We start from the raw sequence: 57,671 nt of genomic DNA, 5'->3' as shown, positions 1-57,671 counted from the left end.
ACGGCTCCAGTGGCGCGATTACGGCGACAATGACCACCGATCCTGTGAAAACGGACGGTGATTTCGCCACACTGCCAACCGCGGTGAACACCACGCCAACCGTCACCACCAGTAGTGCGACCCTGAGTTTTACCGATGGCTTAAACAACGCCGTCGCCAGCAGCGATGCACGCTTACTCCGCACCACAGGCGGACAATATGTGATGGAAGTGGATAGCGGCGGCGGCAACTACCAATATTACAACGCCACGGTGACCACCACCTCGGATGGCAACGACGTTAGCCTGAGTGTTAAAGCCACCAGTAGCAGCAGCAGCATCAACAGTTTTAATGACGTCACCAGCGTCACCGGTACTTCATACATCACGCTGGATCCCGCCAATGTCGATGTCAGGTATACCGATGCCCAGGGCGTCAGCAGCAATGACGTTTTGCGGCTGGACAGTGACGGCAATTACTACATGGGGGTGCCTGACGGGCGTGAGAGCAAAACCGCCACCTTTGTGACGGAAGACAGTGCCCCGAACGCCTTGATGCTGAAGACGTTACGCGGCGTTGGTGATGTTCAAATCTACTATATGGCCAATGTGTCCTCGGTTACGGATACCTCAACTAATCTCACCACCACCAGCGTAAAAGAAGTGGGTGACGAGATCCGCCTGAAGCATCCTGATGATCCACTGGCGACACTGGATAGAGCGATTGCACGCGTTGATAGCCAGCGCAGTGAGTTAGGTGCAGCGGCAAACCGGTTGAGTTCGGCGCAAAGCTTACAAAGTGGTGCAACGACCAACCTGGCAAGTGCTCGCTCACGTATTGAAGATGCAGATTATGCGGCGGAGGTTTCCGCGCTGACCCGGGCACAGATTGTGCAGCAAGCCAGTTCTTCCGTGCTGGCTAAAGCCAACCTGCAGCCGCAACAGGTGCTGACCTTATTGCAGGGGTAATGTAACGCGGCTGAGGCACAGTGATAGCGCCCTTCACGCAACCCGAAGTCCGAAGTCCGCCTCCACGAAAACAGGTGCCCGCCTTACGCCACAAACAAAAAAGGCGAGGCCGAAGCCTCGCCAAAATGTGCTGAACCTCAATCGTAATAGGGAAGTTTACGATCGACACCGTTGATATTGACCAGCACAAAGCCTGTTGGCGTGGTTTTGTTGGTTGGCGTACCGTCTGCCGTTGCCAGCGTCAGCACCCCCTTCTCATTGGCCCCAATCCCTGCCAGACCATTGTGCATGCCGAAGCGTGCGGCTGGCTTCAGGGTGCCCATGGTGGTGGTATCGGTAACGACCGACAGATCGGACTGGAACAGCGAGCAGGAGCCGGAATCGAAACGCGTCGGGCCCGTGTTTTTCAGGTTAAGCATGGTGTCGCCACTGTTGGCTTTCAGCTTCACCCACACCACGGCATAAGTGGTGCCGACACGGCCGTAACGCATATCCAGGATGGCGGGCTGCCCCATATGAAAGGCATCCGCCCACACTGTTTCCAGCCGCTGCAGGTTGATCCAGGTTTTACCGCTGCTGGCCACGTTAACCGGGGTGCCCGCCGTGCCGGTGGGCTGAGTGGCATCGGCCTTACCAATAAACTCCATCACCCATTGCTGGTTCGCATTGGGGAAGAACAGTTGTCCCAGGCGATACCAGTTATCTGTCGACGTGTTGTTGGTAATTTTGTAGCCGCTGTAATATCCAGCTCGCAGTGAACCGGTCAGGAAGCTGCCATAGCTTTCGTCACGGCGATAGCCATATTCAAAGGTAGATAACCACCGACCTGCCGCCAAATCGTTAGAGATCTTCGCGCCCGATTGCAGGTTGATTTGGCGCATCAGCACGCGCGCATTGTTGAGATTGAAGGCGTTGCCGCAGTCCTCAATATTGAGCGTATCAATGGTCCAACCGCCATCCGACAAATCCCCCGGATTGCGCGTGTGCTCAATCCACACATTGCGCAAAATCCCTTGCGTACAGCGCGGCATGTAAAGCGTGGCATCGCCATAGCCGGTCTGGAAATTACAGTTACAAATCTCAATCGCCGTGGAGTGATCCCACGCGCCATTCGGTGAGTTAGACCAGCCGACATCAAATACGCGCGCATAGGTGTACAGGGTATAAATCTGGTCAAATTTACTGTCCAGCGTATCCAACACCTTGATCACCGTACCGCCGTTATTCTGCGCGCGGAAACAGTAGATATTTACCGTGGTGCCTTCGATACAGGTATTTTCGAAGAACGGCTGCACGTTGCTGCACATGGCCGCGGTGATGGTGCCTTTGTTGGTGGTGATATCGGCCGTCGCCTGGCCATTCCACGCGATACCTCGGATTGAAGTACGGCGTGCCTTCACCTTAAATACCGTGTTGGCACTTTTATCCGAGATGATGGTGGTGCGCGGCAGGGAACCCAGCTCAACATCATCGCCCTGCAAGCCAAAGAAGGCATTGTCTGTGGCGCTGATGTCGATCGGGTTAATTAAAAATTTCCCTCCCGGAAAACGCACCGGCAAATCTTTGATGTTACCGCTGTAGGTTTGGGTCCATGCCAGCATGCGCGTAAAGGAGTCAGTGTCGTTGGCGTAGCCATCCCCTTTCGCACCAAAGTGGTAAACGTTGATGTCGGAAGGATCGTTAATCACACGTTTCCAGTAAAAACCGTTACCCACCGCCAGCGTCCCGCCATCATCCGTGGCGGTGGTGGTGCCGATAAAACCGGTGAAGTCACCGCCACCGTGGAAGGTTGAGTCGGCGTTATAGCGACGCAAAAACGCCAAATCGCCGTTTTTGCTGGGGACGGTGGTACGCAGTTCAGCATAAGAGTTAACTTCGATCATCATAGCCTCCTCGGCCTTTTCAGGTTTGCAATTCAGATGAAGGAACAGCCTTAGTGCGCCGAGGGGGCGCAGTGCTGATCCCAAAGATCGTTGTGATTGTTGATGGCGCGCACGGTGCGAACGTCCATGCGCTCGGCGTCATTGCCGTGGGTGTAAATCGGGGAAAAAAGAGTACAAGCAGAGTCGATAACGACGGGAGATTCAGGGCTGGTGGTATTTCGACTGCTGCAGCTTGTCGCGAGCAGCAGTGTCATCAAGATTAAGATTATTGGCTTCCACACGTTTGGCCTCCTCGCGCAGCTGTTGCTGCTGCTGATTTACCGCAACGGCTTGCACCGCCGCTTTGTTTGCCGATTCAACGTCTGATTTTGCTTGCTGCTGCACCTTGCCGATTTTTCTGCCACCGAAGTAGCTGGCAACCAATGCGGCAACAATGCCCCCCAGCGCAGCCAGCCAATGCCAGCTACCACCGAGCAGCGTGGTGAGAAAAGTCATGGTTTCTCCTCCAGCGTCTTACGCTGTTCAATCAGGGTTTTCTGGCGTACAAACTGCGCCAGCACGCCCATCGCCACCATAAAGGCGCCAATCATGCCAAGGTAGTTGTGGGGCAGCACATCTTTGACGTCTTGTGGTAAGGCGTTCCAGGCGTCCAGTGCCGAGGACGGAAAGGATTGCGCCCAGGCACTGAGCATCGAACCCAATGAAGCCAGCCACACTGACCAGGTTTTGAATAACAGTCGCGCATGCTTCACGAACTCCAGCGTGGTGAAGCGCTGAAGCAGCAGCAACACAATCACCGCTGCTAACACCGCGATGACAAACATCAGCCATTTCATGTTCATAACAGCCCCCGATAGATGTCGTAGGTGCCGCTGCGCATCACCTCCGCGTGGCGTCGCGCACGCCCTGGCGTTTGTCGTGCCCATAAGCTGTCGAGCATGGCATTGGCCGCACTGTTGAAGTCTCCCTGGGTGATGGCGCTGAGCATGCCGCGAAACATCGATACGCCATCCACCCCCAATTGATACGCCATGCTGATCAGCACATCACAGCGCGCCTCACTGCACTTACCCAGCGCCTGCTGAACCAGGGCTCGCTGATTCATCTCCAGCACCTTGTTTTCAACGATGCACTGCTTCCACACATCGCCAACGCGTCGCGGGACCTGGAAGATGTAGTTGCTGAGTGAGGCACCTTTCGGCCCGATGCGGATGCCGCCCGCCACGGTGGGAAAGCCCTGCGTATCAAGGTAGGGCGCCTCACGGTAGCCCTCTTCAAAATTTAAAATGGCAATAATCTGGCTCATAACGATTCCTCTTTGACGGGCGCAATAGTCTGAAAATCTCTGCGCAAACAAGGTAAAAACATAAATCTCACTGATCTGTCCGCCCTCCGACGCCACGCGAGCACCGCGCAACGCTCAAGCGAGACTAATTAGTGAGCAATGATTAAGCGTTCCGCTTAAAAACTGGGAAAATGCAGCAAAAGATTTAGCGCACGGCGTACAAATGGACATGGGGTAAACAGCAGTTATCGAAGCTCGCGCCCTCGGTTTGCGTTCGCTTGGGGGCCATGACGGCACAGTCGGCACGCGAGCGTGTCTGGCGCTGGCAGATGCGCTCAGCGGTGCGTAAGGTGACGTTTTCGGATTCAAGGCCTAAGGCGCTGTCGATACTGCACTTAAGACGGCTGAGGGACTGGCGGCGTCGGTGACGGCGGGTGCGCGCATTCCCGGTGAAGACTGACTTGCCATACTGGATAATCGCCATAACTCCTCCTGTAAATGAGTCTTTGGCGATGGGGTGGCAGGCGCGGCATGTCGGCTGAAGCCGAGGCGTCCGGGGTTCCACTGCATACACTCGTCATCGACCCGCCCGGCTGCATTCGCGGCCAGGGATAAGCAGAGGAGAGTGAAGTCAGAGGAGAACTGACGACGCTGCAAAATGCGCATCCACCCCATCCCAAAATCCACTGACTTTGGGTGGTTGGTATCGCGCTTGTGCAGCGCCTCAATTGTTTAAGAGCGGGCTCATCCGAGAGCAGTGATGTCGTCCTTCCATGCTCAAATTATTAACAGGTTCTAATGCATTGGCAAACACCAACAGTTAATTTTTTTATTTACCATCAGTTAAATTTATGATTTCAGCCAGAATATTTTTTTGACTGCTTAGCGCGTTATGTGATCAGCCTAAAATCTGGTAATCACGCGCCTGGCTCATGATGACGCGCGCCACCACCTGCAAAGATGCCGCCTCATCCAGCGTGAGATACCAGGTCTCATAACGCTTGTTGTCAGAGATGACCGCCACCTTTTGTGTTGCAGCTGCAAGCGTTTGAGATACAGCTGTTGGTCCAGCGTGAACAGATAAATTCCATCGCCATCAAAACGATGGACGCTGATATCGACAAACAGCTGATCGCGCGGCGCAAAGGTGCCCGCCATCGAGTCATTGTTCAGCGCAATCAGGCGGATGTTCTCGGCGGGTCGGCCGTTGAACAGGACGCGTGCTTCATCCAGCCCGTATTCAATCGCCTGAATGGTTTCAACTAAATCATCACGCGCGGCGATGCCCTGGACGCTGCGCTGCCCAATATCCAGACTGACAACACGGAACATGTGTTTTGAATCGTTCAGCGCAGGATGGCCAATCGCAGCATCGGGCTTTTCCATGCCGAATTGCAGCCACTCGACGCGCACATCCAGTAACTGGCTTAACGCCAGCATGTTGTTATCATCTGGAATTGATTGAGCGTTAAACCATTTCCAGACCCCCGGTGTTGAGATCCTGCATCCCCTTTGCTGCAGTGCCTGAGCAACCTGTTTGTTTCGTCCATGTCCGACAATTCCCGCACTATCACACGCGGCAATCAGCCTGGCAGTAAAAGCTTGTCTCGTACTCTCTTTTTTAACCATCAGTTAATAATCTGCCTTCAGTAAAAGACTGAATGTTATTTTCGTTTTTGCTACCAGTTCATTTTATATTACCGTCAGTTTACTACCCAACCGCTTTTATCAATGAAGTTGGATAATCATTATCCCCTTCGGCTGGGTGGAAACCAGTAATGAATGCCCGACAGCTTGTTCTGACAGGGGTTTTCAGGATTGTTCTGTGGCGCTAAGACCAGCACCCCAAGGAAAAAATGATCGAAAAGACGCTGAGACGCCATAGATGACAGAAATAAATCAAAAAGCTCTGGAAATAATTGGATCGAAAGCAAAAAAATGGGCACCTGTTAGGTGCCCATGGTGTTGCAGACGTAAAAATTAGCCGCGCAACGTGTCGTCACCCCAGCCAATCCACTTGTAGGTGGTCAGCGCTTCCAGCCCCATTGGGCCTCGCGCATGTAGCTTCTGGGTGCTGACCGCCACTTCCGCGCCCAATCCAAACTGGCCGCCGTCAGTGAAGCGGGTACTGGCGTTCACGTAGACCGCCGAGGAATCAACCTGATTGACGAAGCGGTTGGCGTTACCAATGCTGCGCGTCAGGATGCCGTCAGAGTGCTGAGTGCCGTGCGCGCGGATGTGGGCAACCGCCTCATCCAGATCGGCCACCAGTTTGACGTTAAGATCGTTAGATAACCACTCATCGTCATACTGTTCATTTTTCACCGCCACTACGCTGGCCGGGCCGTTTTGCAGCAGCGCCAGTACATTTTCATCAGCGTGCAGCGGGATATTTTCCTGCGCCATACGTTGCAGGAAGGCAGGAATAAAGCGTTCGACCTGATGCTGATGGATTAGCAGCGTTTCCAGCGAATTACACGCGCTTGGGCGCTGCTTCTTGGCGTTAACAATCACGTCCAATGCCGGTTCGATCTCCATAGTTTCATCGAGATAGAGATGGCACACGCCGATACCGCCGGTGATCACCGGGATGGTCGAGTTTTCGCGGCACAGTTTATGCAGCCCTGCTCCGCCGCGCGGGATCAACATATCGACGTAGCGATCGAGCTTCAGCAACTGGTTAACTAACTCACGGTCCGGATTTTCAATCGCCTGTACAGCGCCCTTGGGTAAACCATGCTCGCTGAGCGCGTTTTGAATCACGCGAACGGTGGCCGCGTTGGTGCGATACGTTTCTTTGCCGCCGCGCAGAATCGCCGCATTGCCGGTTTTCAGGCACAGGGAAGCCACATCGACGGTGACATTAGGGCGGGCTTCATAAATTACCCCAATCACGCCCAATGGCACACGGCGGCGCTCAATACGCAAGCCGCTGTCCAGCACGCCGCCATCGATCAGTTGTCCGACCGGATCGGCCAGACGACATACCTGACGCACATCATCAGCAATACCTTTTAAACGCTGCGGATTGAGCGTCAGGCGATCCAGCAAGGCCGCACTCATGCCGTTTTGGCGCGCATCGGCCAGATCCTGCTCGTTAGCCGCCAGAATATCGGCACTTTCCGCTTCCAGACGATCGGCGATGGTCAGCAGCACCTGATTTTTTGTTCGGTAGAGAGTTCTGCCAGTTTGTACGACGCTGCGCGCGCCGCTTTACCCATTTCTTCTAACATCATCTGCTCCTTAACTGACGATCATGTCGTCACGATGCACCGCAACCGGGCCATACTCGTAACCGAGGATATCGCCGATTTCCTGGCTATGATGACCGGCAATCATGCGCATGGCATCGCTGTTGTAGCGCGTCACGCCGTGGGCAATATCGCGGCCCTGAAGGCTACGAATACGGATCACCTCACCGCGCGAGAAATTACCCTGCACTTCGCGGACGCCTTTCGGCAGCAGTGAGCTGCCTCGTTCCAGCACAGCAGCCAGTGCGCCATCATCAATGACGATTTCGCCCGCCGGTGGCGCGCCAAAGATCCAGCGTTTGCGGTTTTCCAGCGGCGATTGCTGCGCGTGAAAACGGGTGCCAACCGGCTTGCCATACAGCACATCGCTGATCACGTCCGGCCGGCTGCCTGCCGCGATGATCACGTCAATACCGGCGCGGCACGCGACATCCGCCGCCTGCAGTTTGTCGCCATGCCACCCGTGCCGAGGCCAGAGACACTGCCTCCGGCTAGCGTGCGCAATGCATCATCAATCTGGTGCACATCGCTGATCAGCTCAGCTTCTGGATTGGTGCGCGGATCGGCAGTGAACAAGCCCTGCTGATCGGTCAGCAGCAGCAGTTTATCAGCACCGCCAAGCATCGCCGCCAGCGCTGACAGGTTATCGTTATCGCCCACTTTAATCTCAGCGGTCGCCACCGCATCGTTTTCGTTAATCACCGGCACGATGTGGTTGTCGAGCAGCGCTCGCAGCATGTCACGCGCGTAGAGGAAGCGTTCACGATCTTCCATGTCAGCACGCGTCAGCAACATCTGCCCGATGTGAATGCCGTGAATGGAGAACAGTTGTTCCCACAGCTGAATTAAACGGCTCTGCCCCACCGCAGCCAGCAGCTGCTTTGAGGCGATGGTAGGCGGCAGTTCGGGGTAACCCAGGTGTTCGCGTCCGGCGGCAATCGCGCCAGAGGTAACGATAACGATACGATGGCCCGCCGCGTGCAGTTGTGCACACTGACGAACCAGCTCCACCATGTGCGCACGATTCAGCCGACGTGAACCGCCGGTGAGGACGCTGGTACCCAATTTGACCACTAGGGTCTGACTGCCACTCATGTTTTTCCTGCCATGTAAGAAAAAAATTCTGCGAAGGGACGTTTTATCAGGAGTCAGCGAGGAAGCCAACAGCAGCAAGGGGAAAAGCACAAAAATCCCCTGACAATGCGGTAGACCAAAAGTTCGCGATTAACAAGAAATCAGAAAAACTGTCATAAAACTTTCATCTCTAATCGGTAAAAAGTCCCCTGTTTTACAAACCCTTTCAAGGGTACAACAAATTTTACTCATTGGGATTGATAGCAAATGAAGAAGAGCACACTGGCATTAGTCGTATCTGCGCTGGCAATGGCTTCCACCGCACACGCCGCAGAAGTTTATAACAAAGACGGTAACAAACTGGACTTCTACGGCCGCGTTAAAGCTGAGCACTACTTCAGTGATTCAGCGTCAAACGACGGTGACAAATCTTACGTTCGTATCGGTTTCAAAGGTCAGACGCAGATCAACGACCTGATGACCGGCTACGGCCAGTGGGAATATCAGTACAACGTCAACAACTCTGAAGGCTCTGACGCTAACTCAGGCAACAAAACCCGTCTGGGCTTTGCCGGTCTGAAATTCGGTCAGTACGGTTCATTCGACTACGGTCGTAACTACGGCGTGCTGTACGACGTTGAGGCTTGGACTGACGTATTCCCAGAGTTTGGTGGTGACGGTACTGCACGTACTGATAACTTCATGACTGCGCGTGCTACTGGTGTTGCGACTTATCGTAACAGCAACTTCTTCGGTCTGGTTGATGGCCTGCGCTTCGCGCTGCAATACCAGGGCAAAAACGATGCGACCAGCGCTAACGCACGTGGTAGCGCCACTGACACCTCTCGCCAGAACGGCGACGGCTACGGTGCGTCACTGGGCTACACCATCGGCAGCACCGGCATCAGCCTGATGTCAGCTATCACCTCTTCTGACCGCACCAACCAGCAGCAAGCGCGTGCTTACGGCTCTGGCGATAAAGCGGATTCATGGGGCGCAGGCATCAAGTATGACGCTAACAGCGTTTACCTGGCCGCAATCTACACCGAAACCCGCAACATGACCCCAATCAGCGGCACCAACTCCGTGACCGGTGCAACCGTGTCAGGTGCAGCAAACAAAGCACAGAACATTGAATTGGTTGCACAGTACCAGTTCGACTTCGGTCTGCGTCCGTCCATTGGCTATGTACAGACCAAAGGCAAAGATATCGAAGGTATCGGCGATGCTGACCTGGTTAAATACATCGACGTTGGCGCGACTTACTACTTCAACAAAAACATGTCTACCTTCGTTGATTACAAAATCAACCAGCTGAACGACGACAACCGTCTGTCACTGAACAACGACGACGTGGTTGCTGTTGGTCTGACTTACCAGTTCTAAGTCGTTAGCATTACCCTTGTTGTGTCTATAAAAAAAGAGCCGGCTCATCACCGGCTCTTTCTTTTTGTCTCTTTGGGAGGCAGCACAGCCGCGTCCCACCATTTCTCGCTTAAGCGCTTAGCTTAACCGGTTCTTCTTTGAATCCCTCGGCGGGTTTGAGTTCCAGCTTCAGATCCTTTAACACCGCTTTCAGGCGTTCATGGAAGTTACGCAGCGTACTCTCCACTCTTTCGTTATTCTCTTTGCCTTTGATTGTCGCGACACCCCAGTCACCGTCTTTGTCGAACAAACCAAAGTGGTATTCGTAGGTGAAATGGTCCTCGTGCGCTTCCAGTGTCATCCACCAGCCCCAAAACTCGCGGAGTTCAGGTGCAGGTTTGACATTGACACACGCCGCCAGGCAATCAAAAAAGAAACGTGTCTCTTCACATTTCCCTTCACGAATATACGGCCCCAATTCGGTGAAGCGCTTCAGCAGGCGACTACGGGGATGACCACTCGGTAACGTCATGCTAATTCTCCCTCAAATAAACCGTAAATTGTCTCTCGCTACGCGGTTCTCGCGCGCAACGCAAACTATCCCGGATATAAGTTGTAGCAGAGCGTTGGTTTTTTGCCAGTCAGACACCCAATTGTTTTGCCAGCCAGTCGCAGATTTGGTTCAGCGCCTTCTCAAAGCTGGAGAAAACCGGCTTGACGGGAATCGCCAGCACCTTGCCCTGCGCGGAGGAGTTAGCGATCAACTGCGCTTCCTCTTCGGGGCTGAACAAATCGTCCGGCCAGTATGCCGCCAGCATCGGCGTTGGCGTGCGGCGGCCCAACAAGCCCTGCACTTTCAGCGAATAGCGACTCAGTTCAACGCGCAGGTTATTGTCAGAAGCCGATGACATACCCAGGCGACTGGCCAGCATATCCATATACATGTCCGGCAGCTTTTGTTGGCGCTGCTCATCGACAAATATGTTGTGCACCATCGCGCCCAACGTGGCAACCGCCCGCAGACGCGGCACTTCCAGATAAGCCAATCGCGTGGCCACGTTGGCACCGAAGCGATAACCAAACAATGCCACTCGGGTGTGATCGATCCACGGCACGTTGCTCAGTTCACGCAGCACCTGTTGATGTACCTGGCTGGTATCCTGATTCAGCGGCCATTTACTGCTGAAGCCGACAGAGGGCATATCCAGCGTCAGCATAGCAATGCCGCGTGGCGCCAGGTAATCGTGGAACAGGCGATAGTGATCGCTCTGCAATGAATCCAGGCCGCCACACAGCAGCACGGTAGGATACGGCGCTTCTGCCTGCGCAGGCATATGCAGAAAGCCCGTCACTGGGCTGCCGCCGCTGATCTGGAAGGTGAGTGACTTCAGCTCGCCGGGCAGACGCTGTGTGGCCTCTTCATACGCACGGTTCGCCAGCACCTGTGCCTGATCGGCCAGATCATCCCCTTTGATATACGGATAGGCGGCGATGCTGTAGAGATTTGACGCGCGCATCCACTGATGCCCCGCCTCTTCGTGATCCTCATTCTGCATCGCCCGCTGCTGCCACAATGCGGCCTGTTTCGACCATTCGTAGTTCCAGTTGCCACCGCGATAGCCAATCACCGTATCCAGTTGATTTTCATCGGTGTGCTCATACTCACTGATGGCAATACGCGCCAGCACTTCGCTGATCTCCTGCGGTGACAGTCCGCGCCACGTCCACAGCAGCTTATTGAGCATGCGATACCAGCAGGGCTGGGTGTCCCCTTCGAGGGTATTGTGGACCTGCACCGGATGGTGGTGCTGACGATGCACCAGAGAGGAGGTTTCAGGGTGTTTAAAGCGGGGCTTAAAAAGCTCTTCGCTGAGGTTTTTATCCGACATCTTAGACGTTCTCCCGCGATAGTCGCATTGATGTCTAAGAGTATACTGCACCCGCATGTTGGGTGCGAGGCATAGAAAGCACAACGCCCGGCATAACCGGGCGTTGTTTGCGTTGCATCAATCAGCTTTTGACGATTGGCGGAATGTACACCACGCCCATGTCCCACGGCTGTTCGATCCAGGTGTCCTGCGGGATATCGACAATATAGTCATCCACTAACGATCGGCCAGCCGGCTTAGCGAAAATGGTGCAGAAACGGGCTTTGGGATACATGTCGCGGATCGCTTGCGCGGTACCACCGGTATCCACCAGGTCATCAATCACGATGAAGCCTTCACCGTCGCCTTCTGCGCGCTTCAGCACTTTCATTTCGCGCTGATGATCGTGATCGTAGCTGGAGATGCACACGGTATCGACATAGCGAATACCCAACTCACGCGCCAGCAACGATGCAGGAACCAGACCACCACGGCTCACCGCAATGATACCTTTCCACTGTTCCACAGGCAGCAGGCGCTGGGCCAGTTTACGGGCATGGATCTGCAACATGTCCCAGGTGACGACGTATTTTTCGCTCATAAAAGAAATCCCGACCAACAATCGTTGGTTTAAAAAATAGACAAGGGGGAAAAGGTTGCGCGAGATTATAAGGATCTGACGCGTTAAAAACCAGCATCTGTCGCACTGGATGCAGGATTTTAGCGCGCCTGAGTACGCGCCCGGTGAAAAACAGTGATATTCTCAGCCTTATCACGTCAGATGTGCTGACGGCGATCTTTCACTGGAACCCGGCGTGCGAGCGGTATGTCCGCCGCGCTGACACAGGAGATGCATTGTGTCTGAATTGTCGCAACTTTCCCCCCAACCGCTGTGGGATATTTTCGCTAAAATCTGCTCCATTCCGCACCCTTCTTATCATGAAGAAGCACTGGCTGAACACGTGGTTAGCTGGGCAAAAGAGCAAGGCTTGTGGGTTGAGCGCGATCAGGTTGGCAATATCCTGATTCGCAAACCGGCCACTGCGGGCATGGAAAATCGTACCCCTGTCGCGCTGCAGGCACACCTTGATATGGTGCCGCAGAAGAATAGCGACACGGTGCACGACTTCACCAAAGATCCGATTCAACCGTACGTTGATGGCGAATGGGTCAAAGCGCGTGGTACCACGCTGGGCGCAGATAACGGCATTGGTATGGCGTCGGCCCTGGCTGCGTTAGCGGATAACTCGCTGATCCACGGCCCGCTGGAAGTGCTGCTGACCATGACCGAAGAATCCGGCATGGACGGCGCTTTTGGTCTCCAGCCGAACTGGCTGCAGGCCGACATTCTGATCAATACCGACTCGGAAGAGGAAGGTGAGATCTATATGGGCTGCGCGGGTGGCATTGATTTCATCACCACCCTGCCGTTAAGCCGTGAAGCGATTCCTGCCGGCTTTGAAACCCTTAAGCTGACGTTGAAAGGCCTGAAAGGCGGTCACTCTGGTGCCGATATCCATCATGGTCTGGGCAATGCCAACAAATTGCTGGCCCGCTTCTTTGCGGTGTATGCGCAAGAATTGGATGTGCGTCTGATTGAGTTCACCGGCGGTACGCTGCGTAATGCCATCCCGCGTGAAGCCTTCGCCACGCTGGCTGTCGACGGTCAGAAAGTGGATGCCCTGAAATCGGCTGCCGCTCATTTCCAGGCAACGCTGCTCAATGAGCTGGGCATTAAAGAGAAGAACATCGCCTTAACCACCGAGCCGCTGGCACATCAGGCTCAGGCGCTGACCACTGACAGCCGTGACCGTTTTATCAACCTGCTGAACAGCACGCCAAACGGTGTGATCCGCAACTCAGACGTGGCCAAAGGCGTGGTGGAAACCTCACTGAACGTCGGTGTGGTGACCATGGATCAGGACAATGCCGAAATCATCTGCCTGATTCGTTCGCTGATCGATACCGGTAAAGATTGGGTGGTGGAAACCCTGACCTCGCTCGGCCAACTGGCTGGCGCGAAAACCGCACCGAAAGGCGGCTACCCAGGCTGGCAGCCAGACGCCGACTCACCGGTGATGGCGCTGACGCGCAAGACCTACGAAGCGCTGTTTGGCAAGACGCCAAACATTCAGGTGATTCACGCGGGTCTGGAGTGTGGTCTGTTCAAGAAACCGTATCCGAACATGGATATGGTGTCGATTGGGCCGACCATCACCGGTCCGCACTCACCGGATGAGCAAGTACATATCGAGAGCGTCGGCCTGTACTGGAAGTTGCTGACCGCGTTGCTGAGTGTGGTGCCTGAAAAGGCGTAAGCGTTCGGATTACGAGATTGAACCAGGCTTCGGCCTGGTTTTTTTATGCCTGCTATTTGCAATGCATCGCCCGATACCAGCATAAACCCCTAAAAAACCGATCCTTTACCCCTGTAATTCACCAGTCATTTCCGCCTCACCAGTTTTAGACGCCGTTACACCCAGATGTCTGGATGGCTAATAAGATTTCGTGCTAGCTTATGCGCTTTCGTTTGTTGCCCAGCGTTACGGCTTCAGAAAAAATGCGACCCACTCCCTCTAATTAAGGCCGAACCCAATGAGTGCGATTAACCGCCTGGAGATGCGCAATATCTCCATCGCTTTTGGCGGTTTTGCCGCACTGACTCAGGTCGATTTTCTGACCGAAGGCGGATCGGTGCATGCGCTGACCGGCGCCAATGGCGCGGGGAAATCCACGCTGATGGCGGTGCTGTCGGGCGCACACCATCATTACAGTGGTGAGATTCTGTTGGATGATGTCCCAGTCTCGATTCGCACACCGCGTGATGCCAAAAAACTCGGTATTCATCTGGTACAGCAGGAAGTCGATGTGGCGCTGGTGCCGCAGCTGAGCGTGGCGGAAAACATCCTGCTCGATCAGCTGGCAGAACCCGGCCATGTTTACAGCTGGCGCGAGATTCGTCGCCAGGCGCGTGCTCTGCTCAATCAGTTGGAAGTGAACATCGATGTTAATCGTCTGGTGGAACGCTGCTCGCTGGCGGAAAAACAGCAAATCCTGCTGGCGCGCGCCCTCTCCCACCACTGCCGCTTTTTGATCCTTGATGAACCCACCGCGCCGCTCGATCAGCATGAAAGCGAGCGCCTGTTTACCGTGGTGCGCCGCCTGCAAAACAACGGTATTGGCGTGGTGTTTATCTCCCACCGCATTCACGAACTGAAAGCGATTTGCGATCGCTTAACCGTGCTGCGCGATGGCCGCTTAATTGAGAGCAGCCCAATGGCGGCGCTGAGCGGCGAGCAGATCGTCGAGAAAATGCTGGGACATCAGCTGACCGATGTCTATCCGCCACGCCGTGAACGCAGCGCACAACCGCTGCTGCTGTCGGTGGAAGGCCTGCATGATGATCAACTGCTGGCAGATATTTCACTGCATCTGCGCAAAGGCGAAATCCTCGGCATTGCCGGATTAGCCGGCGCGGGGAAAACCGAGCTGTGCAAGGCGCTGTTTGGCGCCAATAAAAGCCGCGTGGAAAAAGGCGAGCTGCACGGCAAACCGTGGCGCCCTCGCTCACCGCACGACTCGGTGGAAAACCGCATGGCGCTGGTGCCGGAAGAGCGCCGCAAGGAAGGCATTTTTATCGATGAACCGGTCAGTATGAACCTGAGCGTCAGCGCCGATAGCAGCTTTTCGCGCTGGAGCTTGTTTGGCCATCGTCAGGCGTGGCGCTGGGCTGAAGAGGTGATTCAGCGCCTCAACGTGCGTACCACAGGACCGGCGCAGATTTTGCGTCGTCTGTCAGGCGGTAACCAACAAAAAGTGGCGATTGGTAAATGGCTGCGTAATAACGCTGACGTGCTGATTTTCGATGAGCCGACCAAAGGCGTCGACATCAAAGCGAAGACCGATCTGTTCAGCCTGATTGACGGCCTGGCGCGCGAAGGCAAAGGCATCATTTACGCCTCGGGCGAGTTTTCTGAACTGGTCGGCTTATGTGACCGTATTTGTGTGCTCTGGGATGGGCGCATTGTGGCAGAGATGGAAGGTCGTGAGGCCACAGAAGAGATGCTATTGCTTTATTCCACCGGAGGAACCCCTGCGTGAGCAGCAAAGAACAATCCCTAACCCCGCAGCCTTCTCTGCGTCATCAGCTTTTTGATTTTCTCTATAAATGGGGCATGTTGCTGACCGTGGTGATCCTGATCGCCGGGTTTGGCCTCGCGTCGGACAGCTTCCTCGAACCCACAAACATCATCAACATCCTGCGCTCAATCGCCATCGTCACGGTAATTGCGATTGGGGTGTCGATTTCGCTGACCATCGGCGGTTTCGATTTGTCGGTGGGTTCAACCGCTTCGCTGGCCAACGCGCTGGTGATTTCGCTGTTTGTCTGGCACGGCTTTGGCACCACTGAAGCGATCATCATCACCCTGCTGCTGTGTACTCTGGTCGGGCTGTTTAACAGCTTCCTGATTGTGATCCTGCGCATTCCCGACATGTTAGCCACGCTGGCGACCCTGTTCGTGATTCAGGGCGTGGCGATGACGTACAGCTTCGGCGGTTCGATTACGGAGAACATGGTGATGCCAAGCGGCGATATGGCCGAAGGCACCATTCCGGCGGCGTTTGGCCTGCTGGGTCAGGTACCAACCATTGTGATTATCATGCTGGTGGTAACGATTGTGGCACAGTTAGCGCTGTCGTTAACCAAGCACGGTCGTCGCATGTATGCGCTGGGTGGCAATCCAGAAGCCGCGCGTCTTTCGGGCATTCGTACCACGCGCTATCGCGTACTGGCCTATGTGCTGGCATCGCTGCTGGCGGGCTTAGGCGGCATTCTGCTGGCATCGCGCATTGGCTCTTCGCAGGTCAACGCGGGCGGCGGCTACCTGATGGATGCCGTTGCTGCGGCATGGATCGGCTTCTCGCTGGCCGGTTCCGGCAAGCCTAACGCGCTCGGGACGCTGGTCGGCGCGGTGATTCTGGGTGTGTTACAGAACGGACTGGTGATGCTGTCGGTGCCTTATTACGCCATGGACATTATCAAAGGCCTGGTGCTGGCTCTGGCCCTGGCGATTACCTACATTCAGCGCCGTTAAGGCGCGTTTACTGAGAAAGAGATTCTAATGAAAAAAATACCCCTTTCGCTGCTGGCCTTAAGCCTGCTGAACGCCACGGCCGCTTTCGCTGACGCAACGGTGCCTGCCGTGATTGCCAATCATGAAGGCCCGGTTCGCATTGCCATCATCCGTAACCTCGGTTCTGACGACAACACCACGCAGTTCGTGGCCGGTGCCATTCAGGAAGGCCGCAAGCTGGGCTTCAAGGTGAGCACCTTCCTCAGCAACGGCGATGACGCGCGTTTCCAGGATTTCGTCAATCAGGCGATCAGCCAGAAATATGACGGCATCATCCTGTCGCACGGTAAAGATCCCTACTCTACCGCGTTAGTGCAGCACATTGCGGCGGCCGGTATTAAGCTGTCGGTGTTTGACACCCCGGTGAATACGCCTGTCGAAGGCGTGACCGTCACCGCACAGAATGATGCCTCACTGGCGCAGGAATCACTCGGTAGCCTGATCAAAGATTTCAACGGCAAAGCTAACATCGTCAAGCTGTGGGTCGCGGGTTTCCCGGCTATGGATCGTCGCCAGGTGGTGTATGAAAAATTGCTGAAAGAGAATCCTGGTATTCATCAGTTGGAGTCGATTGGTGCGGTTTCTTCTGACGTACAGGGCGATACCGCCAACAAGATTGGCGCAATTTTGGCGAAGTACCCGAAAGGTAAGATTGATGCCATTTGGGGTTCGTGGGATGCCTTTAGCCAGGGTGCTTACAAAGCACTGCAGGAGAATGGCCGTACTGAAATCAAACTGTACAGCATCGACGTCTCTAACCAGGATCTGCAGTTGATGCACCAGAAAAACAGTCCGTGGGTGCAGACGGTGGCGGTGGATCCTAAAACCATCGGCGCAGTGAATATGCGTCTGGTGGCGAATAAGATTGCCGGCGAAACCACGCCAGCAAGCTATGAGTTCAAAGCGTCTGCCATTTCGCAGCAGCAGTTGAACAGCCAGCAAGGTGCAGTGAACGTGGCCTCGTTGAACAAGATTATTCCAGGCTGGGGCGAGAACAGTGATTTCGTGGCGCCGTGGTTTGCCACGCTGGAAGCCAAGTACGGTAAGAAGTGATTTAACGCCAGGTGCGCTTCAATGCGCACTTTATCATGGGCTGTTGAAATCAACCGGGTCACGATGCGTTGTGCCCCGGTTATTACCAACCCAACACCAGCTGCCGCTCCAGCTGTGGATCCAGCATCGTCACGTGCAATCCCACCAGCCGCACGCCGCGTCCTGCACGCCGTTCATCCCAGGCCTGACGCGCTACCGCAATCATGTCGTCTTTATTCAACACCGGCCAGACGTGCTCCTGGGTGGTTTGCTGGAAATCATTAAATTTGAGTTTTACGCCCTGACGAGCAATCTGTTTGTCCGGCCGAATGTTGGTCAGCCGCCGGTCCAGCTCCGCATACAGAAAATCAATAATTTCCAGACACTGTTCCCAGCTATGAATATCTTCCATTAGCGTTCGCTCAACGCCGAGCGATTTACGTTCGCGCTCCACCACCACATCGCGCTCATCGATGCCGTTGCTGCGTTCCCACAGCACGCGGCCAAATTTACCGAATCTTTTAAGCAGCGAAGCGAGATCGGCTCTCTGCACATCGGCGCAGGTGCGCAGTCCCATCTCTTCCAGCTTTTTGGTCGCCACTTTGCCAACGCCGGGGATTTTGCTAAGCGGCAGCGTCAGTAAAAAGTCCGGCATCACTTGCGGGGTGATCACATACTGCCCGTCAGGCTTATTGAGATCGGAAGCAATCTTGGCGAGGAATTTGATCGGTGCAATACCCGCCGAGGCGGTTAACCCGGTTTCACGCAGGATATCGGCCCGTATCGCCTGCGCCATCAGCGTGGCCGAGCCCTGACAGTGAAGGCTGTCCGTGACATCAAGGTAGGCTTCATCAAGCGACAGGGGTTCAATCAGCGCGGTATAGCGGGAAAAGATATCGCGGATTTGGCGCGACGCCTCTTTGTAGGCATCAAAGCGTCCAGGCAGTAGTTTCAGATGCGGGCAGAGCTTGAGCGCCGTCGCCGTTGGCATCGCGCTGCGTACGCCGTATTTTCGGGCCGGATAGTTGGCAGTGCTGATCACGCCACGCTGTACCCGGCTGCCGCCAATGGCGATGGGAATATCACGTAATGAAGGATCGTCGCGCATTTCAACTGCTGCGAAAAAGCAGTCCATATCAACATGAATGATTTTGCGCATACGCCCTCCGAATACTGGATAAGTATACAGCAGAGAAAAAGTTCGGCAATAATTGTTGAGCGGCGAATTAAAGTTTACAAAATTCTGGTCGTAATCCCTTTAGGAATGCACCATTTTCACGGACACTGTCTTGATTAAACCTCAGACAATGTTAATGTTGCGCTGCGGTAGCGGATATTTCCGATAATGCAATACCCAGACGCTTAGCGTCATCGTCTCTCTTCACTTCAAGGTACACACAGAATGGGCAGAATCGCATTGTTGCTTGCGATGATTCTTATGCCAGTCCTTAGCTGGGCCATTTCACCAGAGCCAACGCAACCGTCGGCGCCGGTGAGCAAAGAGTTAAAGAAACAATTACTTGGCACCCCTGTTTTTATTCAGATTTTCAAGGAAGAGCGTACGCTGGAACTGTACGGCAAAATCGGTAATGAATATCGTTTGCTGGACAGCTATCGCATTTGTAATTTCTCTGGCGGTTTAGGGCCTAAGCGTCGTCAGGGCGATTTTAAAAGTCCGGAAGGGTTTTATAACGTTAAGCTGAATCAGTTAAAACCTGACAGCCGTTTCTACCGCGCGATTAATACCGGATTCCCGAATCAATACGATCGTGATAAAGGTTATGACGGCAACTATCTGATGATTCACGGTGATTGCGTATCGATTGGCTGCTACGCCATGACCAATGCATCGATGGATGAGATCTTTACTTACGTCAATGCTGCGCTGCGTAACGGCCAGCAGGATGTGCAGATTAATATCTATCCGTTCCATATGACCGACAGCAACATGCAGCGTCATCGCTACTCAACGTACATCAACTTCTGGCGCGAACTGCAGCCGGGTTATGCCTACTTTGAGAAGTATCACGTCCCCCCAACGGTGAACGTGACGACCACAGGTCAATATGCGGTGAACAGCACGCCGGTGATTTCCACACCGGATGCTGCCTCGAAGTCATTCCTGGCGCTCACCCAGGCAAAATAATGCCCATTCGCCTGGCACTATCCGGTGCCAGGTTTCATTTCCCGTCAGCGGCTGTGTCGCAATCACTGTCACGACATCTTTTGGCGTGGTTTGCTGCATAAAATCAATCTCCACATCCTGATCGAGCAGCTTCGCGGTGCCAAACGGCGCACGACGCGTGATCCAGTAGAGATTGGTGGAACAGAATGCCATCAGATAACGTCCGTCCGACAGCAACATATTAAACACGCCCTTTTCACGCATCTCGGCGGCCAGTTCAGCGATGTAGCGGAATACCGCAGGCCAGTTACCCGGCGTGCGCGGATAGCGCTCGGCTAATTTATGCAAGATCCAGCAAAATGCTTTCTCACTGTCGGTTTCACCCACAGGACGGAAGGTGCCGGTCTCCAGCTGTTTATAGCCTTTCAACTGCCCATTGTGCGCGTAGGTCCAGTTTCGGCCCCACAGCTCACGCGTGAACGGATGGGTGTTTTCCAGCGACACTTCACCACGATTCGCCTGGCGGATATGCGCCACCACGGAGTGCGATTTGATCGGATACTCTTGCACCAATCGCGCAATGGGTGAATTGTAACTCGGCTGCGGATCTTTGAAGGTGCGGCACCCCTTACCTTCGTAAAACGTAATGCCCCAACCATCTTTGTGCGGCCCGGTTCCGCCGCCACGCTGCACCAGGCCAGTAAAACTGAAACAGATGTCCGTGGGGACATTGGCGCTCATCCCGAGCAATTCGCACATAGCAACCGCCTTAAGTCAGAACCTCCCGCCGTAACGGGAGGAACACGTCATTACTTAACCATCTCTTTTTCGACCAGCAGCATCAGGATGTGGATCACTTTAATATGGATCTCCTGAATGCGGTCGGCATAGCCAAAGTGTGGGACGCGAATTTCAATATCCGCCGTGCCTGCCATTTTACCGCCATCTTTGCCGGTCAGCGTGATCACTTTCATGCCTTTCTCACGTGCGGCTTCCACGGCTTTGATGATGTTAGCGGAGTTGCCTGAAGTCGACAGACCCAGCAGCACATCACCTTCGCGGCCCACGGCTTCAAGGTAACGCGAGAAGACGTAATCATAGCCAAAGTCATTACTGACGCAGGAAAGATGGCTGACATCAGAAATGGCAATCGCCGGGTAGCCAGGACGATTTTCACGGTAGCGACCCGTCAGCTCTTCAGCAAAGTGCATCGCATCACAGTGAGAGCCACCGTTGCCGCAGGACAGCACTTTGCCGCCCGCTTTGAAGCTGTCTGCCAGCAGCACGGCCGCGCGCTGAATCGCATGAATGTTCGCTTCGTCACTCAGGAACTTGTTGAGCGTATCGGCTGCTTCATTAAGTTCTGAGCGAATAATGTCCTGATACATAGGGATGTCCTTTAGAGGAAAGATTTGCCCAGCAAGTTTAACGGAATGGGAGAAAGCCGCAAAGCGCCTGCATCGGGGAAAAATGCACAGGGTTAGCCGTAATTGCTCTGTTGATGTCCACTGAGTGCGATTTTGTGAGTTCCGTTGTAATTGCGATGTAAACAGATTGCTAAAACCCGCCCACTGCTCTAAACCTTAACGCATAACAGGTCAGACCTCTTACAACTTACGGAGCGGTTCATTATGTTGCTTGCCTCGATTGTCGCGACGCTGATTTTAATTAGCGTCCTCTTTTATCATCAAGTCTCACTGCGGCTGAGCAGCATGATATTGCTGTTGTGGACAGCTGCCATCGCTGCCGCTGGCTTATGGACGCCCTGGCTGTTGCTGCCACTGGCGATCATACTGCTGCCTTTCAATCTGCCCGCGATGCGTCGCAGCATGTTCTCCAAACCGGCGTTGCACAGCTTCCAGAAAGTGATGCCGCCGATGTCACGCACCGAAAAAGAAGCCATCGACGCGGGTACAACCTGGTGGGAAGGCGATTTGTTCCGTGGCAAGCCAGACTGGCAGAAGCTGCATAGCTATCCGCAGCCGCGTTTGACGGAAGAGGAGCAAGCCTTCCTTGAAGGTCCAGTGGAAGAAGCCTGTCGAATGGCCAATGATTTCCAGATCACCCACGAACTGGCCGATTTACCGCCGGAGCTGTGGGCTTATCTCAAGCAGCATCGTTTCTTCGCCATGATCATCAAGAAAGAGTATGGCGGACTGGAATTCTCTGCCTATGCTCAGGCGCGCGTGTTGCAAAAATTGGCCGGTGTCTCCGGCATCCTGGCGATTACCGTAGGCGTGCCTAACTCACTCGGCCCAGGCGAATTGCTGCAGCATTACGGCACTGACGAACAGAAAGATCACTATCTGCCGCGTCTGGCGCGTGGGGATGAAATTCCGTGCTTCGCATTGACCAGCCCGGAAGCCGGTTCAGATGCCGGTGCCATTCCGGACACCGGCGTGGTGTGCATGGGTGAATGGCAAGGACAGCAGGTGCTGGGGATGCGCCTGACCTGGAACAAGCGTTACATTACGCTGGCACCGATTGCCACCGTGCTGGGCCTGGCGTTCAAACTCTCCGATCCCGATCATCTGCTGGGTGACACCGAAGAGTTGGGCATCACCTGTGCGCTGATACCCACACAAACGCCGGGCGTGGAGATTGGTCAACGCCACTTCCCACTCAACGTCCCGTTCCAGAACGGCCCAACGCGCGGCAAAGATATTTTTGTGCCGATTGATTTCATCATCGGTGGACCCGTCATGGCCGGTCAGGGCTGGCGCATGCTGGTGGAGTGTCTGTCAGTGGGTCGCGGCATCACCTTGCCTTCCAACTCGACCGGCAGCCTGAAAAGCATTGCGCTGGCCACCGGTGCTTATGCCCATATTCGTCGTCAGTTCAAAGTTTCCATTGGCAAGATGGAGGGGATCGAGGAACCCCTGGCGCGTATTGCGGGTAACACTTACGTGATGGATGCGGCGGCTACGCTGATCACCAGCGGCATCATGCTTGGTGAAAAACCGGCGGTTCTGTCGGCCATCGTGAAGTACCACTGCACCCATCGCGGCCAGCGCGCGATTATTGATGCAATGGATATCGCGGGCGGCAAAGGCATCATGCTCGGCGAAAACAACTTCCTGGCGCGCGCTTATCAGGGTGCACCAATAGCGATTACCGTGGAAGGCGCAAACATTCTGACCCGCAGCATGATTATCTTTGGCCAGGGTGCAATTCGCTGTCATCCGTGGGTGCTGGAAGAGATGAATGCCGCTGCGAACAACGATTTAGTGACCTTTGACCGCGCGCTGTTCAGCCATATTGGCCATGTTGGCAGTAACAAAGTGCGCAGCCTGTGGCTCGGCCTGACCGGCGGCCGGACCAGCTCAGCGCCTACTCGTGACGTGACGCGCCGCTACTATCAGCAACTGAACCGCCTGAGCGCTAACCTTGCGCTGCTGTCGGATGTGTCGATGGCGGTGCTGGGCGGCAGCCTGAAGCGTCGTGAACGCATATCAGCCCGCCTGGGTGATGTGTTGAGCCAGATGTATTTGGCCTCTGCCACCCTGAAACGCTATGACGACGAAGGCCGTAATGTGGCCGATCTGCCGCTGGTTCATTGGGGTGTGCAGGATGCGCTGCATCAGGCTGAAGTGGCGATGGACGATCTGCTGCGCAACTTCCCTAATCGTTTAGTGGCGGGTGCACTGCGCCTGGTGATTTTCGCCGGTGGCAAACACTGCCCGGCACCATCAGACAAGCTGGATCATCAGCTTGCGAAACTGCTGCAGCTGCCGTCTGCTACTCGCACACGTTTGGGTCGTGGCATGTATTTAACGCCAAGTGAGCACAATCCGGCAGGTCAGCTGGAGCAGGCGTTGCAGGATGTGATGGCGGCTGAGGTGATTCATGACAGAATCTGTAAACAGCAGAAAAAACATCTGTCGTTCACTCAACTGGATGTTCTGGCACAGCGTGCGTTGAAAGAGGGCTGGATTGACGAAAGCGAAGCCAAAGTGCTGACGCGCGCAGAAGTCAGTCGCCTGAAAGTGATTAACGTGGATGACTTTGCGCCGGAAGCGCTGGCCGCACCGAAGCCGCAGGAGAAGCGCAGCCCTCGTGCCAGTGAAGCGGCATAACCGTACCGAAGAGGATTATAATGGCGCGCCCTGGTGCGCCATTATTCGTTTCAGGCGGCCTCAAGGCCGCCTCTGGCATGTGATTTTTCGCCGCTACAGATCGGTTCAACCCGCCTGACGAATCCGCGCGATCAGTGCATCCACATCCGCAATATGGTCCGATGCCAGAATCAGCGTGCGACCTAGCGTGATGCAGTTACGGATACATTCGGTACGCATCGTATCATCAGCAATCTGTTTGAAATCTGCCACGTGTGACATGCCCACCGTACGGCGAATCAACTCGGTTCCACAGTAGCCAATGGTGTCACTCCACACTTTACGCAGGAAGGCTTCCGCATAGCCCGGATAGGCCAGCGCCACATCGGACGTCCTGGCATGAGCCAGTTCCAGGAAGCGGCTGGAGAATTGGCTCCACACTTCATGTACGTCGCTCAGACGACGCTCACGCCCTTCTGCCGCTTCACGCGGGGCCAGCAGGCCCGGCAGGCAGCAGTAGTTGATCAGCAGATTGCCGATCGCACTGCCGATATCAAAGCCCATCGGGCCGAAGTAACCGAACTCGGCATCGATCACTTTCAGGCTGCCATCAGCCACGAAGATGGAACCGCTGTGCACATCGCCGTGCAGCAACGCTTCAGCATCCGCAAAGAAACGATGTTTCAGCCCGGCCACGGCGATTTTTAATGTGTTGTCGGTGCGCAGACTCACCACCAGCGACTCCAGCGCTGCCGGGTATTTATTACGCTCGTGATCGATAAACGGATCGTTGAAGAACAGGTCTTCGGTGATTTCGCACATTTCCGGGTTGATGAAACGCGCCACTTCCGCTTTTTTCTTATGCGGGTGCAGGAAGAAATCAGAGGTATGGAACAACGTCTGCGCCAGATACTCACCTAACTGGCGGCCCGCTTCTGGATAATAAGCACCCTTTACCAGTTCACCGCGCCAGATACGCTGGCTGGAGAGATCTTCCATCACCATCACCGCCAGTTCGGCATCGTAATGCGTGACGTTAACCGTATGTTCCGGACAGTGTTTGTAATGTTCGACCAGGGTCTGCGCTTCAAGGCGCGCGCGATCCAGCGTTAACGGCCAGGATTCACCCACGCAACGTACGTATGGCAGCGCCTGTTTCACCACTACGCGGCTCTGGCCTTGGTTATCAAAAATCTTAAAGACCAGGTTGAGATTGCCATCGCCGATCTCCTCTGCGCTCACCAGCGCTGACGGATCGTCCACACCGCCAAATTTTTTAGCATATTCCACCGCATCAGCAGCGGTGAAGGTACGGTATTGCGACATTGCCTGTTCCTCGACATTCGATAGTAATAAGCCGTTTGGACGTCTATACATCCGTCACGCATGTTGGCACAATAGCCGCTATTAACGCAACAGGGATTTCACACCATGCAAACACTTCGTACCACCAGCCTTGAGGTCCGCGATAACCAACTGTGGATCCTCGACCAGCAAGCACTACCACAACAACAAAACTGGCTGCCTGCGCACACTGTGGCGCAGCTGGTCGATCATATCCATGCGCTGCGTGTACGTGGAGCCCCGCTGATTGGCCTATCAGCCAGCTTGCTGCTGGCGCTGCTGGGCGAGCAAGGTGTGAACCGCGCGGAATTGGCGGAGGCGCTGGAGGTGTTGCGTGCGTCGCGCCCTACTGCCGTCAATCTGATGAACAATCTGGATCGCATGAAGATTGCGCTGGCGGAGAGTGACCACGTTAGCGCCCTGAGCGTCGAAGCGTTGCGTCTGGTGGCGGAAGATAAGTTGTTGTGTGACAACATTGCCCGTGCCGGTACGGCGCTGGTCAAGCCCGGCAGCCAGCTGCTGACGCACTGCAATACCGGCGGCCTCGCCACCGCAGGTGTCGGTACGGCGCTAGGGGTGATTGCGCATGCCCATCAGCAAGGTTTAGTGAAAAACGTTTGGGTGGATGAAACGCGTCCGCTGTTGCAGGGCGGTCGCTTAACCGCGTGGGAACTGGGCGAGCTGAACATTCCTTATCAACTGATCACTGACTCGATGGCCGCGAGTTTGATGGCGCGCGGCGTGGTCGATGCGATTTGGGTCGGCGCGGATCGAATTGCCGCCAATGGCGATGTCGCCAACAAAATTGGCACCTATAGCCTGGCGGTGCTGGCGCATTATCACGGTATTCCGTTCTATGTCGCTGCGCCGCACACCACGCTGGATCGCCTCTGCCCGAACGGCGATGCGATTCCGATTGAGCAGCGTGCCGCCAGCGAAGTGACCGGCGTGTCAGGCAGTTTTGGTAGCGTGCAGTGGGCACCGGAGAATGCAGCGGTCTATAACCCGGCGTTTGATGTCACGCCTGCCGCCTTGATCAGCGGCTGGGTGTTGGATACCGGCGTGGTGACGCCTGAACAGGTTAAGGAAGGGATTTTCCAGCCTTAAACGCGCCATGAATGACAAGGTCGCCATCAATGGCGACCCTTAAATGGCTTATCTCATTTTACCGTGCGCGCGTTAAACGCACTTTTCGTCACGCCAGACGGGGATAGGCATCCGCAATCTTGTCGCCCGTAAAGTTAGCGACCCAGCCTTCCTGATTATCGAAAATACGAATCGCGGTGAAGTGCGGTTCAGAACCCATATCAAACCAGTGCGCCGTGCCTTCAGGCACTGAAATCAGATCGTTCTTCTCGCACAGAATCTGGTACACCTCGTTGCCAATATGCAGGCAGAACAGGCCAGAACCTTCGACGAAGAAACGCACTTCATCTTCGCTGTGCGTATGCTCGTTGAGGAATTTTTCACGCAGCGTCGCTTTGTTCGGGTTATCGGCCCGCATGCTCAGCACATCCCAGCTCTGATAGCCCTTCTCTGCCACCAGACGATCAATGGCGTGCTGATAGGCTTTGATCACCGTATCCGCGTCAGGATCTTTTCCCAGATCGCGATCGGCTTCCCAGCGTTCGAAGCGGACGTTTTTGGCATTCAGACGCTCACGAATTGCCTCGGCATCGGTACTGTGCCACACCGGCTGGCTGGATTCGGTATCGCTAAAAATAGTCAGTGCACTCATGTTAAATCGACTCCGGATTAATCTGCGAAAAATCGTTTACCTGATGATGGCGACTGGCGTTATCGGCCTCGCCACGAATTAACTGCAATGTGTGCCAGCCGGCTTCCGTCGCGGCGTCCAGTTCCTGATGAATATCAGACAGGAACAGTAGCGATGAAGGCGCCAGGCCAATCTGTTCGGCGATGTTGTGATACGACTGGGTTTCACGCTTGGCACCGACGGCGGTATCAAAATAGCCGCTAAACAGCGAGGTTAAATCACCTTCATCGCTGTAGCCAAATAACAGTTTCTGCGCAGGCACAGAACCCGAGGAATATACATACAGCGCGATGCCCTGCTGCTGCCAGCGCTCAAAAGCGGGCAGCACATCCGGATAGAGGTGACCGGTGAACTGGCCTTCAACGTAACCGGCACGCCAGATCATCCCCTGCAACGCTTTCAGGCCCGGTGATTTGCGATCCTCATCGATGTAACCAATCAGCGTGGCGATCACCTCATCCAGTGATGCCTGTGGCGCCGCTGATTCTTCACGCACGGCGTTCAGCGCCGCAATGACCTTCTCATCCGCTTGGTTTTCACGCACAAATGCCGCCAGATGCTGACGTGCATAAGGGAACAGGACGTTGTGCACAAACTGAATATCACTGGTGGTGCCTTCAATATCGGTAACAATCGCGCGAATCATTTCGTCTCCAGCAATCGACGTTGCAGTTCACATTCAAACAGGAATTCCAGACCTTCCAAATGGCGACGCGCTTCGTTGACGTCTTTACCCCAACAGGTCAAGCCATGTCCGCGCAGCAGGAAGGCATATTGCATCGGTGCGTCCGCCGCGAAGGTTTCAATACGTTGCGCCAGCGCATCAATGTCCTGATCGTTATCAAACAGGGGAATGGCGATGGTATTCAGATGCGTGTCCTGTCCGGCGAGGGTTTTCTGCATTTCATAACCGCTCAGTAACAGCGCATGCCCTTTTTCCACTCGCGACAGCACGGTGGAGTTCACCGTGTGCGTATGCAGCACGGCGCCAGCCTGCGGAAACAGGCGATAAATCAAAGTATGCAGCCCGGTTTCCGCCGAGGGTTTACGCCCGGAAGGTACGCTGTTGGTGGCAATTTCAACCTGTATGAAATCATCACGCGTCAGGCTGCCTTTATCTTTGCCCGATGCGCTCAGCAGACAATACTCGGCGTCCTGACGCACCGACATGTTGCCGCCGGTGGCCGGTGCCCAGCCTTTCGCGCCAATCCAGTGACACGCGGCCACTAAATGTTCCAGTGGGAGAAAATCCGTCATAGTGAGGGTGAAGCTCCGCAGGTTAGTTTTAGACGTCTAAGCGTCTCGATTGCCAAATATTAGCATCCTGTGTAGAGTGGCAGCAACACAGGGTTTCTCCGCATCGACATTCGCGCTTAAGGCCATCTAATAATGACGCAGCACAACCTGATCCCCGAGAGCAAGCTACCGGCGCTCGGCACCACGATTTTTACGCAAATGAGCGCCCTTGCCGCGCAGCACAACGCCATCAACCTTTCACAGGGTTTTCCGGATTTTGACGGCCCGCGTTATTTACAGGATCGTCTGGCTTATCATGTTAGCCAGGGCGCAAACCAATATGCGCCAATGACCGGTGTGTTACCACTGCGCGAAGCGATTGCCGATAAAACCGTCGAGCTGTATGGGCACAAACCCGATGTAAACAGTGATATCACCGTCACCGCAGGCGCGACTGAAGCGCTGTATGCCGCTATCACCGCGCTGGTGCGTCCGGGCGATGAAGTGATCTGTTTCGATCCTAGCTATGACAGTTACGCACCGGCGGTGCAACTGGCTGGTGGCGTGCTGAAACGTATTGCATTACAGCCACCGGGATTTCGCGTGGACTGGAGCGAATTCCGCAGCCTGCTGAGCGCGAAAACCCGTTTAGTGATCCTGAACACCCCGCACAATCCTTCCGCTACCGTGTGGCGTAAGAGCGATTATGCCGAGCTGTGGCAGGCCATCGCCGAGCAGGAAATTTATGTGCTGAGCGATGAAGTCTACGAGCACATCTGCTTTGATGAAGAAGGCCATGCCAGCGTGTTGGCGCATGCTGAGCTGCGCCAGCGCGCGATTGCCGTTTCATCATTCGGTAAAACGTTCCATATGACCGGCTGGAAGGTCGGCTACTGCATCGCGCCTGCAGCGATCAGCGCGGAAATCCGCAAGGTGCATCAATATCTTACCTTCTCGGTGAATACCCCGGCGCAGTTAGCGATTGCCGATATGCTGCGTCAGGAGCCGGAACACTATCGTGATTTGCCAGCATTTTACCGCGCACGCCGTGATTGCCTGGTGGAAGCCTTGTCAGGCAGTCGCTTCAAGGTCCTGCCGTGCGAAGGCACCTATTTCGTGCTGCTGGATTACAGCGCCATTTCCGATCTGGATGACGTGAGTTTCTGCCAGTGGCTGACCAAAGAAGTCGGCGTGGCGGCGATTCCGCTGTCGGTGTTCTGCGCCGATCCGTTCCCGCACAAGCTGATTCGCCTGTGCTTTGCCAAACAGGAAGCGACGCTTATCGCCGCTGCGGAGCGCTTATGTCAGCTTTGAAAATTACCGTTCTGCAAGAAACCCTGAGCTGGATGGATGGTGAAGCCAATCTGCGACACTTTGACGGCGTATTGAAAGGCATTGAAGGCCGCGATCTGATTCTGCTGCCTGAAATGTTCACCACGGGTTTTGCCATGGAAGCGGCGGAGAGTTCGCTGCCGCAGCAGCAGGTGATCGATTGGCTGCACGGCCATGCCAAAACCAGCAATGCGTTAGTGGGCGGCAGCGCGGCGATTCAAACCGAAAAAGGCGCCGTGAACCGTTTTCTGCTGGTGGAGCCGAATGGCACCGTGCATCAGTATGACAAACGCCATCTGTTCCGCATGGCCAATGAGCATGAGCATTATGTCGCGGGTGACACGCGCGAAGTGTTTACCTGGCGTGGCTGGCGCATTCTGCCGCAGATTTGCTACGACCTGCGTTTCCCGGTGTTCTCCCGCAATCACAATGATTACGATCTGGCGCTGTACGTCGCCAACTGGCCCGCGCCACGTGCGCTGCATTGGCAGTCTTTACTATTAGCGCGTGCCATTGAAAATCAGGCCTACGTTGCGGGTTGCAACCGCGTCGGCAGCGACGGCAACAGCCATCAATACAGCGGTGATAGCCGGATCATTTCGCCACTGGGCGAGATTCTGGCCGCAGGCGAACCTTTCGCCCGCACTCGTCTGGACGCAGAGTTGTCGCTGGACGATCTGCAAGCCTACCGCGAACGCTTCCCGGCGTGGCGCGATGCCGATGGGTATACATTGAAGTAAATGTCTTGCCGCGTCTCTCTGACGCGGCTTTATCTCTCTCATTATTTTTTGTTTCCACATTGGAAACACCCCTCGTTTCGACTACAATGTTTCCATGTTGGAACATGCCGAGGGAATGATGCACGTTATTTCAAGGAAGATGTTTGCTGAAGCTGCACTGCGCTTTCCCAATGATGCAGCTGCACTGGACGCCACTTACCGCACTTTACATGGCAGAGATTTTGCCGATCCAGAGGCACTTAAAGACTTTTTTCCAAGCCTGGATCGAATGAAGTATCGGGTGAAATGGTGGGTGATCAATGTTGGTGGCAACAATCTTAGGTTGATGTTTTTTGCCGACTTCATCGCTGGGCGTATTTTCATTAAGCACATCAGTACTCATGCTGAATACGATAAATTGGTTAAGTTCTATCGGGAGAACAAAGAATGATCGCCGAAGCTATTCAGGCCTCAGATAACCTGATTAAAGCCGTGCCCCTGCTTGGCGGTAGTCAATCGAAAGCAGATTATGAGCAAGCGTTAGAGCTGGTTGAGTATTTGGTGGAGCATCAACCTTCTCATCCGCTGATTGATATGCTGACTGATAAAGTCGCGAAATACGAAGAGCATGCGCCGGAGTTTGCAGCCTTCAATTCACGCGTTAAGATCCTGCCGGGCGGAGTCGCGCTGCTGCGAGTTTTGATGGATCAACATGGTTTAAATCAATCATCTTTCACTCAGGAAATTGGTCAGCGCTCTTATGTTAGCCGTATTTTGAAAGGTGAACGTATGCTAACCGATAAACACAAAGCCGCACTGGCTAAGCGTTTTAACCTGCCATTCGAAGCCTTTCGCGAAGATTAAAAGTAAAGCCGCAGCGTGTGAGCGCTGCGGCTTTAGTTCGATTACAGCTCGAAGCGGTCCAGATTCATCACTTTGGTCCAGGCGGCCACGAAGTCATTGACGAACTTCTGTTTGGCATCGCTGCTGGCGTAGACTTCAGACAGTGCGCGCAGGATGGCGTTGGAACCAAATACCAGATCGGCACGCGTGGCACTGAACTTCACTTCACCGCTGGCACGATCGCGACCTTCAAAACGCTCTTCACTCTCATCGGTAGCGCGCCATGCAGTGCGCATATCCAGCAGATTCACAAAGAAATCATTGCTCAATACACCAACACGGTCGGTGAATGCACCTTGCTGGCTGCCGTCGAAGTGGGTGCCTAGCACGCGCAGGCCACCCAGCAGCACGGTTAATTCCGGTGCGCTCAGCGTCAGCTGTTGGGCTTTATCCAGCAGCAGGGTTTCAGTTGATGAGCCGCCCGCAATACGGCGATAGTTGCGGAAACCATCTGCCAGCGGTTGCAGCACGTCGAATGACTCAACCTCAGTCTGATCCTGACGCGCATCCACACGACCTGGCGTAAACGGCACTTGCACCGCCACACCCGCCGCTGCCGCAGCCAGTTCAATGCCCACGCTGCCCGCCAGTACGATGATATCGGCCAGTGACGCTTTGCCAGACTCTTGCTGAATTTTCTGCAGGGTTGGCAGCACATCGTGTACCACGCTGGCATTCACCGCCCAAGTGTTTTGCGGTGCCAGTGCCAGACGCGCACCGTTCGCACCGCCGCGTTTGTCGCCGCCACGGAAGGACGATGCCGAAGCCCAGGCAGCCGAAACCAATTGGCTCACGCTCAGGCCGGATGCGGCAATTTTCGCTTTCAGATCGGTGATCTCATCGGCGGTTGGCTGATGGATGGCAGCTGGCAACGGATCCTGCCAGATCAGATCTTCTTTTGGCACTTCCGGGCCGATGTAACGCGCTTTTGGCCCCATATCGCGGTGCGTCAATTTGAACCAGGCGCGGGCAAAGGCTTCATTAAAGGCCTGCGGATCGTTGAGGAAGCGACGCGAGATCTTGCCGAACTCTTCATCGAATCGCAGCGTCAGGTCGGTCACCAACATGGTTGGCTTGCGCTTTTTCTCAGGATCGAATGGGTCAGGAATGATCGCTTCTGCATTCACCGCTTCAAACTGGATCGCGCCCGCTGGGCTGTGTGTCTGCACCCATTCGTATTTGAACAGGTTCTCGAAGAAGTAGTTGCTCCACTGCGTTGGCGTCTGCGTCCACACCACTTCAAGGCCGGAAGTAATGGCATCCGCACCGGCACCGCTGCCGTAGCTGCTGTTCCAGCCGAGGCCCTGCGCTTCCAGCGGTGAAGCTTCTGGATCGACACCCACATGGCTGGCAGCTGCCGCACCATGCGTTTTGCCCAAGGTATGACCACCGGCAATCAGCGCGACGATCTCTTCATCGTTCATGCCCATATTGCCGAAGGTGGCGCGAATCGCTGGCGCCGCTGACTTCGGATCGCCACTCGCTTCTGGCCCTTCCGGGTTGACGTAAATCAGGCCCATTTCGGTGGCACCCACCGGTGCGTTGGCCAGACTTTCTGGATGGCGGTGCGCCAGCCATTCGGTCTCGTTACCCCAATCCACATCCATATCCGGTTCCCACACGTCTTCACGACCGGCACCAAAGCCGAAGGTGCGGAAGCCTGCGTTCTCCAGAGAGACGTTACCCGCGAGGATATAGAGGTCGGCCCAGGAAATTTTCTGACCGTATTTTTGCTTCACCGGCCACAGCAGGCGACGCGCTTTATCGAGGCTGACGTTATCTGGCCAGGAGTTAAGCGGTGCAAAACGCTGCTGACCACGGCCGGAACCGCCACGACCATCCACGGTGCGGTAAGTACCGGCACTGTGCCACGCCATGCGAATGAACAGCCCAATATAGCTGCCCCAGTCGGCTGGCCACCAGGATTGAGAATCGGTGAGGATAGCGCGGATGTCAGCTTTCAGCGCCGGATAATCCAGCTTGCTGAACTCGTCGCGGTAATTGAAGTTTTCACTGAGGGGATTGGAACGGCTGGAGTGCTGATTTAACAGATCGACACGTAACATATTCGGCCACCAGTCGCGGTTGGTTGTCCCGCTTCCGGCGCCGCGTGCCAGTACGCTTTTTTCTTCAGACGCCCCATGATGGAAGGGGCATTTGCCTGAGGCGGCTACATTATCGTTATTATCTTGCGTGCTCATTTTTCGGCTCCGTTTGCTTCACATTGTCCGGTAAAGATAACCGCACATTGTGAAAGAATATATTTGGATGAACCGAAGGTTTTGATAGTTACTGTCTTTCAAGCGCAGCGTGTGACATGGCGCACAAAAAGTGGAGGTTTACACTTTGGTGCGCCTGAATGCGCACTCTACGGTAGTGAGCGGGATCGTAGCGTCGCCATTTATAGCGACTGTCAAACGTGCAGCTAAGCCTAATTAACTGCCGCGGTAGGTCGACCACGACCACGGGGATATCAGAAACGGCAGATGATAATGGCTGCCCGATGCACCAATCACAAAATCAATCTGCGCGCTGACATACAGCGCATCACGTCCATCGGCGGCAAAGTAGTCACCGATCTCCGCCGTCAGTCTATAGTGGCCTGGCGCTAACGGCTCTGGGGTTAAATCCTTGATGCGGCCATCGCTGTCAGTGTCGCCTTCCGCGATCGGCAGCCAGCCTTCCGGGCTGTTCTGTTCCAGCGAAATGGCCACGCCGATCGCCGGTTTGCCCAGCGCGGTGTCCAGAATGTGTGTGGTAATGGTGCTCATACAATGCTCTCCTTTAACCGTAACAGGGTGATTTCACGCAGTTGCGTCAGCGCTTCCTGCTGTTCTGTCACCTCATCATTGTTGAGCCTGCGCTGCAATTCCGCCAGCATCTCCTCGCCACTGCGCCCTTTCGCCCGGATTAAAAACACCCGGCCAAAGCGCTGCTCGTAGGATTGATTGCCCGCCAGCATGGCAAACTGCAGCGCGCCATCGGCCTGCTGCATCGCCGACTGTTCATTGCGTGACAATGCTGCCTCTTTGCCCGCGCCCGCGGCTTTTTCACCAATGCGTGGATGCGCGCTCAGGGCTTGTGCCAGTTCTGCGCCTTGCCAATGTTTTGCCAGCAGGTCGGCAGCGCGATACAACGCCGCCACATCGGCATAAGGCCGCGCTGCCACCAGCGCCTGCTGCCAATCGGGAATCGCCACACAGTGGGCTATCGACGCTTGCGCATCCGTTGCAGTAGATCGGTTAAACTCCGCTAACTCCATGCCGCGGCTCCTTAAGCGTGTGCCAAATCGTTGACCGCCTGCAGATAAGCCTGCACGCCGATTGCCACATCGGCGACCTGCACTGACTCGGCTGGATGATGGCTAATACCGCGATAGTTGCGCACGAACAGCATGCCAACCGGCCAGCGCTCTGCGATGGCAATCGCGTCGTGCCCCGCGCCGCTCGGCAGTGAGACACTGCGGCCTTGCACCGTTTCCACCGCGTGGCTCAATGCCTGCTGCAAACGCGTATCACAGGCAGTCGCCGCAATACGATAATACTCATTGGCGGTGAAGGTCAGTCCACGACGCAAGGCAATCGCTTCTGCTTGCGTCAGCAGCGTGGACAACAGGCGCTCCAGCGGCTCATCCTGCGGTCCGCGCACATCCAGTGAAAACTGTACTTCACCAGGGATAACATTCACCGCGCCCGGCAAACAGCTCAGAGTGCCAACCGTGGCCACCAGCTGCGGATCGTGCTCAGCGGTGGTGTGTTCGACAAACACCATCCACTCGGCGGTGGCGGCCAGCGCATCTTTGCGATGATTCATTGGCACGGTGCCCGCATGGCCAGCTTCACCGACAAAGCGGCAATTCAGGCGACGCGCGCCGTTAATCGCAGTCACCACGCCCAGTGCCAGATCTTCCTGTTCCAGACACGGCCCTTGCTCAATATGCAGTTCGAGGTAAGCCGCAATGTCATTGACGTCACGCGCGGCCTGCAGAATGTTCGCGGCATCGAGCCCGACATCTTGCATCGCTTCCGCCACGGTAATCGCGTTACCATCTGGATGCGTCACCCAGCTCTCCGGCCAGGTGCCAGTAATGCCCCGGCTGCCCAATAACGTAATACCAAAGCGCGTGCCTTCCTCATCACCGAATCCGATAATTTCAATCGCCAGCGGCAGACGCTGATGACGATCGTGCAGCCACTGCACGGTTTCGATGGCACTCAGCACGCCCAGCATGCCGTCATAACGGCCAGCATTACGTACCGTATCCAGATGTGAGCCCAGCAGCAGCGCCTGCGCGCCGGGTTCAGCAGATTCATAGCGACCGCAGATATTGCCCACCGCATCTTGCCAGGTGGTCATGCCAGCCGCCTGCATCCATTCTGCCACGCGGGCGTTGGCACGCACTTGTTCTGGCGAGAGATAGACGCGCGTCAGGCCATCCTCACTTTCACTGATTTCAGCCAGGGCATCGCAGCGCGCCATGACACGGGCGGCGGCGGTTTGCGCCTCGCTGGCGGTCATCAGGCTACTGCTCATGCGTGGCTCCCGTAATGATCCCAGGCGGCCTGCAACGCTGCACCTTGAGTCGAGCGATAACCCACATGATTCAGCACGGCTTCCAGCGCGCTCAGGGTTTGCATCACGCAATCTTTGCGCGCGTTATAGCCCATGGTACCGATACGCCACACTTTGCCGTGCAGCGGGCCAAACGAGGTGCCGATCTCAATACCGAAATCTTCCAGTACCAACTTGCGCACCTGATCGCCGTTGACACCCTGCGGGATCACCACGCCAAGTACGTTATTCATTTTGTGTTTGAGATCGCCGAAGGTTTCGAGACCCATGCCTTGAATGCCTTTCAGCATTGCATCGCCATGCAGCTTGTGGCGCGCGATACCGACATCCAGTCCTTCCTGCATCATCAGACGCGCACACTCACGTGCACCAAACAGCGCGGTGGTCGCTTCCGTGTGATGGTTCAGACGCTCCGGTCCCCAATAATCCATGATCATGCCGAGATCGAAATAGTTGGAGTAGATCATCTCGTCATCGCCATCCTGATGATCGGCGGTGCGAATGCCCTCTTCCACGCACTTACGTTTGCGGATCACCGCTTCCATCTGCGCGCTCAGCGTGATCGGCGAAGTACCCGACGGGCCACCGAGGCATTTCTGCATCCCGGCGGAAACGGCATCTAATCCCCAGGCATCCGTTTCCAGCACGTTACCGCCGATGGATGCGGTGGCATCGGTGTAAAACAGCACGCCATGTTTTTGGCAGATGGCACCAAGCTCTTCCAGCGGTTGCAGCATGGTGGTAGAGGTATCGCCCTGCACCGTCAGCAGCAGGCGCGGCCGCACTTTTTTGATCGCATCTTCAATCTGATCCGGGGTGAACACTTCGCCCCACGGCACTTCAATGGTGTGCACTTCCGCACGGCAGCGGCGGGCAATTTCACACAGCAGATGACCAAAGCGCCCAAACACCGGCACCAGCACTTTGTCACCCGGACGGATCGCCGAGAGCAGAATCGCTTCGATACCGGCACGCGAGGTGCCGTCAATCAACAGGGTCCAGCGGTTTTCGGTCCGGAATACGCCACGGTACAACGCCATCACTTCATTCATATAATGGGTCATTGCAGGATCGTACTGCCCCAGCAACTGGCTCGACATGGCACGCAGAACGCGCGGATCGGCGTTGATCGGTCCCGGCCCCATCAGCAGGCGTTGTGGCGGATTAATTTGCGAAAACTGACTGATATCCATGTGCTATTCCTTTTGAAGACTTAAAGACGGACGGTGGAGATAAACTGTTTAAGCTCGGCGGTCTGCGGATTGGCAAACAGCGTTTTGCTGTCGCCCTGCTCCCAGACGCGGCCCTGATGCATAAACACCACGCGATCGCCCACATCACGGGCGAAGTTCATTTCATGGGTAACGAGGATCAACGTCATGCCCTCGGCAGCCAGTTGTTCCAGCACCTTCAGTACTTCGCCCACCAGCTCAGGATCGAGCGCTGAAGTGATCTCATCACAGAGTAAAACTTTCGGCTGCATCGCCAGCGCACGGGCAATCGCCACACGCTGCTGCTGACCGCCGGATAAATTGGCCGGATAGTAGTTGATGCGTTCGCCAAGGCCGACCTTTTCCAGCATTTGCGTTGCCAGTTCGCGGCATTCGGCTTCGCTTTTCTTCAATACGCGGCGCGGCGCCAGCATCACGTTTTCCAACGCGGTCATGTGCGGGAACAGGTTGAAGTTCTGGAACACCATGCCCACCGAGCGGCTGATGTCACGCGCCTGCGACTCACGATCGGTGATCGTCATGCCACCGAGTTTGATGCTGCCTTCCTGATAGCCTTCCAGTCCGTTCATGCAGCGCAGTAAGGTACTTTTGCCCGAGCCGCTGCGGCCGATGATCGAGATCACCTCGCCGTTGTCGATATCCAGATCGACGCCTTTCAGAACGTGGTTGTCGCCGTAGTACTTCTGGACCTGATTAATGGTGATGAGCGGCATTGAATTTTTTCTCCAGGTACTGGCTGTAACGCGACAGCGGATAACACATCAGGAAGTAACCCAGCGCCACCAGGCCAAATACCTTGAAAGGCTGATAAGTCACGTTATTCAAAATGGTGCCGGCTTTGGTCAGCTCGACGAAACCGATAATCGATGCCAGCGCGGTGCCTTTGATCACCTGCACGGCAAAGCCCACGGTGGGCGCGATGGCGATGCGGATCGCCTGCGGTGCCACGACGCGAAACAGCGTTTGACCAAAAGTCAGCCCGAGGCAACGCGACGCTTCCCATTGCCCTTTTGGTAAAGCACGAATACTGCCGTGCCAGATATCCACCAGAAACGCGCTGGTGTAGAAAGTTAATGCCAGCGAGGCCGCAGTCCAGGGCGCAACATCAATACCAAACAACGCGACACCAAAGAAGGCGAGGAACAGCTGCATCAACAGCGGTGTGCCCTGAAACAGCTCGGTGTAACAGCGAACGCAGCGCGTTAGCCAGGGACGTTTCAGCAAACGTAAAAACAGCAACGGTAAGGTCACCAGCGTGCCGCCGAAAAAGGCCACCAGCGACAGTAAAATCGTCCAGCGCGCCGCCAGCAGCAGGTTGCGCAGGATGTCCCAGTCAGTAAACGTGGTCATGCGGGCTGCGCTCCAAACCATTTACGTCCCAGCGCCAGCAGCAGCTGTCGCATGGCAATCGACAACGCCAGATAAATCAACGTGGTCACCAGATAGACTTCAAAACTCAAAAAGGTGCGTGACTGAATCAGGTTGGCGGCAAAGGTGAGTTCTTCGTACGACACCTGCGATACCACCGACGAACCGAGCATCACGATAATGCACTGGCTCACCAGCGCCGGATAAATGCGCTGCAAAGACGGCGGTAATACCACGCGAATAAACGTCTGGGTGCGGGTTAAGCCCAACACGCGACCCGCTTCCCACTGTCCACGCGGCGTCACCTGAATACCGGCACGAATAATTTCGGTGCTGTAGGCGCCGAGGTTAATCAACATCGCCAGCAGCGCAGCTTCGCCCGCCGTCAGTTTCAGACCAAGATTGGGCAAACCAAAGACGATAAAAAACAGCTGTACCACGAATGGCGTGTTACGGATCAGCTCGACATAAACGCCCCAGAGGCGACTCGCCCAGCTCGGTTTACCGCTGCGCAGTGCAGCACCGAGAATCCCGAGGCTCACCCCGCCGACGGTGGCAAGCACCGTTATCTGAATCGTGACCCACAGCCCGGCCAGCAACTCTGGCCAGTGCGGCCAGAGCTCTGCAAAGTTAAGTTGCCCAATCATCGTGTTATGCGCCGAGGTTGGCGGGCAGTGGTGCTTTCAGCCACTCTTCCGACAGCTTGTTCAGCGTGCCGTCTTTGATGCCCTGCTCGATCAAACCATTCACTTTGTCTTTTAGCGCCGGCTCATCTTTCTTCAGACCGATGAAGCACGGTGAATCTTTCAGCATGAACTGGGGAACCGGTGCTTTTTCGGCGTTCTGACGAGCAATCGCGGCGACCACGAGGTTACCGGTCGCCACATACTGCACCTGACCAGACAGATAAGCTGACAGCGTGGTGTTGTTATCTTCGTAACGTTTCACCTGCGCATCTTTTGGCGCGATATCGCTCAGCACCATGTCTTCTACCGCGCCGCGCGTGACACCAATCGATTTACCGCTCAGCGCGGCTGCATCTTTCAATGTTTCGCCTTTCGGGCCAAACACGCCAAGGAAGAACGGGGCATAGGCACGACTGAAGTCGATCACTTTCTCGCGCTCCGCATTTTTGCCCATGCTGGAGATCACCAAATCGACCTTATCGGTTTGCAGATACGGTACGCGGTTGGCGCTGGAAACCGGCACCAGCTGCAACTTCAGTTTCATCTGTTTAGCGAGGTACTTCGCCATGTCGATGTCATAACCCTGCGGCTGTAAATCGGTACCCACTGAACCAAACGGCGGAAAATCCTGTGGCACGGCGATGCGCAGCACGCCACGTTTCTGAATGTCTTGCAGCTGATCGGCCATCGCGCTTCCAACCTGTGCCATCAACAATGCTGCGCCTGCGACTGCCAGTAAACTTTTTTCATTATGCACCCCGGTGAGTTTATCGTGAAACAAAAGATTCTTGATGAATCGATTTGCAACTAATGTGCCAACAACGGCGATGGCGTTAACCGTCCGACATCGTGCGCAATGGGCAGGCGGCCTGAGGGCCGCAATCAAGAGATAAGGGGAATAATATGAGGCAAACTTGGTTGCATTGAGCGATCAAAAAAGGTGCAAAGCACCAAAACGGTGCCCGCTATCGGTGTTCCAGCTCATCAAGATGCTGGTAGAGATCGGCAATCTGATGAATGCGCTGGCGACCCTGCGACAACATTTCATGCAAAAGCGCATTAGCCAACAGGTTAATCAAACTCATTGCCGAGGCATAACTATCAAACGCAGAAACGCTGTCGAGCGGCGCGCAGAGCTGCCAGTGCGCCAGCGTAATAATGCCCTGCGCCTGCGGTTCGCACAGCGCCAGCACCGGGATATTACTCTGCTGCAGCTGCTGCATCAGCGGACGGATGATGCGCGGCCGGCGGCGGAAGGCCATCACCACCACAATATCTTCCGGCGTGATGTCCACCAGCTCCTCGCCCAGCGTCTGGCCAGGTTGAGGCAAGACATGCACCTGCGGACGCGCCTGCATCAGCTGCTGCCTGAGGTGCAAGGCCACTGGATAGGCGTTACGCATGCCGATGATAAACACCCGATTTGCCGCCCCCAGCGCCTGAATCACTTCGCCAAACTGCTGGGGATCAATGCTATTCACCCACTGGGTGAGATTGGCCATTTCCTGCTTATAGTGCCGTGATAACAAGGTGTTACCTTGCACCGCATCACGATTATCAGTGAGTGGCATGCCGCTCTGACGCAGCGTCCGCAACTCGTCACGCATGTCCTTGTATTTTTCGTAGCCCAGGCGTTTAAACAGCCGGCTGACTGTGGCCTTCGATACTCCGCTAAGCCGCGCCAGCTCTGCGCTGTTGTAGCTGATCAGGTCATCAAAATGGTCAAACACAAAATCCGCAATACGCTGTTCCTGCGGCGACAATTGTGGATAGTGACTGCGAAGGCGTTCATCAAGCTGTTTCATTATCGGTCCTGTAACTTTCGTTTCATCACAAGCTAGCATAAATCGATCCACATTGATGTCCGACCAAAACTGGAACAGCTCTTGCTTAGATCACTCCACGGATTTGTCGTGTCGCCATTAAGGGCGACCGCTAGCCAGGTGCGCAAAATGCACACCCTACATAAGAATCAATGATGAAGAGTTCACTATGATACAGAGCAACATGGCCCCGCTGGGCATGGCCGTTACCCCACATCATCTCGCCAGTGAAAGTGCCCTGGCGGTACTGCGTGAAGGCGGTAACGCGCTTGAAGCGATGGTTGCAGCCGCAGCGACCATCGCGGTGGTTTATCCGCATATGAACGGTTTAGGTGGCGACGGATTCTGGCTGGTGGTGCCGCCGAAAGGCGATCCGATTGCTATTGATGCCAGCGGCGCAGCCGGCGCTCTGGCGCATCTCGACTTCTACCACGGCGAAAGTCACATTCCTCATCGGGGTCCCAAAGCCGCGCTGACCGTTGCGGGCACCGTCAGTGGCTGGCATGAAGCGCTGACATTGGCCAAAGAGCTGGGCGCCACGCCCTTGCCTGTAACGCGTTTGCTGCGTGATGCCATTCGCTATGCGGCTGATGGCATTCCCGTCACTGCTTCACAAGCCGCCGCGACCGCCGCTAAACAGCATGAATTACAGCATCAGCCAGGCTTTGCCGCCACCTACTTACCCGATGGCACCGTTCCCGCTGCGGGCAGCCGCTTTACCCAGCCCGCGCTCGCCAACACGCTCAGCGTGCTGTGTGAGCAAGGATTAGAGAGTTTTTATCGCGGCGAATTGGCACATCATTTGGCGCGTGAAATGTCCGCGCTGGGCATGCCGATCACGCTGGAGGATTTGCAGAAACAACACGCGCGTCGCTGCACGCCTTTGCATCTGGCACACAGCGAGGGCGATATCTGGAATATGACGCCGCCAACGCAAGGCTGGTGTCGCTGGCTATCCTCGGGATAACCGATCGTCTGAACATGGCGGAGGCCGATGAAGCGCAAACGGTGCACCGCATCGTCGAAGCCACCAAAAAAGCCTTTGCCCTGCGCGACAAACACATCACCGATCCACGCCATATCGATATCGATGTGCAAAACCTGCTGGATGCCGAACACCTTTCAACGCTGGCGGCGCAGATTGATGATCAACAAGCCGCGCCGTGGGGAACCGGCCGTGGACCTGGCGATACCGTGTGGATGGGTGTGATGGACAGCAGCGGGCTGGCCGTTTCCTTTATCCAGAGTATTTATCACGAATTTGGCAGCGGCGTGGTGCTGCCTGGCACTGGCATCACCTGGCAAAATCGGGGAGCGGCGTTCAGCCTGCAGCCGGGCCACCTGCTGGCGCTTGAGCCGGGCAAACAACCGTTCCATACCCTGAATCCGGCGGCTGCGCGGCTGAAAGATGGTCGCACCATGGTGTACGGCTCAATGGGCGGCGACGGTCAGCCGCAAACTCAGGCCGCCATCTTTACCCGTCACGTGATTCAGGGCCAGCCGCTGCAGCAGGCGGTGAGTGCGCCGCGCTGGCTACTGGGACGAACCTGGGGCCAATCCTCGGATTCGCTCAAGCTGGAAGCCCGCATAGCGCCTGAAACGTTAGCGCAATTGCGTCTGCTCGGCCATGAAGTGGAACTCCTGCCTGATTTCAGTGAAGTCGTTGGCCATGCCGGCGCCATTGTCAGACATAACAACGGCATGCTGGAAGGTGCCTTCGATCCACGCAGCAACGGCAGCGCGGCCGGTTTTTAAAGGAGATCAACATGCATTCACAACCGGACTGGGCGGCCTATATCGCTCAAATGGAACAGATCCTGTCACTGGAATTGGACGAAGCGCGTCGCGCTGAATTGCTGGTGCAGTTCAATCGTATCGCCGCCATGGCTGCGCCGCTGATAGCGATGCCACTGGATGACCGGCTGGAAGTGGCAGGAGTGTTTCATCCATGAAACTGGCATCGCTATCCATTAAGTCACTCCACCATGCGCTTAAGCAGGGTGAGATCAGCGCCCGTGATGTGGCGCAGCAAACGCTAAACGCAATCGAACAGCATAACCCAGCGCTGAACGCCTGGACCGAAGTCACCGGCCAGCGCATGTTGCGTGAGGCTGAGCAGGTTGATGTGCAGCGCCAGCGCGGCGATGAGTTGCCGCTGCTGGCGGGTATTCCCTATGCGGTGAAAAACCTGTTTGATGTCGCCGGACACAGCACCTTAGCCGGAGCCAGTTTGTTCAGTGAACGCGCAGCAGCACGCGAGGATGCCTGGGCCGTCAGCAAACTCCGCCAGTCTGGCGCACTGCTCTCCGGTATGCTGAATATGGATGCCTATGCTTACGGCTTCACTACCGAAAATACCCATTACGGCGCCACCCATAATCCGCGGGATCTGACACGGGTAGCGGGCGGTTCTTCTGGTGGTTCGGCGGCGGCGGTTGCTGCCGGATTAGTGCACTTCTCATTGGGCACGGATACTAATGGATCGATCCGCGTGCCGGCTTCGCTATGTGGTATTTTTGGTCTGAAACCGACCTTTGGCCGCTTATCTCGCAGCGGCAGCCATCCTTTTGTCGCCAGTCTCGACCATATTGGTCCCTTCGCCCGTTCCGTAGAAGATTTGAGCCTGGTGTATGATGCGCTGCAAGGCGGTGATAGCGGGGATGCCTTCCAGGCTGCTCAGGCGGTAGAGCCGGTCAGTGAGGGATTAACCAAAGGTGCAGAAGGCATTCGCAGCGCGGTGCTGGGCGGCTTCTTTTCCACATGGTGCAGCGAGGAAGCACGCGCGGCCGTCGCGGTGGTGGCAAAAGCGCTGCATGCCAGCGAGGAAGTTACATTGCCAAATGCCGAAATCGCGCGCTCAGCGGCCTTTATCATGACGGCGGCAGAAGGGGGAAACCATTACCTGCCCGCGTTGCGCAGCATGCCCGAACAGTTTGAGCCGAACTCCCGTGAACGTCTGCTGGCGGGCGCAATGCTGCCTTCTGCGTGGTATGTGCAGGCGCAGCGTTTCCGCCGTCACTTCCAGCAGCAAGTCATGCCACTGTTTGATCAATTCGATGTGCTGATCGCGCCTGCCACCCCCTGCACCGCCACCACCATTGGCCAGGAAACCATTCACATCAACGGCCAGGATTTGCCGACGCGCGCCAGCATGGGCATGCTGACGCAGCCGATTTCTTTCCTTGGCTTACCGGTGTGTACGGTGCCTTTGCAAACTGCCAGCGGATTACCGATTGGCCTGCAGTTGATCGCCGCACCGTTTAAAGAACATTTGGCACTGCGCGCGGCCTGGGCTCTACAGCAGCAAGGGCTGACCCTGCCTCAAACCACCCTGATGGATGCATAATCATGACACCTGAACACATTGATCGTCCGGCCGTGCTTGCTGAGGTCACCGCCGCGTTTTACCGCTACGAAGAAGCGCTGGTGAGCAACAATGTGGATGTACTGGATGAGCTGTTCTGGCATGACGATCGCACCGTGCGTCTGGGCGCGGGCGAGAATCTGTATGGCATTGATGAAATCCGTGCTTTCCGCGCGGCGCGGCCATCAAAAGGATTGGATCGTACTCTGCGTAATACGGTGATCACCACTTTTGGTGATGACTATGCGGTGTGCAGCACCGAGTTCACCCGTGCCGGCGTGGAGAAGATCGGTCGCCAGCAGCAGACATGGATCCGCATGCCGTATGGCTGGCGGATTGTGGCGGCACAGGTGAGTTTGATGAGCTAGCGCGATAAACCGGCGGTCGTCAGTGTGACGTAAATTGTGCGGCTTTGGCCGATACGACAATCAATGTCGTATCGGCCAAAGAGTCGGCAAGGAGTTTTACACGTTGTTAAACGACAGGAGCCGGATGCGTCTCCATCCAGTGATCGGCAATCTGCTGACGCGTGCAAATCCATACATTCTCATGCTGCTGGATATGATCGAGGAAGCGCTGCAGCGCGCGGAATTTGCCGGGTCGACCCAGTAAACGACAGTGCATACCAATCGACATCATCTTCGGTGCCGTGTTGCCCTCTTCATACAGCACATCAAAGGTGTCACGCAGATAAACAAAAAACTGTTCGGCAGTGTTGAACCCTTGCGGCGAAGCAAAGCGCATGTCGTTGCATTCCAGCGTGTAGGGAATCACCAGGTGCGGCTTCACCGTGCCATCCTGACAGGTCACCTGCGTCCAGAACGGTAAATCGTCGCCGTAGTAATCGCTGTCATAACTGAAGCCACCGTTCTCCACCACTAAACGGCGGGTGTTGGGGCTGTCGCGGCCGGTGTACCAGCCGGTCGGCGCTTTGCCAAACAGATCGCGCAGCACATCCACCGCCTGCTGCATATGCTGACGTTCGGTTTTAGCATCCATCGATTGATAATGGATCCAGCGCCAGCCATGACTGACCACGTCATAGTCGGCTGCTTTGATCGCTTCAACAATCTCGGGATGACGCGCCAGCGCCATCGCCACGCCAAACACCGTCAGCGGCAATCCGCGTTTCAGGAATTCGTTGTGGATGCGCCAGAAACCGGCGCGTGAACCGTACTCATACAGCGAGTCCATCGACATGTGGCGATCGGCATAGCTGGCTGCGCCGATGATGTCAGACAGGAATTGCTCCGAACCGGCGTCGCCATGCAGCACGTTGTTTTCCGCGCCCTCTTCGTAGTTGAGGACAAACTGCACCGCCACTTTGGCTTTGCCCGGCCACTGCGCGTGCGGCGGATTGTTCGCATAGCCAATCAGATCACGCGGATAGTTTTTGTTGAAGCTGTACTCTTTCTTTTCAGATACATCGCTCATTCTGTAAATTCCTTAGTCAGTCCTCAACCAGCCCTTAGTTTAGGTGCTGAAATGCGCCGCTGAGCGGTTTTTGAATCGGATAATCTAAATCGCCGTGTTTACTGGTGCCAAAGCCCAGCGCCACCAGCGACTCCACCATTTTCACCGCGGCGCTGACGCCATCAATCACCGGTAAACCCAGCTCTTTGGTCAGTTCCTGCGCCAGCGAGGCCATGCCGCCACAACCCAGCACAATTGCGCCGCTGCCATCTTCGCGCTTAGCCTGAATACAACGCTGGCGTACTTTTTCCTGCGCGACACCGCTGCCATCTTCCAACGCCAACACCGGCAAATCGATAGCGTGCAGTGCCGCACAATGATGGGTAAAGCCATATTGCTGCAGCAGATGGCGGGCGATCACTAACGTGCGCGGCAAGGTGGTGACAATCGAAAAGCGCGTCGCCACCAACGTCGCCGTGTGCATCGCGGCTTCTGCAATACCAATCACTGGACCGCTCGCCAGTTCACGTGCCGCCAGCAAACCCGGATCGCCGAAGCAGGCAATAATGTGGCCGCTCACCCCTTGTGCTTTGCCGAGCCTGACCTGCTCCAGCACGCCCATCGCCGCAATCGCTTCATCGAAATGCCCTTCAATCGACGGCACGCCCTCATCTGGACACACCGCCAGGATTTCTGTGCCCGGCGCCGCCACCGCACGGGCCGCCGCGCCGATGGTTTCGGTCATCGCCTGGCTGGTATTGGGGTTGATCACCTGAATCAGGCTCATGATGCGGCTCCATTGTGACCGGAAAATAACCGGGAGAAATCGGGCAGCGTTTCGCCGCTGCGCTCAAAATGCAGGCTGGCCACGATATGTTCGAAGTGATGCTGTAAGGCTGCGGTGAGCGCAGGCAGATCTTTCTGTCGTAACAGATCCACCAGCCGATCGTGATGATCGCAACGGCAGCCGCGCTGCCACGGCGCGCCATACGCGGCAATCACTAATGATGAGCGTTGGGTTAAGCGCGTCACCATATCGGTGAGTACCTGATTGCCGGAAATCGCCTGCAGCTGAATATGGAAGGCGGCCGAGAGCCGGATCGCCGCTGCGCCGTCGTGCTGTTCGTGAGCCTGCTGCTCTTCCTCAATTAAGGTACTCAGTGCAGCAAGGTGCGGTGGCTGAACATGAGTGAGTACCGCCGGCAAATTGGCGCACTCGAGTAAGCTGCGCGTGGCAAAGATATCGCGCGCCTCATCAACGCCCGGCGTGGCCACCTGTGCACCACGCCTGGGCGACAAGGTGATCATTTGCACCGCGGCGAGGCGCTGTAACACCTTGCGAATGCCGGTGCGGCTGACACCAAACACCTCTGACAACGCCTCTTCCGGCAATTTGCTGCCCGGTGGCAACTGATGTTCCACAATGGCGTTTAGCAACGCCTGATAGATCGGTTCGTCGCGATCATTCAGATCGGCAGCCGTTTTCTGGCTTGTTTCGCTCTTCATTACCTGCTCCGGCAAATGGCTGTGCATGGCACATCGTATACGTGAAATTAATTTTTTGTATACAATAAATCAATTCTGGCCTGGATCCTGCAATACCGTTTCACGCTGTGATTATTTTTCCCATGATGTTAGAGGAGCAGGTTTCATGCCAAATCATTCTGAAGTGACCTCCGGGGTGGCCTCTGGAGCCAACGCCCACTACAGTCCGCGCCTGTGTAATGAAGATCTGGCGCCGACGCGCGACCAGAATTGGTCGTGGTATAACATTTTCTCTTTCTGGATGTCGGATGTGCACAGCATGGGCGGCTATGTGGTTGCCGCCAGCTTCTTTACGCTGGGACTGGCGAGCTGGCAGGTGCTGTTGTGCCTGCTGGTGGGGATCTGCATCGTGCAGCTGTGTGCCAACCTCGTCGCCAAACCCAGCCAGATGGCAGGCGTGCCTTATGCGGTGATTTCACGTCAGGCATTTGGCGTATTTGGTGCCAATATCCCGGCGGTGATCCGTGGATTGATCGCCTTTGCCTGGTACGGCATTCAAACCTATTTAGCGGCTAACGCGTTGATGCTGGTGCTGCTGAAATTCTTCCCTTCACTGAGCGGCATGACACAGAGCAGCTGGCTGGGGTTATCTCAACTCGGCTGGTGCTGCTTCGGCGTGATGTGGTTCCTGCAGGCGATGGTGTTCTGGCACGGCATGAGCGCGATTAAACGCTTTATCGATGTGGCGGGTCCGGCGGTGTACGTGGTGATGGTAGCGTTAGCCGGTTGGATTGTATACAAAACCGGTTTTGATGGTATCTCCTTCACCTTAGCCAGCAAACAGCTGAGCACCGGCGAGCAAACCTGGCAGATGATCACCGCCACCGCATTAGTGGTGTCGTATTTCTCCGGTCCGCTGCTGAACTTCGGTGACTTCTCCCGCTACGGTAAGAGCATGGGGGAGATCCGCCGAGGTAACCGTTGGGGCCTGCCGTTTAACTTCCTGTTGTTCTCCATCGTCACCGTGGTGATCGTCTCTGGTACACAATCGCTGTTCGGCCGCATGATTACCGATCCGATTGAGACGGTGAGCATGGTCGGCAACGATGTGGCGGTAGCGATTGGTCTGCTGACCATGATCATCGCCACTATCGGTATTAACATCGTAGCGAACTTTGTCTCTCCCGCTTTTGACTTCTCTAACTGCTCGCCGCAGAAGATCAGCTTCCGCACTGGCGGCATGATTGCTGCGGTAGGTTCCGTGCTGCTGACGCCGTGGAATCTGTTCCAGTCACCAGAATTGATTCATTACACGCTGGATGTGTTAGGTGCCTTTATTGGCCCACTGTTTGGCATACTGGTGGCCGACTTCTATCTGATTAAACGCAGCAAAGTCTATGTTGACGACCTGTTTGATGACACCCCGAAAGGACGCTATTGGTATCGCGGCGGCTTCAACCCGAAAGCCATCGCAGCACTGCTGCCTTCTGTTGCGATTGGTTTGGTGATCAGCTTTATCCCCTCACTGCATGCGGTTGCCAACTTTAGCTGGTTTATTGGTGTGGCATTAGGTGCAGGCTGTTATCGCTGGCTGGCGCGCGGCGACCGTGAAGTCTCGGTGACCACCTATCGCCCGGAAGTGGCGGTGCAAAAGGATTAAGCTGTTTGTCAGGCTGGCAATGATGCCAGCCTGGAAAAGCAAAAAGCCGATGCATTTCTGCATCGGCTTCTTTAATGATTGGCGGAACGGACGGGGCTCGAACCCGCGACCCCCTGCGTGACAGGCAGGTATTCTAACCAACTGAACTACCGCTCCGCGCTTTGTTCCCCGTCGAGAACGAGGCGAATATTAATGGCAGCCTCATTAGCCGTCAATGCTTTTTCTGTGGGAATGAATCATTTGCCGATTTTTTCAGCTTAACGTTGCTTTTCCACGCAAAATCAGACGATTCAGGCGCGCCACAGGCAGCTTCCGCCCTTCTTCAGCACTAAATCCAGACGACTTTCATGAGCGATGATCTCTTCATCACTGGCATTCACCACCCGTAACCCCGAACTCGGACGCACGATACGCTGAATGTTATCTCCCGCGCTCTGGCTGTTTTGATCGCCATCCGCAGAGAAGGCCAGCAGTGTTTGGCCGCCCGTCATCATCAGGAACACTTCCGCCAGAATCTCAGCATCGAGCAATGCGCCGTGCAGCGTACGTTTGCTGTTATCGATTTCGTAGCGATTACAGAGTGCATCAAGGCTGTTGCGCTTGCCTGGGTACATCTTACGCGCCATCGCCAGGCTATCCGTTACCTGACAGAAGGTGTCCGTTTTACCAATGCCGCGCTTCAGCATGCCGAACTCATAATCCATAAAGCCGATATCGAACGAGGCGTTATGGATCACTAACTCTGCGCCGCGGATGTAATCAAGGAATTCGTCGGCGATATCAGCAAACAGCGGTTTGTCGGCAAGAAACTCATCGGCAATACCATGGACACCAAAGGCTTCCGGATCCACCAGCCGATCCGGCTTGAGGTACATGTGGAAGTTGTTGCCGGTCAGGCGACGGTTAATCACCTCAACCGCACCGATTTCAATGATGCGATGTCCTTCATAGTGCACACCGATCATGTTCATGCCGGTGGTTTCGGTATCGAGGACGATCTGGCGGTTATTTGCAGTGCTCATAGGACTCGTTTTATGTCAGACTTGGCGTTTTGTCAGAAGGAAGTCTACCAGAGATGCGCAAACAGGTAGAAATATTCACCGATGGATCCTGCCTGGGTAATCCCGGCCCCGGCGGCTATGGCGCCATTTTACGCTATGGCTCGCACGAAAAAGAGTTCAGTACCGGTTATCGACTCACCACCAACAACCGCATGGAAATGATGGCGGCGATTGTGGCACTGGAGGCGTTAACGCAGCCCTGCGAAGTGGTGCTCAGCACCGATAGCCAGTATGTGCGCCAGGGCATCACCAGTTGGATCCACAACTGGAAAAAGCGCGGCTGGAAAACCGCTGATAAAAAGCCGGTAAAAAATGTCGATCTGTGGAAGCGGCTCGACCTGGCCCTGAGCAACCATGAAATTAAATGGGAATGGGTTAAAGGTCACGCCGGTCACCCAGAAAACGAACGCTGCGACGAATTGGCGCGCAGTGCCGCCGGTAATCCGTCGCAGGATGATATCGGCTATCAGGCCGAATCCTGATCCTTCACTTCACGGAACTGGCGGGTCGCGTTCACCGTTTGCCGGACCTGTGCTTTGTTCATGCTCTTCTTCGCTTTGGTGGGCGTTAACGGGAATGTCCGTTTACGTGCCACCACAATGTTCAGGCATCCCAGCGCCGGCAAGTGCGCACTAATGACCTTACCGCCCTGCCGATGCCATGGCACCACCTGAAAACGGGTGCGATAGACGACCTCGTAATTCAACAGGCTTAGCCAGTCGAGCAAACGTACCTGACTGAACATACGCCCACTCCATGGCGCGCGCGCATGCAACCCCGGAATCCCCTTGCTTATCCCAAGCAGGCTGAACGGGTTGAAACCGCTGATAATCATCCAGCCGTCGTCAATTAAGACCCGATCGACCTCGCGCAATACGCCATGCGGATCCTGACTCCACGCCAGCGTATGCGCCATTAAACAGGCATCAATCGATTTCGCTTCAAAGGGCAACTGCGTGGTACTGGCGATCACCTGCAGGTCATCGCCCTCAATGCCCACATTCACCTGGTGTGATATGGCACACTGACGGGTATTGATTTCTGCGCTGAGGCTGCCAAGTTTAAGCATATGAAAGCCATAAAGCTTTCCAAGGTAAGGCTGCAACTGCTGTGTGAGTGCATCGCGAAAATAGTCTCCCATGGGCATGTCGCGCCAGGAGCGCGGCGCAGACAGAATTCGGCGTGTTTTAGCTGGCTTCATGCTCTACCATCATCCTTTTTCTACGACCTGAGAGGTGTTTATGAATCTTACCAGTATTCCCGCATTGCAGGATAACTACATCTGGACACTAACAGACGATGACAAAAACTGCCTGATTGTCGATCCCGGCGAAGCGCAACCGGTACTGGATAAAATCAGAGCTAATCACTGGCAACCAGTGGCCATTCTGCTTACCCACCATCATCACGATCATGTCGGCGGTGTCGCAGAACTGTTGCAGCACTATCCTGATTTAGCGGTTTACGGGCCAGAAGAAACCGCAGATAAGGGTGCAAAACATATCGTTGCTGAGAATGACGAATTTACGCTGCTTGGGCTAAATTTCCGTGTCATCGCAACACCCGGACACACTTTAGGACATATCTCATATTTCAGTTCACCTTATCTTTTTGTGGTGACACGATGTTTTCAGGTGGTTGCGGACGGTTATTTGAAGGCACGGCTGAGCAGATGTTTGAGTCATTTCAGAAGCTTAACCAACTCCCTGCGGACACTCTGGTTTGTTGCGCTCATGAGTACACTTTATCCAATATGAAGTTTGCTGCGGCTATTCTGCCCCATGACCCTAAAATTTTGGCAAGGTATCAGCAAATTAAGGACTTACGTGCAGAAAATCGCATTACTTTGCCAACAAAACTGGCTCTGGAGCGGGAAATAAATTTATTTCTCCGTACGCAAGATGCTGATTTACAAAAGGCTTTAGGGACTAATGTGGCATCGTCTCCGTTATGGCAAACATTTGCCGATCTACGCGAGAAGAAAGACCGTTATTGATATTTCTGGTTGTGTTGTGTGTACCCCTAACGTATAGTTGCTCGTCTTTTAAGCGAACTATTGACACACACATGAAGGCTAAAGCGATCTTACTCGCCTCAGTCTTGCTGGTAGGATGTCAGGCATCAAGGAATGACGCCAATATCCCCATACAGCATGCACAGAGCCTGTCTTCAGCTGGTCAAGGTGAAAATGGAAAGTACGGAGATCAATTATTATCGCAGCGATGGCAGGATGATGGAACAAGCCTCGCAGAAGATACCGATCTCTGGAATCACATTAGTGACGAGTTGAAGATGGGGATTCCGGAAAACCCCCGGATCCGCGAACAAAAAACAAAGTTTTTAAGAAATAAGAGCTATCTCCACGATGTAACATTACGGGCAGAGCCGTACATGTACTGGATTGTCGAGCAGATACAGAAACGTAAAATGCCGATGGAACTGGTACTGCTACCCATAGTGGAGAGCGCTTTTGACCCACATGCAACATCTTCTGCGAATGCCGCTGGCATCTGGCAGATTGTTGCACAAACGGGCAAAAACTATGGTTTGAAACAGAACCAATGGTACGACGGACGCCGCGATGTGGTGGCCTCGACCAAAGTTGCGCTGGATATGATGCAGCGTCTGAACGGTATGTTTGACGGTGACTGGTTGTTAACAGTGGCTGCTTATAACAGCGGTGAAGGACGTGTGTTGAAAGCGATGAAACAGAATAAGGCGCGCGGCAAGCCGACTGACTTCTGGCATTTATCGTTACCCCGCGAAACTACGGTCTATGTACCTAAAATGTTGGCCTTGAGTGAAATCCTCAAGAACAACAAGCAGTACGGTATCAAGTTGCCGACCCCTAACGAAAGCCGTGCTCTGGCACGTGTGGAAGTGGGACAGCAAATTGAACTGACGCAGGCCGCTGATATGGCCGGCATGTCGCTCAACAAGTTGAAGAGCTTCAATGCGGGTTATAAAAACGGTACCACTGCGCCAAACGGACCGCACTATATTATGGTGCCTAAGTCCAACGTTGCTAAGCTGCGCAATTCACTGGCATCCGGTGATATTGCTTCCGTGCAGCCTACCGAAATGGCGAAAGTCAGTGCGGCAGGAAATAACTACACGGTACGCAAAGGCGACACCTTGTCGGCAATTGCTAACAAGCTTGGCGTCAGCGTCAGTGCACTGAAACAGCAGAACAATCTGCGCAGCGCTTCAGTCCGTATCGGTCAGACCTTGACCGTGGGCGGCAAAGCAACGCAGTTGGCTGATAACGGCAACAGCATCACCTACCGTGTACGTAAGGGTGATTCTTTTGCCAGTATTGCAAAACGTCATGGTGTGAACACCAAAGATGTTATGCGCTGGAACAGTGACGCTAAAGACATTCAGCCGGGCGACAAGCTCACGCTGTTTGTTAAGAATAGCGCAACACCTGATACCTAATGCGTCGAAAAGGCTGACTTTTGTCAGCCTTTTTCATTTTCTAAACTCAACCCGCCCACTTACCCGTCTCTTTCAGCCGATTCTTTGTTCAATCGCCATTTGGCGTGACGCCCTTATCGCCCGGTGTGATAAGTGGAATTGAATTCAACCAGCAGTGGATTGTGGTCGGAGGCTCGCGTCACCAGTACAGAAGCTTCGCTGACTTTCATATCACGGTAAAAGACGAAGTCTAATGGGCGACCAAATGCTTTACGGCGATGGTCATCAGTGAAGTTCACCTCATGCAACGTCATATCTTCAGCAAAGCGATACAACGCGTTCATACGCTGACGACTCCAGGCATTGAAATCGCCGGCCATGATCACTGGTCCACGATGATGCTGAATCTGTTCGCCAATCGGCCCCAGTTGCTTACTGTAGACATCGACGCCGAGGCTGAAATTGACTGCGTGGATGTTGACCACCATCAGCATTTCGCCGGTCGGCAGGGGATAAGCAGTTACCAGCGCAGATTTTGCCAGGCGTAATAAAGGTTCGCGCTCACGCAACGGACAGCAATACACAGGATGCGCAGAAGCCAGCGTCATCACGCCGGAAGGATGTTGGGGTAAGACGAAGGCAGGCACCTGATCGGCCGCCAGATAGTTACTGGTGGCGAATTTGACCAACTCAGGCGTGGTTTGCGCTTCCTGCAGTAAAACCAGGTGAGCATCTTTGCCGAAACCCTGCAGCACGGACATCCAATCCGCACGCTGCTGCTTGAAGATGTTCCAGACTAAAACCCGCAATGTAGGATCCGCAGGTAATGGTGCACCGGGCGGCAGCGCTTGCCCCAGATGCAACATCGCCCCAGGCGGAAATATCCGCTCTGCAGGCTGACCCGCTGTGTAACGCATTGCATATGTTTTCTTTCGCACTTTCCCGCCTGGCTGATTTACGACTACAACTTCACCTGACAGTTATAGGGATTTTAAGGCTGGGTTTCAATTGGTGTTGTTAATTGTCGGAATGAGTTTCACAGCATATTACGTCAACAACCCGCCTGGTAGCGGGCTGGAGATATCATTATTCCGTGGCGAAAACAGTGCGGGGTTTATCGAGCTGGCCACTCAGTCGTACCAGTATTAGCGCGATAAAAACGATGACAGCACCGACCCAAGGAGTTTGCGCCAAACCGTAGTGTTCGACAATGTGACCGCCAACTAATGAACCCAGCGCAATGCCGATGTTAAACGCCGCAATGTTCAGTCCTGATGCCACATCAACTGCACCGGGTGCATAATACTCAGCCTTTTGCACCACGTAAACCTGCAGACCCGGTACGTTTGCAAAGGCAAAAATCCCCATCACTAACACCGTCGCTAGTGCCATAAAGTGCATGCTTGCGGTGAACTGGAACACCAACAGCAGCACCGCCAGTGCGCTAAAGATCAGGGTTAACGCGGGCACTGCGCCACGACGATCGGCCAACTTTCCGCCCCAGATATTACCGATGGCTACGGAGATACCGTATCCCAACAGAATGACACTCACCGCCGTCGGGGAAAACCCGGCTAATGACTGCATCATCGGCGCCAGGAAAGTGAAGGCGGTAAACACGCCGCCGTAGCCCAGTGCGGTGATAGCGTAAATTAATAGCAGACGCGGGTTTACCATAACGCGCGCTTGCTGAGCCAATGTGGTAACAGGTGGCTGCGCTATATTACGCGGTATTAGCACCATGCTGCTGATCAAGGCAATGACACCCAGTAATGAAACTGCGAGAAAACTTTCACGCCATCCAAAGTGCTGGCCAATCAGTGTCCCCAAGGGTACACCGGTTACCAGCGCCACAGTCAGGCCTCCAAACATGATGGCGATGGCGCTTGCTGCCTTCTCTTTGCTGACCAGACTGGTCGCAATGGTCGTACCGACCGAGAAGAAAACGCCGTGTGCCAATCCCGTCAGCAATCGAGCAATCACCAGCGTCTCATAGTTCGGTGCCCACCACGCGACTAAGTTGCCCACTGTAAAGAGCGCCATCAGCCCCATCAGCAGTGGCTTGCGCGGCACTTTGCCGGTTAAAGCAGTCAGCACTGGCGCACCCACGGCGACACCAAGAGCATAAATGGAGACCAACATACCTGCGGAAGGCAGCGTAATGTTGAGTTGTTCCGCAATCGTCGGAATCAGACCTACGATAACGAATTCGGTGGTTCCGATAGCAAAGGCGCTAATAGTCAGCGCCCAGAGGGCAAGTGGCATGATTGACTCCCATGAATGTTTTGATGGGCGTCATTATCGACTCATGCTTTAATGACAAAAAGATGCAAAGTGAGAATAGACTTTTGCTTTGGAGAGCATAATGAAAGCCTCGTCAGATGAGCTAAAAGTATTTATCGCTGTGGTCGAAAGTGGAAGTTTTAGCCGTGCGGCTGAACAACTGCAGATGGCAAATTCAGCGGTGAGTCGCACCGTTAAAAAACTTGAGAACAAACTTGGCGTCGCATTACTCACGCGCACCACCCGTCAATTGGCGCTGACGCATGAAGGGGAGCACTACTTCAGACGTGTGCAAAAGTTGATGCAAGAGATGTCTACCGCAGAGAATGAATTAACCGAACGTCAACTGGCACCGCAGGGTGAGCTGCGTATTGATGCCGCTACGCCGGTGATCCTGCATTTGATCCTACCGATGATAAAACCCTTCCGCGAGCGCTATCCGAACGTCACGCTATCGCTGATTTCATCTGAAAGCTTCATTAATCTGATTGAGCGTAAAGTTGATGTGGCGATTCGCGCGGGCAATCTGACTGATTCCACCCTACGCGCGCGTTTACTGTTTATCAGTTACCGTAAGTTGGTCGCCACACCCGCCTATCTGGCAAAACACGGCGTCCCCCTTTCGACCGCTGATTTAAGCACGCATGAATGTCTGGGTTTTGTTGATCCTTCGCGTTTAAATCGCTGGCCGGTATCGGATAATGGCCGCGATCTCTATGACATCAAACCGGGTATGTCCTCGAATAGCGGCGAAACCATCAAGCAGCTCTGTCTGGACGATCAGGCATAGCCTGTTTATCGGATTACATGGTAGACAGTGAAATTGATGAAGGGACATTTATTGAGGTGTTGGCGCAACAGCGAGTATCAGTTGAAATGCCGTTCAATGCGGTGTACTACAGCGACCTTGGTGTGAGCCAGCGCGCACGCGCCTTTATCGACTTTCTCAGTGAATGGGTGAAACATCAGCCCTGGCGCATCCAAGGCTGATGTTGCTAAGTTTTAATCCCAATCCGGCGCTAAACCTTCAGGGCTGACCAGCCGCTGCTGACGATCCAACTCCTTGATCTTCTCCATGTCTTTAGCATCCAGAACCAGGTCGATAGCATCCATATTGCTGCTCAGGTTTTCCCGTTTGGTTGACGATGGAATCACCGCATAGCCAGATTGCATCGCCCAGGCCAGAATGATCTGTGCCGGTGTAGCCTGATACTTGTGTGCAATGGCTTTAATTGTCGTGTCTTGCAATGCTTGCCCGTAAGCCAGAGTCATATATGAAGTGATAGGTATCCCCTGCTGCCTGGCAAACTCGACAACTTGATGGTTTTGCAGGAAGGGATGCAGTTCAATCTGGTTTGTTGCAATGTTCTCGGCACCAACCGCCTCAATCGCCTCTTTCATCAGTGCAATCGGAAAGTTTGAGATGCCAATTTTGCGTGTCAGACCGGCTTCTTTTGCCGCCATTAAAGCCTGCATGCTCTCTTTGACCGAAACAATTGCACCTGGTGAAGGCCAGTGGATCAGCGTGAGATCGACGTGATCCGTGCGTAATTTTGTCAGGCTTTCTTTAAGACTGGGGATCAGTTTTTCAGCAGACAGATTTTCAATCCAAATCTTGGTAGTTATGAAAAGCTCTGTGCGAGATACGTCACTTTCAGCAATTGCCTGACCGACAGCCGCTTCGTTTTCATAAATTTGGGCGGTATCAATTGCGCGATAGCCGAGTTCAAGGGCTGTTTTGACGGAGTGAATAACAACATCGTCTTGTAAACGGAAGGTACCTAAACCAAAGGCGGGAATGGCCATAATGTCCTCATCATAGTGTTAGTGGTGGTGATGAGGAGCATTGTGGCAGCTTTATTGTTGCTGAAAAATCCGCTTATAAGCATAAGAATATTGCGATTTAATCAACAATAGCGTCTGGATTTTGCACATGAAAAAGCCCTGACTTATTAAGTCAGGGCTATTCAATTAAG

At 54.8% G+C, this 57,671-nt stretch carries 52 protein-coding genes, 1 tRNA gene and 6 pseudogenes (1 of these 59 running past the window's edge); 22 read left to right on the top strand and 37 right to left on the bottom strand.

Annotation, left to right across the window (positions count from 1 at the left end; translation table 11 throughout):
- Positions 1–947, top strand: partial view of a flagellin N-terminal helical domain-containing protein gene (locus HA45_RS02640; RefSeq protein ID WP_100702201.1) — the 3' end only. 961 nt of this gene lie to the left of the window's left edge; the window shows 947 of its 1,908 coding nt (coding positions 962–1,908); its start codon lies beyond the left edge, outside the window; its stop codon occupies positions 945–947.
- Between the two features lie 137 nt (positions 948–1,084).
- Here HA45_RS02640 and HA45_RS02635 read toward each other — a convergent pair whose 3' ends face one another.
- The 8 genes and pseudogenes from HA45_RS02635 to proB form a co-directional block, all read right to left on the bottom strand.
- On the bottom strand, positions 1,085–2,830 hold the full coding sequence (locus HA45_RS02635; protein WP_100702200.1) for a putative phage tail protein: 1,746 nt from the start codon (positions 2,828–2,830) through the stop codon (positions 1,085–1,087).
- A gap of 201 nt (positions 2,831–3,031) precedes the next feature.
- Entirely contained in the window at positions 3,032–3,325 is a 294-nt protein-coding gene (locus HA45_RS02630; RefSeq protein WP_100702199.1) for a hypothetical protein, read from the bottom strand.
- Complete coding sequence (locus tag HA45_RS02625; protein WP_205960956.1) at positions 3,322–3,666, bottom strand: DUF7940 domain-containing protein; 345 nt, start codon at positions 3,664–3,666, stop codon at positions 3,322–3,324. The genes HA45_RS02630 and HA45_RS02625 overlap by 4 nt, the downstream gene beginning before the upstream one ends.
- A gap of 2 nt (positions 3,667–3,668) precedes the next feature.
- Positions 3,669–4,136, bottom strand: coding sequence for a lysozyme family protein (locus HA45_RS02620; RefSeq protein ID WP_100702197.1), 468 nt, complete (start codon positions 4,134–4,136; stop codon positions 3,669–3,671).
- Positions 4,137–4,320: 184 nt separating this feature from the next.
- On the bottom strand, positions 4,321–4,599 hold the full coding sequence (locus HA45_RS02615) for a transcriptional antitermination N peptide (protein ID WP_100702196.1): 279 nt from the start codon (positions 4,597–4,599) through the stop codon (positions 4,321–4,323).
- Positions 4,600–5,013: 414 nt separating this feature from the next.
- A pseudogene (locus HA45_RS02610) lies at positions 5,014–5,744 on the bottom strand (S24 family peptidase).
- A 351-nt stretch (positions 5,745–6,095) separates the two neighbouring features.
- Positions 6,096–7,348 (bottom strand): annotated as a pseudogene (gene proA / locus HA45_RS02605) (glutamate-5-semialdehyde dehydrogenase).
- Between the two features lie 10 nt (positions 7,349–7,358).
- Positions 7,359–8,461, bottom strand: a pseudogene (gene proB / locus HA45_RS02600) (glutamate 5-kinase).
- A 246-nt stretch (positions 8,462–8,707) separates the two neighbouring features.
- Between proB and ompC the strand changes: the two are divergent.
- Positions 8,708–9,826 (top strand): porin OmpC, encoded by a 1,119-nt coding sequence (gene ompC / locus HA45_RS02595; protein ID WP_100702192.1) that lies wholly within the window; start codon positions 8,708–8,710, stop codon positions 9,824–9,826.
- Positions 9,827–9,935: 109 nt separating this feature from the next.
- Here the strand turns inward: ompC and crl are convergent, their stop codons facing one another.
- The 3 genes from crl to gpt all read right to left on the bottom strand — a co-directional run bounded on the left by crl (position 9,936) and on the right by gpt (position 12,274).
- On the bottom strand, positions 9,936–10,337 hold the full coding sequence (gene crl / locus HA45_RS02590) for a sigma factor-binding protein Crl (RefSeq protein WP_100702191.1): 402 nt from the start codon (positions 10,335–10,337) through the stop codon (positions 9,936–9,938).
- Positions 10,338–10,446: 109 nt separating this feature from the next.
- A complete protein-coding gene (gene frsA / locus HA45_RS02585; RefSeq protein ID WP_100702190.1) occupies positions 10,447–11,694 on the bottom strand; it encodes an esterase FrsA in 1,248 nt (415 codons plus the stop codon).
- A 121-nt stretch (positions 11,695–11,815) separates the two neighbouring features.
- Complete coding sequence (gene gpt / locus HA45_RS02580; protein ID WP_100702189.1) at positions 11,816–12,274, bottom strand: xanthine phosphoribosyltransferase; 459 nt, start codon at positions 12,272–12,274, stop codon at positions 11,816–11,818.
- A 256-nt stretch (positions 12,275–12,530) separates the two neighbouring features.
- Between gpt and pepD the strand changes: the two genes are divergently transcribed.
- From pepD to HA45_RS02560, 4 genes are all read left to right on the top strand, one after another.
- Positions 12,531–13,991 (top strand): beta-Ala-His dipeptidase, encoded by a 1,461-nt coding sequence (pepD, locus tag HA45_RS02575; protein ID WP_100702188.1) that lies wholly within the window; start codon positions 12,531–12,533, stop codon positions 13,989–13,991.
- 277 nt (positions 13,992–14,268) lie between these two features.
- Positions 14,269–15,774, top strand: coding sequence for a sugar ABC transporter ATP-binding protein (locus HA45_RS02570; protein WP_100702187.1), 1,506 nt, complete (start codon positions 14,269–14,271; stop codon positions 15,772–15,774).
- Positions 15,771–16,769, top strand: coding sequence for an ABC transporter permease (locus HA45_RS02565; protein ID WP_100702186.1), 999 nt, complete (start codon positions 15,771–15,773; stop codon positions 16,767–16,769). Before HA45_RS02570 ends, HA45_RS02565 begins: the two co-directional genes overlap by 4 nt.
- Before the next feature lie 27 nt (positions 16,770–16,796).
- On the top strand, positions 16,797–17,861 hold the full coding sequence (locus HA45_RS02560; RefSeq protein ID WP_100702185.1) for a sugar ABC transporter substrate-binding protein: 1,065 nt from the start codon (positions 16,797–16,799) through the stop codon (positions 17,859–17,861).
- Between the two features lie 82 nt (positions 17,862–17,943).
- On the opposite strand, the gene dinB is transcribed toward HA45_RS02560, so the two are convergent.
- Complete coding sequence (gene dinB, locus HA45_RS02555; protein WP_100702184.1) at positions 17,944–18,999, bottom strand: DNA polymerase IV; 1,056 nt, start codon at positions 18,997–18,999, stop codon at positions 17,944–17,946.
- 243 nt (positions 19,000–19,242) lie between these two features.
- On the opposite strand from dinB, the gene dpaA reads away from it, so the two are divergent.
- Positions 19,243–19,986, top strand: coding sequence for a peptidoglycan meso-diaminopimelic acid protein amidase (gene dpaA / locus HA45_RS02550; RefSeq protein WP_100702183.1), 744 nt, complete (start codon positions 19,243–19,245; stop codon positions 19,984–19,986).
- Here dpaA and HA45_RS02545 read toward each other — a convergent pair.
- Positions 19,957–20,724, bottom strand: coding sequence for a class II glutamine amidotransferase (locus HA45_RS02545; RefSeq protein ID WP_100702182.1), 768 nt, complete (start codon positions 20,722–20,724; stop codon positions 19,957–19,959). The two genes, dpaA and HA45_RS02545, sit on opposite strands and share 30 nt — an antisense overlap.
- Before the next feature lie 50 nt (positions 20,725–20,774).
- A complete protein-coding gene (gene lpcA, locus HA45_RS02540) occupies positions 20,775–21,353 on the bottom strand; it encodes a D-sedoheptulose 7-phosphate isomerase (RefSeq protein WP_100702181.1) in 579 nt (192 codons plus the stop codon).
- Between the two features lie 243 nt (positions 21,354–21,596).
- Here lpcA and fadE point away from each other — a divergent pair, with 243 nt between their 5' ends.
- Positions 21,597–24,041 (top strand): acyl-CoA dehydrogenase FadE, encoded by a 2,445-nt coding sequence (gene fadE, locus HA45_RS02535; protein ID WP_100702180.1) that lies wholly within the window; start codon positions 21,597–21,599, stop codon positions 24,039–24,041.
- A gap of 105 nt (positions 24,042–24,146) precedes the next feature.
- Here fadE and mtnK read toward each other — a convergent pair whose 3' ends face one another.
- A complete protein-coding gene (gene mtnK / locus HA45_RS02530) occupies positions 24,147–25,346 on the bottom strand; it encodes an S-methyl-5-thioribose kinase (RefSeq protein ID WP_100702179.1) in 1,200 nt (399 codons plus the stop codon).
- 105 nt (positions 25,347–25,451) lie between these two features.
- On the opposite strand from mtnK, the gene mtnA reads away from it, so the two are divergent.
- Complete coding sequence (gene mtnA, locus HA45_RS02525; protein WP_100702178.1) at positions 25,452–26,471, top strand: S-methyl-5-thioribose-1-phosphate isomerase; 1,020 nt, start codon at positions 25,452–25,454, stop codon at positions 26,469–26,471.
- Between the two features lie 88 nt (positions 26,472–26,559).
- Here the strand turns inward: mtnA and HA45_RS02520 are convergent, their stop codons facing one another.
- The 3 genes from HA45_RS02520 to HA45_RS02510 are packed head-to-tail and all read right to left on the bottom strand — an operon-like array spanning position 26,560 to position 28,398.
- Positions 26,560–27,102, bottom strand: a complete 543-nt coding sequence (locus tag HA45_RS02520; protein WP_100702177.1) for a 1,2-dihydroxy-3-keto-5-methylthiopentene dioxygenase — start codon at positions 27,100–27,102, stop codon at positions 26,560–26,562.
- Between the two features lies 1 nt (position 27,103).
- Positions 27,104–27,787, bottom strand: coding sequence for an acireductone synthase (gene mtnC, locus HA45_RS02515; RefSeq protein WP_100702176.1), 684 nt, complete (start codon positions 27,785–27,787; stop codon positions 27,104–27,106).
- Complete coding sequence (locus HA45_RS02510) at positions 27,784–28,398, bottom strand: methylthioribulose 1-phosphate dehydratase (RefSeq protein WP_100702175.1); 615 nt, start codon at positions 28,396–28,398, stop codon at positions 27,784–27,786. The genes mtnC and HA45_RS02510 overlap by 4 nt, the downstream gene beginning before the upstream one ends.
- A gap of 132 nt (positions 28,399–28,530) precedes the next feature.
- Between HA45_RS02510 and HA45_RS02505 the strand changes: the two genes are divergently transcribed.
- The 4 genes from HA45_RS02505 (at position 28,531) to HA45_RS02490 (ending at position 31,292) form a co-directional block, all read left to right on the top strand.
- The gene (locus HA45_RS02505) at positions 28,531–29,691 is read left to right on the top strand and encodes a pyridoxal phosphate-dependent aminotransferase (protein ID WP_100702174.1); all 1,161 of its coding nucleotides are present in this window, start codon (positions 28,531–28,533) and stop codon (positions 29,689–29,691) included.
- Positions 29,679–30,449 carry an amidohydrolase gene (locus tag HA45_RS02500; protein WP_100702173.1) on the top strand — a complete coding sequence of 257 codons (771 nt, stop codon included), beginning with the start codon at positions 29,679–29,681 and terminating at the stop codon, positions 30,447–30,449. The genes HA45_RS02505 and HA45_RS02500 overlap by 13 nt, the downstream gene beginning before the upstream one ends.
- Positions 30,450–30,567: 118 nt before the next feature.
- Positions 30,568–30,879, top strand: a complete 312-nt coding sequence (locus HA45_RS02495) for a type II toxin-antitoxin system HigB family toxin (RefSeq protein WP_100702711.1) — start codon at positions 30,568–30,570, stop codon at positions 30,877–30,879.
- Positions 30,876–31,292 (top strand): helix-turn-helix domain-containing protein, encoded by a 417-nt coding sequence (locus HA45_RS02490; RefSeq protein ID WP_100702172.1) that lies wholly within the window; start codon positions 30,876–30,878, stop codon positions 31,290–31,292. The genes HA45_RS02495 and HA45_RS02490 overlap by 4 nt, the downstream gene beginning before the upstream one ends.
- Before the next feature lie 41 nt (positions 31,293–31,333).
- On the opposite strand, the gene katG is transcribed toward HA45_RS02490, so the two are convergent.
- The 10 genes from katG to hpxU all read right to left on the bottom strand — a co-directional run bounded on the left by katG (position 31,334) and on the right by hpxU (position 40,994).
- Complete coding sequence (gene katG / locus HA45_RS02485; protein WP_100702171.1) at positions 31,334–33,532, bottom strand: catalase/peroxidase HPI; 2,199 nt, start codon at positions 33,530–33,532, stop codon at positions 31,334–31,336.
- 234 nt (positions 33,533–33,766) lie between these two features.
- The gene (gene uraH / locus HA45_RS02480; RefSeq protein WP_100702170.1) at positions 33,767–34,102 is read right to left on the bottom strand and encodes a hydroxyisourate hydrolase; all 336 of its coding nucleotides are present in this window, start codon (positions 34,100–34,102) and stop codon (positions 33,767–33,769) included.
- Positions 34,099–34,593, bottom strand: coding sequence for a 2-oxo-4-hydroxy-4-carboxy-5-ureidoimidazoline decarboxylase (gene uraD / locus HA45_RS02475; RefSeq protein WP_100702169.1), 495 nt, complete (start codon positions 34,591–34,593; stop codon positions 34,099–34,101). Before uraD ends, uraH begins: the two co-directional genes overlap by 4 nt.
- 11 nt (positions 34,594–34,604) lie before the next feature.
- A complete protein-coding gene (hpxK, locus tag HA45_RS02470) occupies positions 34,605–35,864 on the bottom strand; it encodes an allantoate amidohydrolase (RefSeq protein ID WP_100702168.1) in 1,260 nt (419 codons plus the stop codon).
- Positions 35,861–37,096 carry a pyridoxal-phosphate-dependent aminotransferase family protein gene (locus tag HA45_RS02465; RefSeq protein WP_100702167.1) on the bottom strand — a complete coding sequence of 412 codons (1,236 nt, stop codon included), beginning with the start codon at positions 37,094–37,096 and terminating at the stop codon, positions 35,861–35,863. The genes hpxK and HA45_RS02465 overlap by 4 nt, the downstream gene beginning before the upstream one ends.
- 20 nt (positions 37,097–37,116) lie before the next feature.
- Complete coding sequence (locus HA45_RS02460; RefSeq protein WP_100702166.1) at positions 37,117–37,848, bottom strand: amino acid ABC transporter ATP-binding protein; 732 nt, start codon at positions 37,846–37,848, stop codon at positions 37,117–37,119.
- A complete protein-coding gene (locus HA45_RS02455; RefSeq protein ID WP_100702165.1) occupies positions 37,829–38,485 on the bottom strand; it encodes an amino acid ABC transporter permease in 657 nt (218 codons plus the stop codon). Before HA45_RS02455 ends, HA45_RS02460 begins: the two co-directional genes overlap by 20 nt.
- Positions 38,482–39,150 carry an amino acid ABC transporter permease gene (locus HA45_RS02450; RefSeq protein WP_100702164.1) on the bottom strand — a complete coding sequence of 223 codons (669 nt, stop codon included), beginning with the start codon at positions 39,148–39,150 and terminating at the stop codon, positions 38,482–38,484. Before HA45_RS02450 ends, HA45_RS02455 begins: the two co-directional genes overlap by 4 nt.
- A 4-nt stretch (positions 39,151–39,154) precedes the next feature.
- Complete coding sequence (locus HA45_RS02445) at positions 39,155–39,898, bottom strand: transporter substrate-binding domain-containing protein (RefSeq protein WP_128598875.1); 744 nt, start codon at positions 39,896–39,898, stop codon at positions 39,155–39,157.
- Between the two features lie 256 nt (positions 39,899–40,154).
- Positions 40,155–40,994, bottom strand: a complete 840-nt coding sequence (gene hpxU / locus HA45_RS02440; RefSeq protein ID WP_100702162.1) for a MurR/RpiR family transcriptional regulator HpxU — start codon at positions 40,992–40,994, stop codon at positions 40,155–40,157.
- Between the two features lie 187 nt (positions 40,995–41,181).
- On the opposite strand from hpxU, the pseudogene HA45_RS02435 reads away from it, so the two are divergent.
- The 4 genes and pseudogenes from HA45_RS02435 (at position 41,182) to hpxZ (ending at position 44,744) form a co-directional block, all read left to right on the top strand.
- Positions 41,182–42,767 (top strand): annotated as a pseudogene (locus tag HA45_RS02435) (gamma-glutamyltransferase family protein).
- An 11-nt stretch (positions 42,768–42,778) separates the two neighbouring features.
- Positions 42,779–42,964, top strand: coding sequence for an oxalurate catabolism protein HpxX (gene hpxX / locus HA45_RS02430; RefSeq protein ID WP_100702160.1), 186 nt, complete (start codon positions 42,779–42,781; stop codon positions 42,962–42,964).
- The gene (locus tag HA45_RS02425) at positions 42,961–44,358 is read left to right on the top strand and encodes an AtzE family amidohydrolase (protein WP_100702159.1); all 1,398 of its coding nucleotides are present in this window, start codon (positions 42,961–42,963) and stop codon (positions 44,356–44,358) included. The genes hpxX and HA45_RS02425 overlap by 4 nt, the downstream gene beginning before the upstream one ends.
- Before the next feature lie 2 nt (positions 44,359–44,360).
- Entirely contained in the window at positions 44,361–44,744 is a 384-nt protein-coding gene (hpxZ, locus tag HA45_RS02420; protein WP_100702158.1) for an oxalurate catabolism protein HpxZ, read from the top strand.
- Positions 44,745–44,850: 106 nt separating this feature from the next.
- Here the strand turns inward: hpxZ and puuE are convergent, their stop codons facing one another.
- The 3 genes from puuE to HA45_RS02405 are packed head-to-tail and all read right to left on the bottom strand — an operon-like array spanning position 44,851 to position 47,295.
- Positions 44,851–45,810, bottom strand: coding sequence for an allantoinase PuuE (gene puuE / locus HA45_RS02415; protein WP_100702157.1), 960 nt, complete (start codon positions 45,808–45,810; stop codon positions 44,851–44,853).
- Positions 45,811–45,844: 34 nt separating this feature from the next.
- Positions 45,845–46,576, bottom strand: coding sequence for an allantoin racemase (hpxA, locus tag HA45_RS02410; protein ID WP_100702156.1), 732 nt, complete (start codon positions 46,574–46,576; stop codon positions 45,845–45,847).
- On the bottom strand, positions 46,573–47,295 hold the full coding sequence (locus HA45_RS02405; protein WP_100702155.1) for a GntR family transcriptional regulator: 723 nt from the start codon (positions 47,293–47,295) through the stop codon (positions 46,573–46,575). The genes hpxA and HA45_RS02405 overlap by 4 nt, the downstream gene beginning before the upstream one ends.
- 145 nt (positions 47,296–47,440) lie before the next feature.
- Here HA45_RS02405 and HA45_RS02400 point away from each other — a divergent pair, with 145 nt between their 5' ends.
- Positions 47,441–48,934, top strand: coding sequence for an NCS1 family nucleobase:cation symporter-1 (locus HA45_RS02400; protein ID WP_100702154.1), 1,494 nt, complete (start codon positions 47,441–47,443; stop codon positions 48,932–48,934).
- 79 nt (positions 48,935–49,013) lie between these two features.
- Here HA45_RS02400 and HA45_RS02395 read toward each other — a convergent pair.
- Together HA45_RS02395 and dnaQ are read right to left on the bottom strand one after the other, a co-directional pair.
- A tRNA-Asp gene (locus HA45_RS02395) sits at positions 49,014–49,090 on the bottom strand.
- 134 nt (positions 49,091–49,224) lie between these two features.
- Positions 49,225–49,956 (bottom strand): DNA polymerase III subunit epsilon, encoded by a 732-nt coding sequence (gene dnaQ / locus HA45_RS02390; protein ID WP_100702153.1) that lies wholly within the window; start codon positions 49,954–49,956, stop codon positions 49,225–49,227.
- 53 nt (positions 49,957–50,009) lie between these two features.
- On the opposite strand from dnaQ, the gene rnhA reads away from it, so the two are divergent.
- Complete coding sequence (gene rnhA, locus HA45_RS02385) at positions 50,010–50,477, top strand: ribonuclease HI (RefSeq protein ID WP_100702152.1); 468 nt, start codon at positions 50,010–50,012, stop codon at positions 50,475–50,477.
- Here the strand turns inward: rnhA and HA45_RS02380 are convergent.
- Positions 50,462–51,196: a methyltransferase domain-containing protein gene (locus tag HA45_RS02380; RefSeq protein WP_100702151.1), complete on the bottom strand. Its 735-nt coding sequence runs from the start codon at positions 51,194–51,196 to the stop codon at positions 50,462–50,464. The genes rnhA and HA45_RS02380 overlap by 16 nt on opposite strands.
- A 40-nt stretch (positions 51,197–51,236) precedes the next feature.
- Between HA45_RS02380 and gloB the strand changes: the two are divergent.
- Positions 51,237–51,991 (top strand): annotated as a pseudogene (gene gloB, locus HA45_RS02375) (hydroxyacylglutathione hydrolase).
- Positions 51,992–52,062: 71 nt separating this feature from the next.
- Complete coding sequence (mltD, locus tag HA45_RS02370; protein WP_100702149.1) at positions 52,063–53,433, top strand: murein transglycosylase D; 1,371 nt, start codon at positions 52,063–52,065, stop codon at positions 53,431–53,433.
- A gap of 113 nt (positions 53,434–53,546) precedes the next feature.
- Here mltD and HA45_RS02365 read toward each other — a convergent pair whose 3' ends face one another.
- On the bottom strand, positions 53,547–54,350 hold the full coding sequence (locus HA45_RS02365; RefSeq protein WP_100702148.1) for an endonuclease/exonuclease/phosphatase family protein: 804 nt from the start codon (positions 54,348–54,350) through the stop codon (positions 53,547–53,549).
- Positions 54,351–54,498: 148 nt separating this feature from the next.
- Entirely contained in the window at positions 54,499–55,677 is a 1,179-nt protein-coding gene (locus HA45_RS02360) for an MFS transporter (RefSeq protein ID WP_100702147.1), read from the bottom strand.
- Between the two features lie 100 nt (positions 55,678–55,777).
- On the opposite strand from HA45_RS02360, the pseudogene yafC reads away from it, so the two are divergent.
- A pseudogene (gene yafC / locus HA45_RS02355) lies at positions 55,778–56,685 on the top strand (DNA-binding transcriptional regulator YafC).
- A gap of 12 nt (positions 56,686–56,697) precedes the next feature.
- Here yafC and dkgB read toward each other — a convergent pair.
- Positions 56,698–57,501, bottom strand: coding sequence for a 2,5-didehydrogluconate reductase DkgB (dkgB, locus tag HA45_RS02350; protein WP_100702145.1), 804 nt, complete (start codon positions 57,499–57,501; stop codon positions 56,698–56,700).
- Positions 57,502–57,671 lie beyond the last annotated feature (170 nt).

This window comes from Pantoea rodasii (genome assembly GCF_002095465.1).
Classification (GTDB): Bacteria; Pseudomonadota; Gammaproteobacteria; order Enterobacterales; family Enterobacteriaceae; genus Pantoea; species Pantoea rodasii.
The sequence above is the reverse complement of the archived record's forward strand: the minus strand, read 5'-3'. Positions and strand labels throughout refer to the sequence as shown.

Bases quoted from the DNA above. Each gene is read 5' to 3' on its own strand.
- HA45_RS02635 (WP_100702200.1), bottom strand. From the start codon at position 2,830: ATGATCGAAGTTAACTCTTATGCTGAACTGCGTACCACCGTCCCCAGC.
- HA45_RS02630 (WP_100702199.1), bottom strand. From the start codon at position 3,325: ATGACTTTTCTCACCACGCTGCTCGGTGGTAGCTGGCATTGGCTGGCT.
- HA45_RS02625 (WP_205960956.1), bottom strand. From the start codon at position 3,666: ATGAAATGGCTGATGTTTGTCATCGCGGTGTTAGCAGCGGTGATTGTG.
- HA45_RS02620 (WP_100702197.1), bottom strand. From the start codon at position 4,136: ATGAGCCAGATTATTGCCATTTTAAATTTTGAAGAGGGCTACCGTGAG.
- HA45_RS02615 (WP_100702196.1), bottom strand. From the start codon at position 4,599: ATGGCGATTATCCAGTATGGCAAGTCAGTCTTCACCGGGAATGCGCGC.
- ompC (WP_100702192.1), top strand. From the start codon at position 8,708: ATGAAGAAGAGCACACTGGCATTAGTCGTATCTGCGCTGGCAATGGCT.
- crl (WP_100702191.1), bottom strand. From the start codon at position 10,337: ATGACGTTACCGAGTGGTCATCCCCGTAGTCGCCTGCTGAAGCGCTTC.
- frsA (WP_100702190.1), bottom strand. From the start codon at position 11,694: ATGTCGGATAAAAACCTCAGCGAAGAGCTTTTTAAGCCCCGCTTTAAA.
- gpt (WP_100702189.1), bottom strand. From the start codon at position 12,274: ATGAGCGAAAAATACGTCGTCACCTGGGACATGTTGCAGATCCATGCC.
- HA45_RS02570 (WP_100702187.1), top strand. From the start codon at position 14,269: ATGAGTGCGATTAACCGCCTGGAGATGCGCAATATCTCCATCGCTTTT.
- HA45_RS02560 (WP_100702185.1), top strand. From the start codon at position 16,797: ATGAAAAAAATACCCCTTTCGCTGCTGGCCTTAAGCCTGCTGAACGCC.
- dinB (WP_100702184.1), bottom strand. From the start codon at position 18,999: ATGCGCAAAATCATTCATGTTGATATGGACTGCTTTTTCGCAGCAGTT.
- dpaA (WP_100702183.1), top strand. From the start codon at position 19,243: ATGGGCAGAATCGCATTGTTGCTTGCGATGATTCTTATGCCAGTCCTT.
- HA45_RS02545 (WP_100702182.1), bottom strand. From the start codon at position 20,724: ATGTGCGAATTGCTCGGGATGAGCGCCAATGTCCCCACGGACATCTGT.
- lpcA (WP_100702181.1), bottom strand. From the start codon at position 21,353: ATGTATCAGGACATTATTCGCTCAGAACTTAATGAAGCAGCCGATACG.
- fadE (WP_100702180.1), top strand. From the start codon at position 21,597: ATGTTGCTTGCCTCGATTGTCGCGACGCTGATTTTAATTAGCGTCCTC.
- mtnK (WP_100702179.1), bottom strand. From the start codon at position 25,346: ATGTCGCAATACCGTACCTTCACCGCTGCTGATGCGGTGGAATATGCT.
- mtnA (WP_100702178.1), top strand. From the start codon at position 25,452: ATGCAAACACTTCGTACCACCAGCCTTGAGGTCCGCGATAACCAACTG.
- HA45_RS02520 (WP_100702177.1), bottom strand. From the start codon at position 27,102: ATGAGTGCACTGACTATTTTTAGCGATACCGAATCCAGCCAGCCGGTG.
- mtnC (WP_100702176.1), bottom strand. From the start codon at position 27,787: ATGATTCGCGCGATTGTTACCGATATTGAAGGCACCACCAGTGATATT.
- HA45_RS02510 (WP_100702175.1), bottom strand. From the start codon at position 28,398: ATGACGGATTTTCTCCCACTGGAACATTTAGTGGCCGCGTGTCACTGG.
- HA45_RS02505 (WP_100702174.1), top strand. From the start codon at position 28,531: ATGACGCAGCACAACCTGATCCCCGAGAGCAAGCTACCGGCGCTCGGC.
- HA45_RS02500 (WP_100702173.1), top strand. From the start codon at position 29,679: ATGTCAGCTTTGAAAATTACCGTTCTGCAAGAAACCCTGAGCTGGATG.
- HA45_RS02495 (WP_100702711.1), top strand. From the start codon at position 30,568: ATGCACGTTATTTCAAGGAAGATGTTTGCTGAAGCTGCACTGCGCTTT.
- HA45_RS02490 (WP_100702172.1), top strand. From the start codon at position 30,876: ATGATCGCCGAAGCTATTCAGGCCTCAGATAACCTGATTAAAGCCGTG.
- katG (WP_100702171.1), bottom strand. From the start codon at position 33,532: ATGAGCACGCAAGATAATAACGATAATGTAGCCGCCTCAGGCAAATGC.
- uraH (WP_100702170.1), bottom strand. From the start codon at position 34,102: ATGAGCACCATTACCACACACATTCTGGACACCGCGCTGGGCAAACCG.
- uraD (WP_100702169.1), bottom strand. From the start codon at position 34,593: ATGGAGTTAGCGGAGTTTAACCGATCTACTGCAACGGATGCGCAAGCG.
- hpxK (WP_100702168.1), bottom strand. From the start codon at position 35,864: ATGAGCAGTAGCCTGATGACCGCCAGCGAGGCGCAAACCGCCGCCGCC.
- HA45_RS02465 (WP_100702167.1), bottom strand. From the start codon at position 37,096: ATGGATATCAGTCAGTTTTCGCAAATTAATCCGCCACAACGCCTGCTG.
- HA45_RS02460 (WP_100702166.1), bottom strand. From the start codon at position 37,848: ATGCCGCTCATCACCATTAATCAGGTCCAGAAGTACTACGGCGACAAC.
- HA45_RS02455 (WP_100702165.1), bottom strand. From the start codon at position 38,485: ATGACCACGTTTACTGACTGGGACATCCTGCGCAACCTGCTGCTGGCG.
- HA45_RS02450 (WP_100702164.1), bottom strand. From the start codon at position 39,150: ATGATTGGGCAACTTAACTTTGCAGAGCTCTGGCCGCACTGGCCAGAG.
- HA45_RS02445 (WP_128598875.1), bottom strand. From the start codon at position 39,898: ATGGCACAGGTTGGAAGCGCGATGGCCGATCAGCTGCAAGACATTCAG.
- hpxU (WP_100702162.1), bottom strand. From the start codon at position 40,994: ATGAAACAGCTTGATGAACGCCTTCGCAGTCACTATCCACAATTGTCG.
- hpxX (WP_100702160.1), top strand. From the start codon at position 42,779: ATGCATTCACAACCGGACTGGGCGGCCTATATCGCTCAAATGGAACAG.
- HA45_RS02425 (WP_100702159.1), top strand. From the start codon at position 42,961: ATGAAACTGGCATCGCTATCCATTAAGTCACTCCACCATGCGCTTAAG.
- hpxZ (WP_100702158.1), top strand. From the start codon at position 44,361: ATGACACCTGAACACATTGATCGTCCGGCCGTGCTTGCTGAGGTCACC.
- puuE (WP_100702157.1), bottom strand. From the start codon at position 45,810: ATGAGCGATGTATCTGAAAAGAAAGAGTACAGCTTCAACAAAAACTAT.
- hpxA (WP_100702156.1), bottom strand. From the start codon at position 46,576: ATGAGCCTGATTCAGGTGATCAACCCCAATACCAGCCAGGCGATGACC.
- HA45_RS02405 (WP_100702155.1), bottom strand. From the start codon at position 47,295: ATGAAGAGCGAAACAAGCCAGAAAACGGCTGCCGATCTGAATGATCGC.
- HA45_RS02400 (WP_100702154.1), top strand. From the start codon at position 47,441: ATGCCAAATCATTCTGAAGTGACCTCCGGGGTGGCCTCTGGAGCCAAC.
- dnaQ (WP_100702153.1), bottom strand. From the start codon at position 49,956: ATGAGCACTGCAAATAACCGCCAGATCGTCCTCGATACCGAAACCACC.
- rnhA (WP_100702152.1), top strand. From the start codon at position 50,010: ATGCGCAAACAGGTAGAAATATTCACCGATGGATCCTGCCTGGGTAAT.
- HA45_RS02380 (WP_100702151.1), bottom strand. From the start codon at position 51,196: ATGAAGCCAGCTAAAACACGCCGAATTCTGTCTGCGCCGCGCTCCTGG.
- mltD (WP_100702149.1), top strand. From the start codon at position 52,063: ATGAAGGCTAAAGCGATCTTACTCGCCTCAGTCTTGCTGGTAGGATGT.
- HA45_RS02360 (WP_100702147.1), bottom strand. From the start codon at position 55,677: ATGCCACTTGCCCTCTGGGCGCTGACTATTAGCGCCTTTGCTATCGGA.
- dkgB (WP_100702145.1), bottom strand. From the start codon at position 57,501: ATGGCCATTCCCGCCTTTGGTTTAGGTACCTTCCGTTTACAAGACGAT.